This window comes from Ligilactobacillus aviarius (genome assembly GCF_001654615.1).
In the GTDB taxonomy this organism is placed as follows: Bacteria; Bacillota; Bacilli; order Lactobacillales; family Lactobacillaceae; genus Ligilactobacillus; species Ligilactobacillus aviarius_B.
In genome coordinates, this window is record NZ_LWUD01000053.1 from 1 (window position 1) to 54123 (window position 54123).

A 54123-nucleotide genomic window follows, 5' to 3' on the forward strand; every position below is an offset into this window, starting at 1 on the left:
TTATGTCACAACCTCTTTTTAGTACTTATTCATTAAATTTTAACGAGGAAGCGATCGAAATTTAATATAAACCGTCAGGAATTAGATTTAGATAAAAATTATGGTTTCAATCTAGATTAATAATGGATACTTTGGTATTGTAAAGGTAGGGTTAAGTGAAAATTCGTACAATAGGGAATCTATAATTAGTGAGTGAGAATAACAATGAAAAAACCAATCAAATTTTTCTTGATTACCGGGATCGTAATCGTCATCGGGCTATTTGGCGTATACATTTTTAAGGGTCGGAATCAAGAAACAATTCATGTTAAACACAATGTTACAAAAGTTAGTGCTCCGGTTCGGAAAGTTTATACAACGGATGCGGCAACTTTTAAATTATCGCCGGAATCACTGTCAGACTCTGAAAAAAATTCACGAAATAAACTCGAATCATTTTTAAAAGAAAATATGCTGGTTAACGGCGGTTTTGTAACCAACTACAAGGCGCATAAGGATCAAAATAAAACTGAACTGGCAACCGGACATGATCAATTAAGTGAATCAGCCGGATTATGGCTGCGAAATTTAGCGTTAACGGGGACGCAGAAACAATTTGATGCGTTTTATAAGGAAACAAAGAAGAAGTTTTTTGCTGATGGCCAGTTTACGTACCGTATCAATGCAGATGGCAAACGGTCGGACGTGAACGCTTCAATTGATGATATGCGGATCATCAGCGCATTGATCGAAGCCGAACAACGGTTCAATGACCCGCAATATCAAAAAGAAATTAAAAGTTTAGTTTCAACATTTAAAAAACAATCAATTCAAAATGGGATGCTGGTCGACTTTTATGACGTCAAGACTAAAAAACCAGCCCACCAAATTTCACTGTATTACTTAGATATTAAGGATATGGGATACATTTACAAGGTCGCGGGATTATCGCCGAAAGACCTTGAATTTGAGTACCATATTTTAAAAAACGGGTATATTTCAAATTCATTCCCGCTTTACCATACACGCTATAACTATGACACCGGAAAATACGAGGACAGTAAGCAAATCAACATTATTGAATCGCTGCTGTCAATTTTGTACTTATCGGAAATTGGTCAGGAAAAAGCGCAAAGTATTCAATTTGTGAAGAATGCCGTCACGACGGGGACTTTGTATAACTCATATAACCTTGATGGGACTCCCGCCGATAAAAGTCAATCAGCGGCAAGTTATGCGATTGCAGCAATGATTGGAAAAGAAATTGGCGATCAGAAACTTTACCAGCAAGCAATTCAAATTGTGCAAAACTTCCAGATAACGGATCCTTCAAGTCCAATTGACGGCGGAATCGGTGATCCGAATACGCTGCAAGTTTATTCGTACAACAATTTGATGGCGTTGCTTGCATACGATTATTAGAACCTTATTTCAGAAAGTGTGGGAAGATGTTAACCAAAATCAGACAAAAATTGCATGCGTGGGCTGAACCATTCGAACGATGGCTTCCCCCAGTGCGGTTGGGAATTTTGTTACTGGCATTGATTACAATCTTTTTATTATTTGTTCCTCCGGTGAGTGGACCGGTTGATGATGGAACTTATAACCTGATTCTGCATGCAAATGGATTGCGCGAATTTACGGGCGATCCGAATTATTATAAGTACTTTGTGCCCCAGTTTCCGATTTTGCAATATTATAATCCGGATGCGCATTTATATCTTTCATTGCAGAATGTTCTTATTCAAGCGGCAATTTTGCTTAATAAAATTTTTTACAGTTCAAAGATTTTTGATGTCCGGTTTTTAGGTGCAATCTACACGGTGCTTTTTTTGCTTGCGAGTCGGTTGTTATTTAAGGGCCTAACCCATCGCTTGACTGGCAAAAAAGCGTATTTGATCGTTTTGCTAGGTGTGTTTTTCCTTGGCGATACGACGTACACGGTTTATTTCAATTCGTTTTATATTGAACCGCTTGATTTCGTTATGATGATCGCGTTTGTTGGATGCGGGTTATTAGCATTTCAACAAACAACGACCCGCAAGATTTTGAAGTATTATAGCGGCCAGGTCTTAATTGCGTTTCTGTTTCTATTTGTTTCGCGGCAAGTCGCCTTTTTAGTTTCGGCGTTATGTATTTCGTTAGTTGGCGGAATCATTTTTATTCGGGGACGTCAGTGGAAATTATCGGCAATTATTTTGGTAACGGCTTTAATTCCGATGAGCATTTTTATTGGAAGTTTATATTCCAATCCCAATCATAACCAAAATGTTTACCAAAGTATGACACTCGGAGCGATGCCGTCAACCAAGAATCCAGGAAAGAGTCTTGCTGAAATCAATATTCGTCCGCAAAACGAAATTTTACGGGGAACGTCGTATGATGCGCCGTATGCGATTGCACGGTCGGATTCGGCAACCATTCAAAAGGGATTTATTGATGAAATTAATTATGCCAAGTTGGTGTGGTATTACGGAACGCACCCAAGTACGCTATCGAAACTTTTGCAGACCGGATTGGAAAATAAAAACGTTGCGCGAACGAAAGTCGGAGTTTATGAAAAGGGCGCGGTCAAGCAAGGCGACGAAGACAAGACCTTTTTCCAATGGGCAACGATTGCGAAGGGTTTTATTCTCCCTAAAAAGTTTGGATTCTATTTTATTTTTGCAATCTTAGTAATTTCAGTTTACAGCGTTTCATGTGTCCGCGGATTGGAAATGGGTTCGAAACTTTATGCAGCAAGGTTGTGGATGAATTGCGGCTTGCTGCTGATGATGTTTCTCGCATTCATTTCACCAATCATTATTTCAGGGCAGACAAACATTATCCGGCAATTGACCATGTCATCAACTTTACTTGATTTACTGGTACTGATCATTATTTCGGATTCCCTGCAACATGATATTTGGATCACTCGCGATACAGTTTTGCTGACGCGTGCGGGAGAGGATGGTGATGCAAATGAAGAATAAACTTTTAACTTTATTTGTAATCTTCGTTGGCTTGATTTCAATCAATTGGCATTCACCGTCAGTTCAGGCAGCAACGACGATTCAAAATCCATCCAAGGTTTTAGTTGTCTATGACAGTTTAAATGAACGCAATCACCGGCAAGAAGATGTTCAGACTTTGAGCCGAATGCTGATGAGCATGGGCCAGCAAGTCACGATGATGGCAATGAGTGATTATCATGCAGGAATGATTTCAAAGGGTCATTATCAAGCCGTGATCACAATGATCAATTGGCCGGGAATGAAATTTGATAACCCTGCATTTGATCGTGATCGTCATCAATTTAATGGGAAGAAGCTGCATATCGGTCCGTTAATGACGGCTGATGAGAAGCAAAATTTCCCGGGAAATTGGCAGGAAATCAACCAACAGTCGTTTATTTTAAAAGGGCAGAATAATCGCTATGAACAGCAAGTTGATTTTCAACGCCAAATTCAATTATTGGATAAGGTAACCGGAAATGAACAAGCATTATCCCAGCTCGTTGCGGCGAATGGAACAAATCAAACTTATCCGTTTGGAATCATTAATGGGCAGGATGCATACTTGCCATTTTTCAGCAGCAAAGGGGCAACGTTGCTGTCATCGATTCAATTGATTGCCCAGTGGCTCGGAGTTCACGGAAATTATGTACCGTATGTTGACGTACGGGATTTTACGCCGTTAAGTTCGTTTACGGCCACGAAAGAATTCATTAAAAATTTAGATTCGCTTGAAAGAAATCTAATCATCACGACAACTTCAACGACTCAGAATACGGATACGAAAACATTTAAAAACTATTTGAAGTTTCTCAGAACAATGACCCGGGATAATCGGGCGGTCGTTTACCTAAACGTTCCGGCCCTGAATGGAGTTGATAGCAGTAATGATGATACATTGATGAATATGCTGACCCAGGAAATCAGTACCTTGATCGAAAATAAAATTTTCCCACTGGGAATCAGTGCTCCGACATACTGGAACTTTGATAAGTATTATCAGTTAAATGCGTTGAACTTTGGGGATGCGACGCTTTTGTATAACCAGATAAACAATCAGGATTACCATACCCAAACGTCAACGGCCAAGGCTTATCAAACGATGTTCTTTGCGATTCCGCACAGTGCACTTAAAAACATTAAGTGGAATATCAACGGCCGGTATACCGATTTTACCTTTCCAATGCCGGTCACAGTTGATTATCATTTTCCAAATTCAAAGGCTAAGGCTGAGAAAATCAACCGTGAAATTAAAGCATTGCCATTTGCGCCGGAAAACCAGTATTTGTATCAGTTTAATACCGGAATTTCAACGCAAACGCAAAATTTACGGGGAAAAGACGGCGTGATCTCATTGAATGGAACGCCGGTTTCCGAAATTGATTTTCATCAAATCAAGCAGCAAACTGCCGGAATTCGGAAGAACCAAGATCAAACGGGCCACTTAACGACGAGGAGGATCGTTGACAAGATCAATAATGTTTTGATCGTGATCATCGTGGTTACGTTGATCGTCTTGTTTGGGATGCTTGCAATTGGACGAAAGTTATACCTGCGAATGTTTAAAAATCGAAATTTGAAACGAACGAAGGGAGCGAAAAAGAAATGACAAATGTTTGGAACGGAATGGTAATTTTTTCGACGACCATCATTTGGACCCTGTTGTTAGTGTCGATCGCCTTGGTAACGTTTGGTTACATTTATTACTTAAAATGGGTCAAAACACCATTACCGCAACTTGATGATCAGCACGCCCCGTTTGTGACGATCATGGTTCCGGCTCACAATGAAGGAATCGTAATCGTTAAGACCGTTCAGGCACTGTTGAATTTCAATTATCCGCATGACCGGTATGAAATCATCGTGATTAATGATAATAGCGATGATAACAGTGCGGAACTGCTTGCCAATTTGCAGAAAGAAAATCCGACCCGGAATTTTAAAGTGATCAATACGGACAGTGTTACTGGTGGTAAAGGAAAATCAAACGCCCTAAACATTGGTTTCAAATCCGCAATTGGGGACGTTATTGCAATTTACGATGCAGATAACACGCCCGAACCGAATGCGCTGCGGTATTTAGTTGCGGAATTAGAACAAAACGACGAATACGGGGCGGTAATTGGCAAATTCCGGACGCGGAATAAGGACGTTAACTTACTTACCCGGTTTATCAACGTTGAAACCTTATCATTTCAATGGATGGCCCAGGCTGGCCGAAGTCAGATGTTCAAGTTATGCACGATTCCGGGAACGAATTTTGTAATTCGGCGGGAAATCATTGAAGAAATTGGCGGCTGGGATGAAAAGGCCCTGGCAGAAGACACCGAAATCAGTTTTCGAATTTATAAGATGGGATACCGGATCAAGTTTCAACCCGCAGCAGTTACTTGGGAACAAGAACCGCAGACCGTTGACGTGTGGTTCCATCAACGGACACGCTGGGTCAAAGGAAATATTTACGTGATCGTTAAAAACGTCAAATTGTTATTTGATCCGAAAGCGAAACGGATCCGCTTCGATATTCTATATTTCTTATCAACGTATTTTTTGTTGTTAACGGCGTTGATCATGTCCGATGTGACGTTTATCATGTCGGTTTCAGGGTATGCAAAGGTGACGGTTCCGGGATTCAGTAATACGTTGTGGTTACTCGCAATCATTCTATACGTTGTCAGTGTTTTTGTTTCGATCACGACAGAGAAGGGCGAAATGAAATGGTCGAACATTTTGGTGATTTTACTGATGTATGTGATTTATACGCAGATGTGGCTGATCGTTGCATTGCAGGGAATGTACTTATACATCAAAGAAAACGTCTTTCACCTCGAATCGGCAACGAAATGGTATAAAACCAAACGATATAAGTAAGGAGGCCAATCATAATGAAAAAAATAATTCGCGCAGCAGTCGTTGCATCAAGTTTAATTTTAATGACTCCGGCAATTGCGGCGGCTGCACCGGTATCAAATCAGCAGGGCTTAGTTAATCAGCAGATTGAACCTGCCCAGGTCAAAGATGCCCAACCTCAGGATAAGATCAATAATCAGCCGGCTCAAAGTGCAAATGCTGCTTCGTCAAGTTCAAGTACGCAAGCAAATGATCAGCATTCTTCGAATCAGGGAAATGATCAGGGGAGTCAAACGTATACTCAACAATTCCAGAATACCAATACAACGTTAAGCGGAAAGAGTGTCCGGTCAACGACTTACTTTAATAAAATTGATTACTGGGATGTGAAAAAAGCAACGTTTAACTTAACGTATGCAACAACGCAATTACGCAATGATCAAGCATCAAATATTACAGTATCGCTTAATGGGGTAAAGTTTTATTCGTTTAAGCCAAGCAATAATGATGGGCAGCAAACGATCAGCATTGATTTGCCGTTGAATTTGTTGCAAAGTTCAAACGTTTTGACGATTCAGGGTCAAATCATTGATCAAAACCAAAGCGGTGATCCGGAATCAACGCCGGCTAACTGGTTAACGATCTATAGCGGCAGCAACGTTAATTTTTCGTATGACGTCAAGCAGCCAGATAATCAAATCAGTGCGTTTTATAACCATTTTACCGGTAACGATACGGTTTCAAATCACCAAAGTGTGATTTTGGTTCCAGCCAAGGCATCAAATGATGAGCTTGCAGCGGCTACTTACGCTTTAACGGGAATCAGCCGGGTTTTAACGACGAATGCCGCGAAGGTCAATATCAGCAGTTTGGCCGATTCGTCAATGAACAATCAGCCATATCAAATCGTAATCGCTAAATACGACCAATTGCCGCAGGAATACCGCAAGGCAGTTGATTCAAATGATTTACAAGGTGGAAAAGCCGTTTTGAAATTTGTCAACGGCAAGGATAAAAAGGTGTTAGTTGTGACGGCTAAAAGTGCTTCAGATTTGATCCAAGCCGGGAAATACATTTCAAACGAAGAGTTGATGAAGCAGACAACCGCCGATTCGAAGACGATTGATAGCGATACGGAAGTGTTCAGTTCGCAAATGCAGAATAACGGTGATTATCCGCTTGCAACGGATGGAACGAAATTAACAGGAAGCGGTCATCAGGAACAGGTTTTCTTCATCAACCTGCCGCACCACCAAAATAATTCGAAGGGCAGTTACATCAATTTGAACTTTAAGTATGCCGATAACATTGATTTTAAAACGTCATTGGTAACGGTGTATGTGAACGGCAAACCAATCGGAAGCAAACGGCTGACAGCAGCGAAGGCCAATGGGGACCACCTTAAAGTCAATATTCCGAATAATACGAACTTGAGCAGCGCATGCACGGTTCGGGTCGCATTTGATTTGAATATGAAAGATAACCACGTTAATGGCCAAACGCCGTGGGCATACATTGAGAATGATTCAAATGCCTACATTAACTCAACTGATAAGACGGATTTGCTGTTTAATAATTACCCGTCATGTTTCATTAAGGATTCGACGTTCAATAACATCGCTGTTCAATTACCGCACAAAATGAACCAGGATTACTATCAAGCACTGTCAAACATTTTTAATTTGATTGGATGTTATGCAGAAACAAATGTTGGGAATATTACATTCCATTCAGATGAAATGGCCGATAGCGAACTGGCAAATCATAACGTAATTGTTTTGGGAACCCCGAAGGATACATCGTTGATTCAAAAATGGAATTCAAAGCTCTTCTTTAAGTTTAATAAGCACTTTAACCGGTTTGTTTCAAATGAAAAGATGAGCATTGAATCGAATTACGGAAAGCAAATTGGGGTCGTTCAATTACTGTTTAATCCTGAAAACAAGGATAAAGCGGCGTTAGTCGTTTCAGGAGCAACGCCAAAAGATGTTGAGTTAGCTTCAACTCAAATTGATACGCAAGCGCATGCTGGAAGCTTGAAAGGCGATGCCGCGGTGATCGATCAAAATGGCCAACAGTTTATGTACCGCATCAAGAAAAAGATCAATAACCAACATGGACCATCAATTTATAAACGAATCAAATCTAACCCGGCGTTTATGACCTATATGATCATTGGAAGTCTAACCTTGATTTTGATTGCGGTCATCGTCTACCTCTTTGTCCGGAAGAATTTTAGAAGAGAGGAGCAAGCAAATCGTGAATAAGAAACAGAAAAAAATGGATATTGAACTTCCAGAAAAGCATAATGCCAGCATGGCAACCGATTTGGCAATGCTGGCAATGGTCACGGAATTTGTGATCATGTTGTGTTTTGATATGTTTGTTCGCAATGACCTGTTCGGAAATCTGTTATGTACGATAATCACCCTTTTTCTAGTTGTGATTACGTATTTTATCGGGCTTGTTCCGGCACTGGCAACGAGCTTGATTTTCTTACTGGTGCTGATTCTTGAAAGTGCGCGGGAATTTGTAACTGGACACCATTTCTTTGGAACGGCATTTTTTTGGACCATTTGGCCGCCGCTGATTTGCATTACGTTCTACATTTTAACGGTTCAATTGCGGAAACTGCAGGGTGAAAATTTGCGTCTTCAAAATCGATTAAATCAAGCAAGTACGTTGGATTCAGAAACGAATTTGCGGACGGTGGAAATTTTCCGGGAACATTTCCACGTTTTTACGAATTTGTCGAAAGACTATCATTTTCCGTTATATTTATATTCATATCGAATCAAATATTGGAATTCAATCAGTGGAATTTTGTCACGGAAAGAACAGCACCACTTGATTCGGATTGTCACAGAAGTAATTAACGATATTACAACGGGTCACGAATTTGTTTACAGTATTGGAAATCAACCGCCGACATGGGCTGTGTTGTCTTCCGAAGCGGTTGATAGTAATAAACGGCGTTTCCGGGATGAAGTTAAACAGGAATTGGCTCAACGCGTCAACGACGATTCGCTTTTGAACAAGGTCGATATTCAATTAGAAGCTTCGCGGGTTCAGTATGATCCGCAAGAACACCCGGATGCATCATCATTCTTGCAAGATGGAATTCATGAATTACAATATGACGTTTCAGCCGGAAGTGCGGATAATCGGTAATTGTGAAAGTTGGGCTTATTGAACTCCAAGAAAAAGTTATGGTTTCGTAGCAGAACGTTCACAGATAATTCATAGGTCGTTATTAGTATTATAGACATAGTAATTCATAAATATATTCCACTGATTTCTATCCCTCTTGAAATGGTGGAAGATGAAATTACAATCCTAAAATAATATCCTAAATATACTTCCTTTTCACAAGGCCTGGTAGTTGGCGTCATTGGAGCGCTGGCTGACAGGCCTTGTTTTTTTAGAACATTTTGGGCGATAATAGGAAAAGTGATTTAAAAAGCAAAGAGGTAATATCATGGAACAGAAACACGGCAAAGGAAGTTTCTGGGGACTTGTTCCGTTGCTTACTTTCTTGGTGCTGTATATTATTACAGGCGTTTCAACTCAAAATTTTAATAGTATGCCATTGATGATCGGGATTCTGATCGCATCGGCTGTGGCATTGATGATGCATCGAAAGGGCGAAGTCGACCGGACAACGTTTGCGGAACGTGTGACAAAGTATTGTGTCGGCGGCGGAGATGATGGCCTGATCTTAATGGTGATCGTCTTTTTGCTTGCTGGTGGATTCTATGGCGTATCGAAGGGGATGCACGCGGTTGATGCAGTTACCAACCTGGGATTGGATATTTTACCAGTCAAGTTAATATTACCCGGGTTATTTGTGATCGGTTGTATTATCAGTTTTGCAATGGGCACCTCAATGGGGACCGTGGCGGCATTAATGCCGATCGGAGTTTCCTTAGCATTGAAAATTCACGGCAACATGGCATTATTTTGCGGAACGGTCGTTGGAAGTGCGATGTTTGGTGATAATTTGTCGATGATCTCGGCCTCGGTAATTGCGGCAACGCGGACCCAGGATGTCAGTATGATGAAGAAGTTTAAAACGAACATCACGATGCTTTTGCCAGCAATCATTGTTAACTTGGTTTTGTTAGCAATGCAACCGGTCGGCCAGGGAGTGTATTTGAGCGGAAATCACCCGTATGACTTGTTGAATCTTTTGCCGTATATCCTGGTTATTATTCTTTCATTTACGGGGATGCACGTTATTTTAGTATTGACCTTGGGAATTTTGACTGGCGTTGCAATTGGCGTCTTCCATGGCGATTTTTCACTTGTAAAATCAATGACGGTTATTCACAACGGAATGATGAGCATGGAAGACATGGCATTGATTGCGATTTTGGTTGGCGGCTTAGTCGCCTTAATGGATTATCTGGGCGGAATCGACTGGATCATCAATGCACTGACCCGCAAAATTAAGTCCGCAAAGGGCGGCGAGTTTGCGATTGCTGGACTGGTAAGTTTACTGGACATTATTACAACGAATAATACCGTTTCAATCATCACGGCGGGCCCGCTTGCCAAAGATATTGGTGATCAGTTTGGAATTTCAGCTCCACGGATCGCAAGCGACCTGGTTACCTTTTCGTGCGCCTTTAACGGATTGATTCCATACGGCGGGCAGTTACTAGTCGCTGCGGGGTTGGCGAAGATTTCGCCAATGCAGATCGTACCGTATAGCTGGTACTGTTTGCTAATGCTGGTATCAAGTATCGGATTTATTTTGTTGAGTCGGGATAGGAGAAAGTGATGAAAAATAATCAACAACTTAAAAGTAAAATAATTGAATTTATTGAGATATTAGTGATCGCAACGATCTGTTCTATATTATTTATAGTTCTCGGAGGAGGCCATCGTTGTTTAACAAACTACGCTTATTCTGACATTGAATTTCATTTGAATCGAATAATTGGATTGTCCAACATAATTAATCATCCAATTAATTATAAAGTTTTCAATCAAATAGGAATGGGAGTCAATTATTTTTACCCAGGATTAATGATTTTTCCAGCAACTCTATTAATTAAGTTTACTCATTCAATTGTAAATGGATTCCTAGCATTTTTATTTTTGCTAAATGTAGTTTCAGGGATAATTGCATACTACTCACTTAAATCGGTTTATAAGAATCGGTTCAAAGCAACTATCTTTTCGATGATGTTTATTTTTATGACTTATCGTACCCTTGATATTTATCGTCGATTTGATATTGGCGAATGTTTGGCAATGACATTTATGTTAATTGTCTTTAGTGCAATGTACCAAATTATCGTTGATCAGAAAAATTCATGGATCAAGCTTGCAATTGGAATGGCGTTAGTTTTGTATTCGCACCTCTTGTCAGCGATTATTGTAAGTATAATGTGTGGATTGATGTTGATTTTAAACTTGAAGAATGTAAAAAGCTGGAAATTTGTAATTATTCAACTTTGTAAAAGTGGGATAACGACTTTTATGTTGGAATTAGGATTTCTATTACCGTATCTTCAACAAACAAGGTTGAAGATTAATCCACCGTTTATCGGAAACCTACCAAGTGCGGCATTAAATATGTCTGATTTATTTAATAATTCGTTAAATAACACTCTGGGTGATAGTAAACAAACGGTGGTTTCGCTAGGAATTATTTGTTTGATCTTTTTGATAATCGGATTATTCAAAAAACATGAAACTCCGGTAGAGAAATCATTCTACATGTTGGGATTATTTAGTGTAATTTTATCAACCAAACTGTTTCCTTGGAACTTATTTCAAAAGCATTTTGCATTGTTGCAATTTCCGTGGCGCTTTCTTGAAGTTGCGTCGGTATTCTTATTGATATACGGCGTTTCTGCAGTTATTGATTCAAAGAGAATGATTTTTTCTTTAGGAATTGTCGGTTGTACGGTAATGCTATTTTATTCTAGTGTAGTTAATTTAGAAAACACGGCACCTGCTAAAAATATTATGAATGAAAGCAGGATTGATAAGGCGATGTCGTATGATAACTGGGATTATTTTCCTCAAAAAGCAGCATATAATCTTAGTATTGTAAATCATCAATTTTTCAATGCAAAAGGAAAACCGGTTTCGATAAAGCATTGGGTAACAGACACAGACTATGTAATAAAATTAAATTCATATAAATCATCCAAATTAAATGTTCCGGTACTTTATTACTATGGGACGCAAGCAAAAATAGATGGAAAAAACGCAAATGTCAAAGTATCTGATCGGGGAACGGTTGAGATTCAAAATGTTCCTCAAAACGGAGAAATAGAAATAACGAGCCGGTATACAAAATTTGCAAGAATCGGGCAAATTATATCTGTCATTTCGCTGCTTGTTTTAATGGTTTTGATAATTCGAAATTGTTTTAGAACTAGAAGCTACTAGTTAATAGAGGCATGGTCTTAGCCATTATTTCATAAAATGATGTGCATTTAATAAAACAGCTTTATTACTACGGTAAGGATAGATATATTTTTAAGGAGAATATAGTCAATATGGAAAGAAAAGGAAAGATCGTTAGCTTCATTAAGATACTGTCAATCATGGCGGTATTTTCAATAATTTTTATAATTGTTGGCGGTGGCCGGCGGTGTTTAACGCTTTATAATTCAGACTTAGCCTTTCATCTTAATCGAATAATTGGAACAGAAAATGTCCTTACTCATCCAATCAATTATACAGTGTTTCACCAGTTAGGATTAGGAGTAAACTATTTCTATCCATGGTTAACAATTTTACCGATTATTTGGCTAATGAAACTGACGCATTCGATCGCAGTTGGTTACATGCTATTTCTGATATTGTTTAACACAATAACAGGAGTTATCGCATACTATTCCATGAAACCGATATATAAAAATAATTTAAAATCCTTAACTTTTTCAGTTTTGTACCTCTTCTTGTTTTATCGTGGATTGGATTTGTACCGAAGGGCTGATATTGGAGAATTTATTGCAATGACATTTATGGTCGTTGTTTTTAGTGCTTTATATCAGTTGATAATGGGAAAAAAGAAGGCCTGGATTCCATTATCATTAGGAATGGCTTTAATAATTTATTCTCATTTGCTATCAGCAATAATTACAGTTATCATGAGCGGTTTAATGCTTATTTTAACTTGGAATTACGAAAAGAACTGGAAACTCACAATTGGTGGGTTAATTAAAAGTATTGGCGCAACTTGCTTATTAAGTTTAGGTTTCTTATTCCCGTATTTTCAACAAATGAAATTAGGGATCAACCCGCCTTCTTCTGAAAATTTGTCTAAGTTGGCCTTAGGTGTAACAAATTTATTCAATAATTCTTTGAGTAATTCTTGGGGCGATAGTTTATACACGATTCCATCGTTAGGGATTATCTGTTTGATCTTCTTAATGATCGGAATCGTTAAAACCAAAAATACAAAGTTTGAAAAGACAATTTATTTGCTGGGAATTATTAGCGTGATTTTATCAACTAAATTGTTTCCCTGGAATTTATTTCAAAAGCATTTTGCGTTGTTACAATTCCCGTGGAGATTCCTCGAAACTGCCTCAATTTTCTTACTGATGTATGGAGTCTCCGCTACGTTAAGTTCAAAGAGTTTCCTTAAATCGATTGGACTAATTATTTGCTCGATCATGTTTTTCTATTTTAGTGCGAATAGTATCGAAAATACAGTCAAGGCAAGTGATCAGGCATCAAGTCAAAATATCACTAGTATTTTGTCCTACAACACCGCTGATTATGTTTCCCGAAAAGCAGTAAAAAATAACAGCGTAACCGAGGAACAGTTTTTTAACGGGAACAATGAAAAAGTAAAATTGTCGCATACGGAAACTTCTACAAAATATTTGATTGATTTACATTCGTATAAGGGATCCGTAATCAATACACCAGTTTTGTATTACAAAGGTGAAAAGGCAATAATTGACGGTAAAGAACTTCCAATCAAAGAATCATCAAGGGGAACAATTGAAATTTTAAATGTTCCTCAAAATGGAAAAATTGAAATAACAAGTCAGTACACAAAATTTGCAAGGACAGGGCAGATTATTTCTGTCATTTCGCTTCTTGGCTTAATGGTTTTAATAATTCGAAATTATTTTAAAACAAAAAGTTATTAAGCAATTGATGAAAAAAATCCAGTTTTGTTAATTCAAAACTGGATTTTTTATGCTTTTTAGATATTTTTTAACGCTGTAAGCGTATGCTTTCCTGCTCTTAATTCTTCTGCAACGCGATGAACATTCTTTTTCATCTCATCATATTGATCGGGGGTGATTTGAGCGATTTCATTATCTAAGTTAGCCAGATCATCAATTGCGATTCCAAGATTATTTTTAGTGATGAAATCAGCTAAAGCAGCCTGTTTCCATAGGATTACCGGAAGACCAGAACTTAAGTATAACGAAACTTTATGCGGGTCATTGTACTTTTCGTAGTTTCCCATTAACCCGTCACATTCGTGAATACTGTCGCCATCCCAAACGAGTCCAAAACTTTGAGTAAGAAATTTCGCCAGTTCGTCAGGCTTTTTAATTCCTTGGTAAGTGATATTTTGCGGGTAATGTTCAGCCGGTTTCGGACCAAACAAATCAATTTGGGTGTTAACATTCAATTTCGTTAAAAACGTTGATTTTTCCAGGTTACCGGCAAAAACAACGTTGCGATTAAAGTTATTATCGTTGATTGGCAGGTCAGTCAAGTAATCAAAAATTTGAAGAGTGACCATTGGCGTTGTGATTCCATGATCTTCAAGCCAGTGCTTCATTTTGCTATTATGAACGATCAATCCATCAACAGAATTGAAAATTTTTGATTCACGTTGCCAGTCCTTATCTTGTTGATAACGTAATGCCGCAACGTCATGGATTAACAAAATAAGCTTGGCGTTCGGGTTATATTTGCGCAATTCTTTCAACGAAATATCGGTTGTGAAATTAAAGTAACCGGCATACTGGAAAACAATCAAATCAGCATTAGTTTGGTATTGCTTTTTCAATCCGCCGCAATAAGATTTAATTAAAAATGCAAGTTTGCTTAAATGTGAAGGCGGGTTGGTAATGATCATTGGTTTGAACCCGGCTTTTTGGGAAATTTGAATAATATCATCTTTCGCTTTAGAACCAGCGTTTGTTCCGTTAACGGCACTTTCGCTGATCGTTGCGATTATTTTTTCCATAATTAAGAAACCTCGTTCTTTTTAATATCTTCAGTAATCTTACTATACTTCAACAAAAAAAGGAACAGCGGCCAAAACCGCTGTCCCTTTCGAAAAATTTAATTAGTCGTTTAAATCATAAACGTCATTGATTGGCTTAATAATGATTGAATTAATGTCGTTTAACAATTGATTTAATGATTGTTCAGCAGCCATCAAGTTCTTAACGGCGTCCATATCGTTCATCTTTTTGGCCAATTCTTGAAGCTTCTTCACGTCTTCTTCTTTTGGTTGTTGACCACTTAATTGAGCATTGCGTAAAACTTCCTGTAATTCGCTGAATTCTTTGTACATGCTGAATGCAACTTGGTCTTGTTTTAAAGCTGCAAATGCGTTTTGAACGGCCATAAATTGTTGCGTTTGTGGTAAGTCACTTGCAACTTGGTTTACTGAATCATAAATATTTACAGTCATGGATAATTCCTCCTTTGAGCTTATATCTAATTCTATCATAATGTGAAAATAGTTGATAGAATCGCGATTGCCGATGTTGACCGTTAAATAAAATCATGCTTTAATAAAAACAGAATATCAGCATCGGAAATTCAGTAGAGCATCACCCACTGGTTCAGAAAGTTAGCGGTTGCTGGAAGCTAATCCATGGTGAGGATCGAATTACACTTTCATTTAGTGATGCACCGGACTGGCGTTTTCCAGTAAGAGGCACATTTGTGTAAAGTTGGGTGGTACCACGATTGAGTTCGTCCCTGGATTAATTTCCGGGGATTTTTTATTTGGATGCGAGGTAATGGAGGTCAAACATGGACATTTTAGAAGATTTAAAATGGCGCGGCGCAATCAATCAGGAAACTGATGAAGAAGGCTTACGCGAATTATTAAACGAAAAGAAAATTTCATTATACTGCGGAACAGATCCAACCGGTGATAGTTTGCACATTGGTCACTTGATTCCGTTCATCATGTTGAAACGGTTTGAAATGGCCGGGCACCACCCATACATTTTAGTCGGGGGCGGAACAGGTTCGATCGGTGATCCAAGCGGCCGCAAAACAGAACGGCAATTACAAACCAAGGAACAAGTTGAACATAACGTGCAAGCATTGACGGAACAAGTTACCCGGCTTTTTGGCGGCAGCGGTCACGTAACGTTTGTGAATAACTTTGACTGGCTTTCACAATTTAATTTGTTAGATTTCTTACGCGATTATGGGAAAGAATTCAACGTTAATACCATGATTCGGAAGGACGTTGTTGCCAGCCGGTTGGAAAACGGAATTTCATTTACTGAATTTACATACCAAATCTTACAGTCGATCGACTTTTTGACATTGTATCGTGATCACGATGTGCAATTACAAATCGGCGGCTCAGATCAATGGGGCAACATTACTGCCGGAATTGATTTGATCCACAAAAAAGAAGGTCAAGACGCAAAAGTCTTCGGGTTAACAATTCCATTGATGTTAAAGGCTGATGGAACTAAATTCGGCAAGACTGCTGGCGGCGCTGTATGGCTTGATCCAAAGAAGACATCACCATATGAATTCTACCAATTCTGGTTAAACCAGGATGACCGCGATGTTGTGAAATACTTGAAGTATTTCACTTTCTTAAGCCATGATGAAATCGATGCCTTGGCTGAAAAGGTAAAAACTCAACCTGAAAAACGGGAAGCTCAACGCGCATTAGCCCGTGAAGTTACAACTTTTGTTCACGGTGAAGATGCAATGCACGAAGCCGAAAAAATCTCTGAAATTTTATTCAGCGGTGACATCAAGGAATTAACAGCTGAACAAGTTGAACAAGTCTTTGGTAAAATGCCATCGGTTGAAGTTTCACGTGAAAAACAAAACCTTGTAATTTGGTTAGTTGATAACGGCATTGAACCATCACGGCGGCAAGCCCGGGAAGATGTTAAGAATGGTGCAATCCGGGTCAACGGTGAACGGATCCAAGACCTTGAATACGAACTTGATCCAACCGCTGCTTTTGACGGCAAATATGTTGTTATCCGGCGCGGAAAGAAGAAATACTTCTTGGTAAAGGTTAAGTAAGAATAAACAAAAAGACGAGATTCGATTGATTCGAATTTCGTCTTTTTTGTCTTACTTTAAAATGTCGTCACCGCTGATTGCCAAAGTTTTTAATGTTAAAAATATGAGTTAAAACAATCTGCGGTGTCTGCCTGATTTTCTTTATGATATACTTCTAAGCGATAAGTCAGAATATTATTTAGGTAGGAAATTTAAAATGGACGAAGCAAAGAAAAATAATTCAAACCGAATCAATAATCTAATTGCGATGGTCATTTTCGTTATTATGGCGATCGGAATGGTCTTACCCTTGATTCATACTGGAAAAATTGCAATCGATATTGACTGGTGGTTCCACTCTTCACGGGTTGAGCAGATTTATCGGAATTTAAAAGCGGGAGTGCCATTTACGTACATTGCAACGTCGACGTTTGGTAAGACGGGTGTGGGTTCATTCCTGTTTTATCCGGATGCCTTCATGTACATTTGGGCGCTTTTACGGTTTATTTATTCACCAGTAACCGCGTATTACCTTTGGGTTGGAATCATCTTCTTTATGACCTTGACGGTTAGTTATTTCTGTATGCAAAGTTATGCTCATCGACCGCTTCGAAGCTTTATCTTTGCAGTGTTATATACGGTTGCCCCGTATCATTTATACTTAAGTCCGGTAAACTGGGTTTTAGGGGAATTTGTTGCATATGCATTTTTACCGCTTGCCTTTTTAGGAATATACAAGATTTTAGTTGGGGATGCCCGTCAATGGTATCTTTTGGCATGCGGGATCGGATTGATTTTTTATTGTCATATTTTGAGTGTTCTTTTAACCGGCGAAATCATGGCAGCGTTTTTGATTTACCGGCTCATTAAGGAAAAGGAAATGGAACTTGAACGGTGGATTGCATTGATCAAGGCGGGAATCGTTGCATTAATTCTTGCTTTGCCAATTATTATTCCGTTGATCACTGACTTCTTTGGCAAGGGAATTACCGGAACGTATTCTGGTGTTCGAATCGTTCAACAACTCGGAACAATTACAACTGATTCGATTGGGAACGTGGCAACAAGCGGGAGCATCGGATTAGTTTTGTTGTTAGTAATTTTAACGGGATGGAAATGGGTTGATCGCAAGAGCCTCGAAATGCCAATGTACATTGCCGCAGTAACCTTGCTGATTTTGGCTTCATCGGTTTTCCCATGGGAAAGCTTTAACCATACACCATTAACGATTTTACAATTGCCTGTTCGTTACCTGTCATATTCGATTCTTTTTGCTGCCGTTGTTGGCTCGCAGGGAATTGTAAAAATTTTGGATACGCATTTTGCCTTTGCACGGATCAAAGTCCCGGCGCTGATGATGGCAATTCTTGCGGTTGCCGGAACAATGAGTTACTTTGGCTCGATTCTTCCAATGACGACTAAATTGCAAAACCGGCAGATCAATAAGCCGTTAATGCTGAATAAATTAAACCCTGGACAGCATCAAGTATTGATGAATAAAGTTGTTACGAATGCAAACTATCAGGATCAGTTTGCATATTGGGGATCAACCGGGACCGCGGATTATTATCCAACGACGATTTTGAAACATGGTCATTTCTTTGATTATACGGTTTCACAACCGCAACAGGCTTTAACCCAGGATAAGCCGTTAAATGATTTGCTGTTGAGAAAAGCATATCTCAATGGAAAACCGTTAGTCGTTGATCCGGTTGCCGGTCCAAATCGCTTGACTTATGGAATTGATTTAAAACATCAGAGTAAAGTTGATTTACCAGTGATTTGTTATGTTCATACAACTGTCAAAGTTAATGGCCAAAAGGTTACGCCCCAATTAAGTTCACGCGGAACAGTCGAGTTGAACCTCGCACCTGGAAGGTACAAGATCGAAGTTGGTTATCAACCTTCGAAGGCTTACTTTATTGGTTTAGGAATTGCGTTGATTGCTTGGTTGCTGATGCTTATCCGGGTGATTTTTCGGCGGAAAATAGATCATCACGCCAAACATTGAATTTAAATTATCAAAGAATAATAATTGTTTAGAGATTGATAAAATAAGATTGGCATTAAAGTGCTTAATATCAAGGCTAATTTGGCTTAGCCTTGGTATTTTTTATAAAAATATAATATTAAATTTTTTACCTGTATGGTATACTTTTAACCGTTAGTAAAAAAGGAAAGGGATATTTTTACATGTTTGACGAAAAAACACACTATAAGATGTATAAGAGTGGTAAGAATTGGGTATTTGGCGCAATTACAACGGCAACCTGTTTACTGGGATTAAACATGGGAGCAGTAACACATGCCGACAATGTTCAGTCAAGTTCTCAAAACACACAACCAAAGAATGAGTCAAGCGTTCAATCAAAACAAGCAAGTCAACCATCACAACAGGTGGTATTGAAGAGCAGTCAAAGCTCGCAATCATCTTCGGCTGCGGCGAAGACGACAGTCCAGGAACAACCTGAAGTAACGAACTTTGCAGTTCAACCAACTAAGGTAACTAACCAAACGCAAACGGCACCGAAGAGCAATCCGGCTTCTTCATCAAAAACAAACAATCAACAAGAAATCAAAAACCAACAACCAGTTCAAGCACAATCAAGTTCACAAGCCCAACAATCGAGCTCACTTGATAAATATCCTTTTGCTGAAAGTCATCCAGAAGCAAAGCAAGTCAGACAAAACAATAACTGGTATTTACAAGAAAACGGTAAGAATTTAACCGGTTTCCAAAAGATTGCCGACCAAAATAAGATTTGTTACTATAATCCATCAAACGGTGCGATGGTTTATGGTCAACAAAGAATTGATAACAAGTGGTACCTTTTTGATAAGGTAACTGGTGCTTTACAATTCGGTTATCAATGGATCGGTGATCAAAACAAGGAAGTTTACTATGATCCAAATAAAGGTAATATGGTCTACGGTCACCAGAAGATCAACGGTAAAGAACAATACTTTGACCCGGTAACGGGTGCGCAAGCTAAAAACAGTTATGTATGGGATAAGGATGCCAATGCAGAATATTACTATGATGGCTTGGGCAATATGGTTTATGGCCAACAAAATATCAATGGCAAGTGGCAACTTTGATACAAAAACTGGGAAACAAGCAAAGAATAGTTATGTTTGGATCGGTAACCAAAACAAGTGGGTTTACTATGACGGCGTTGGTAACATGGTTTATGGTCAACAAAAGTTGAACGGTCACTGGCAATACTTTGATCCAATTACTGGTGCGCAAGCAAAGAGCAGTTATGTTTGGATCGGTAATCAAAATAAAGAAGTTTACTACGACCAAAACGGGAATATGGTTTACGGCCTTCAAACTGTTCAAGGTAAGAAACAATACTTTGATCCCGTAACCGGTGCCCAAGCAAAGAATAGTTACATTTGGGACAAGAACACAAATGGCGAATACTACTTCGATGGCTTAGGCAATGCTGTTTACGGTCAACAATTGATCAACGGCCACTGGCAATGGTTTGACTTGCAAACCGGGAAGCAAGCTAAGAGTCAATTTGTAAATATCAAAGATCAAAACAAGACGGTTTACTATGATGGCTTGGGTAACATGGTTTACGGTCAACAAAGAATCAATGGCCACTGGTACTTATTCGATAAGGTAACCGGAGCTATGCAAACTGGTTTCCAATGGCTTGGAAATTACGGTCAAAATAAGACTTGTTACTACAATCCAGCAAATGGCCAAATGGAATACGGTCAACAAAAGATTAATGGTAATTATTACCTGTTTGATAATGTAACGGGAGCAATGTATCGTGGAACATACGTTGACTATAATCACGGACGCGCCCTTGAATTTTATAACAATGGCGGTCAATTAGTAACCGGATCTTACAATAACAATGGTCAAACATACCACTTTGCGACGGAACAAGAAGCTGCAAGTTCAAACGGCAAACTTGTTGTTGGTCAATTAATTGCTAACGGAATGATTAAGTTCCAAGGTAATACATATGACATGATCGATAATCAAGTTCAAACTGGTCAACAAAAGATCGATAACAACTGGTACTTATTTGATAAGAATTCAGGTGCCATGCAAACTGGCTTCCAAAACTTGGCTCCATATGGTCAAAATAAGATTTGCTACTACAACCCAGCAAATGGTCAAATGGAATACGGCCAACAAAATATTAATGGTCACTGGTACTTATTTGACAAGGTAACGGGGGCACGGTTAACCGGCTGGCAAAGCTTGGCTCCATATGGTCAAAACAAGGAATGCTTCTACAACCAAGATGGAACAATGCACTACGGCTGGTTAGATACTGACCGGTATGACTACTACTTTGATAATGTAACTGGTGCAGAATACATCGGCGGAAGTCATAATATTGATGGTCGCTGGTATAACTTTGATAATCAAGGTCACTGCCTTGATTTCAATCAACGGGTAATCAACTGGTTCGAAAGCCGGAAAGGCCACTTAACATACTCAATGTACGGTTCACGGAATGGTTCGGATGGAACAGCTGATTGTTCAGGTTCAATGACACAAGCTATTCGGGATGCCGGTGCTGGCCCATACGCATACTTATACAACACAGATTCACTTCACGGTTACTTACGGGCAAATGGTTACTACCTCGTAACGGCAAATGGCAACTTTACTCCTGAACGTGGGGATGTTATTATTTGGGGTCGCCAAGGTGAAAGTGGCGGTGCAGCAGGACACACCCTTGTAATTTCACAAGGCGGGAACGATGCTCAATGTATCTCAACTTGCTACTACACAAACGGTCAACCAGGAACAGCAGTTCAAGAATTACCATATAACTGGTACTGGCATTTAGACGGTTGCCCATACTACTATGTATATCGTCAAGGTGACCAACACCGAAACTAGAATTTTTCAATGTTCTAATTAAATATAAATAAGATAAAGGCTCACTAAATTTTATTTAGTGGGCCTTTATTGAAATTTTACGAATAATATAAATAATAAAATTTATTTATAAGAATAAGTAAAGAGTTATTGCTATCAATTTATATCCAAAGCCCATTTTGCTACCATGAAAGTATAAATAGGTTTTAGAAGGTGAAATTTTGAATAAGGAAATCAAAAAAAGATATAAGATGTATAAATCTGGTAAAAACTGGGTTGTTGCACCAATTGTCTTTTTAGGATTAACTGCTGGGTTAGGTTATCAGGCAAATGTTAAAGCTGATAATGTTTCATCATCAGCGGGTAGTAACAGTGAAAATACTCAACAATCAAAAGCAAGCTCGTTAAGCAGCCAAAATTCAGTTTCATTGAAGAGCAGTAGTGCATCAACGCAAGCACAATCAGTCTCAAAGGAAGAAACTGTCAACTTTGCTGTTCAGCTGCAATCAACGACAAAGACGACAACGAGTTCATCAAAAGCAAGTTCTTCTGCAAGTTCAAGCAGTCAAGTAGCAGCCAATGCTGCAACTGCAAATGAAAAGGATAACCTTGCAGTTACTGATCAACAAAATAATCAAACTGCACAGGATCAAACCCAATCAAATCCTGATCAGCAAAAGGATCAAAATGCAACGAGTTCTTCAAAGAAGGATGATGCTGTAAAGGCAGATACAACGACTTCATCGTCAAATTCGGCTTCATCATCTTCAAGCAGCGTTCAATCACAAAAAGTTGAACAAGCGCAAGAACACGATGATGCTGTTCAAATCAATCAAAATGGTCAATGGTTCTTACAAAACAAGGAAACCCACCAAAACTATACAGGGTTCCAATACATTAAGGATCAAAACAAGACCGTTTACTATGATCCAACCAACGGGGCCATGGTTTATGGTCAACAAAAGATTAACAACCAATGGTACTATTTCGATAAGATCACGGGTGCCATGAAGCTTGGCTATTACTGGATCGCAGAACAACAAAAAGAAGTCTACTATGATCCGAATAAGGGTAATATGGTTTATGGTCAACAAAAGATCGATGGTAAATGGCAATACTTTGACGGGGTCACGGGTGCGCAAGCTAAGAACCAATATGTTTGGATTGCTAACCAAAATAAAGAAGTTTACTATGATGGCCTCGGCAATATGGTTTACGGTCAACAAAACATCAAGGGCAAGTGGCAATGGTTTGACCCAGTCACGGGTGCCCAAGCTAAGAACCAATACGTTGGGATTGGAAACCAGAACAAAGAGGTTTACTACGATGGTTTAGGCAATATGGTTTACGGCCAACAATACCTCAATGGTCACTGGCAATGGTTTGACCCGGTCACGGGTGCGCAAGCCAAGAACCAATTTGTTGATATTAAAGACCAAAATAAGACGGTTTACTACGACGTCCTTGGCAACATGGTTTATGGTTGGCAAACGATCAACAACGGAAATTATTATTTCAATCCGGTAACCGGCGCGCTTGAAATGTACCGTGGAAATGAACTTCCAGCTTCATTGGATTCAAGCTCGATCAATGAAGTTGATGGTTATTTAACATGGGATGGCTGGTTCCGGCCAACTCAATATCACCAAGATGGTAAAACTTGGGTAAACTCAGGCGTTACTGACTGGCGGCCAATTTTAATGTATGCTTGGCCATCAAAGGACGTTGAAATTCAATACATCCAATATTTTACAAACCATGGATACAGTGATAGCTCTCTTGGATTGACTTCAGATGCAGTTAAGAGTTTATCGGATTCAACTCCAGATCAAATTGTCAATAATTACGCTGAAAATATGCGTGATTCAATTGAAAAACAAATTTACAAGGATAATTATTCAACAACGCAACTTGCAAATACGATGAAAGATTTCATGGCAACGATTCCTGATTTTTCATTAGCTTCAGAATTGCCGGTTGAAGATCAACCAGGCTATCACCCAGATAACAGTGGTTCAATTGACAATGACCAAATTATCTTTGTAAATAATGATTCAAATAATCAAAAGGTCGGGAACACATCATATGCTGATAGTAATTACCGGTTAATGAACCACACAATTACAAATGAAGGCGGCTATACCAACGTTAACGATACATCACCAGAACTTCTTTTAGGGATCGATATCGATAACTCAAACCCGGTTGTTCAAGCTGAAAACCTTAACTGGGAATATTTCTTGTTGCACTACAGCACGATCATGGGTCAAGGTGACGACGGAAACTTTGATGGCTTCCGGGTCGATGCTGCTGACAACATTGATGCAGATGTATTGTTGCAATTGGGTCAATTAATGAATGATATGTATCATACAAAGGACAGCAACGCCAATGCTGATTCCCACCTTGTATATGATGAAAGCTACCATTCAAATTCAGCCCAACTTTTAAATGAACATGGTAATCCACAATTGTATATGGATTCGGGATTGTACTGGACATTGAATAATGTTCTTGGCGCTCAACCGGGATCACGGAACAATATCATGAATATTGCAAGTAACAGTGTGGTTAACCGGACGAACGATACGACTGAAAATCAAGCAACCCCAAACTGGTCATTTGTAAATAACCATGACCAGCAAAAGAACATCATTAATCAAATTATTATTGATGATCACCCGGGTGTAACGGATATTATGGCTGCAGGATATAAGGCTGAATATGCTGATGAAGCTTGGAAACAATTTTATGAAGACGAAGCTCAAACCGTAAAGAAGTATACTCAATATAATGTTCCTGCAAAATATGCGATCCTATTAACGAATAAAGACACCGTTCCTGAAGTATATTATGGGGATCTTTACAATGAAACGGATCCATATATGCAATCAAAGGGAATGTACTACAATGCCATTACGACAATGTTGCAAGCACGGAAGAAATACGTAAGCGGCGGTCAATCAATGACGAAGTACAACGATAATTTGATGGCAAGTGTTCGTTATGGGAAGAATATCATGAACGCTGATCAAACCAATAATGATTCGATTAGTCGGACATCCGGAATCGCCGTAATTGTTGGTAATAATCCATCAATGGATCAACAAACAATTACCGTTTCAATGGGGAAAGAACATGCCAACCAAAAGTATGTCAACTTAATTGGCACAACGGCTTCAGGACTTTCATATAATAACGGTGAAACATTAACAACTGACGCAAATGGTGACCTTCACATTACAGTTAAGGGTTACGCCAACCCATATGTAAGTGGTTATCTCAGTGTATGGGTTCCAGATGGAGCAGCAGCTGACCAAAATGTAACCACGGAAGCATCAACTGCTCAAAATACAAGCGGCAAGACATATCAATCAAATGCGGCATTGGATTCACACGTTATTTTTGAAGACTTTAGTTTATTCCAACCACATCAATCAGTTGGTGATGATACTTACACAACGATTGCAAAGAACGCTCAACAATTTGCAAACTTAGGAATTACTGATTTCTGGTTTGCTCCTCCATACCAATCATTCAGCATGAGCCGGTATGATGAAGGATATGCAATTACTGACCGTTACGATTTAGGTCAAAGTTCACCAACCAAATACGGAACGAATATTGAAATGATCAATGCGGTTAAGGCATTGCATAAGGTTGGAATCAGTGCTCAAGTCGACTTAGTTATGAACCAATTGCTTGGATTGTCAGGGAAGGAAGTTGTAACTGCAACGCGGACAGATAATCATGGACAGCAATTGACCGTTGGCGGCAAGACATTTGCTAATAGGTTATATGTTGCGTATGTAGATGGTGGCGGAAAAGGTCAGCAACAATACGGTGGAGCTTACCTTGATTACTTGAAACAAAACTATCCAGATTTGTTTACAACCAAGGCAATTTCAACTGGCGTTGCACCTGATCCAAATGTCCAAATCAAACAATGGTCAGCTAAGTACGAAAATGGAACGTCATTGCAAGGAACCGGAATGGGCTTAGTTGCTCAAGCACCAAATGGCGATTACTATTACTTGAATAACGGTAAGAACGATAAGAGCTTCCCAACGACTGTTCCAACCCAATTTACTCAAAGTAATTACTGGGTTCAAAATTCTGCTCAACCAGGTTGGCACATGTATGGAACTTCGAAGTACTACATCAATCCAAATGGTTCAATGGCACTTGGTCATCAAACAATTGATGGAAAAGATTACTACTTTAATCCTCAAGGCGGGCAATTAGTTTCAGTTAATGGGCAACCGGCTGATGGACAAAAACTTGTTAACGGTCATTGGCAATACTTTGATCCGGTAACTGGTGTTCAAGCAAAGAACCAATACGTTTGGTTAGCTGACCAAAATAAAGAAGTTTACTATGATGCTAACGGCAACATGGTTTACGGCCAACAAAACATCAATGGTCACTGGCAATACTTTAACCCAGTAACTGGTGCGCAAGCGAAGAACCAATACGTCTGGATTGCTGATCAAAATAAGGAAGTTTACTATGATGGTCTGGGCAACATGGTCTATGGCCAACAAAAGATCAATGGTAAATCACAATACTTTGATCCAGTAACTGGTGCACAAGTTAAGAATAAATATGTTTGCCTTGGTCAAAACAAATGGGTTTACTATGATGGCTTAGGTAACATGGTTTACGGTCAACAACACCTTAATGGTCACTGGCAATACTTTGACCCGACAACCGGTGTTCAAGCGAAGAATCAATACGTTTGGATCGCTGATCAAAATAAAGAAGTTTACTATGATAACTCGGGTAATATGGTATATGGCTGGCAAACGATCAACGGGTACAAACACTACTTCGATCCCGTAACCGGTGCACAAGCCAAAAATGTAACGCTTGTAATTGACGGCAAGAAATATAAATTTGATGGCTTAGGTAACATCGTTGAATAGTTTTTGATGAAGAAGAGATTGGATTTGATCCAATCTCTTTTTTTAATTTTTTATTAAAATTTAAACCAGAACATTGGACCTTAAAACGGCTTAAAATGGTCGATTTTATCGAAGAAATAAAACAAATATTACAATTATTTAACAACGTAATTTTTATCTAAAAAGTAATTGCGGTATAATGATATTGTGCAAACGATTGCGGAAATTTTTTTAAGGAGTGAAACTATGAATCGAGAAGTCAAAAAAAGATATAAGATGTACAAGGCCGGTAAAAACTGGGTCGTTGCACCAATTGTCTTTTTAGGATTAACTGCTGGATTAGGCTATCAAGCAAACGTTAAAGCTGATAATGTCTCATCATCAACAGGCAGTAATAGTGAAAATACTCAACAATCAAAAGCAAATTCATTAAGCAGCCAAAGTTCAGTTGCATTGAAGAGCAGTCGTTCTGCTGTTCAAGCTCAAGCTGCTCCAAAAGAAGAAATGGTGAACTTTGCCGTTCAACAACCAACGGCTAAGGCAGCAACAAGCTCATCAAAAACAAATGTAAATAGTAATAAAACAAATCAAACAGAAAATCAATCAAACGCAACCGCAAACGACGCACCGACAACCAATAAGACAGATAATCAAGTACCAGAATCTGGAAAACAAAATGTCCAAGATCAGACCAAGCAGGCGAGTGACCAACAAAATAATCAACCTGCTCAAGATCAGGCACAACCAAATCCTGATCAACAAAATGGTCAAAGTACGCCAGATAACACTGCCAAGAAGGACAATTCTGTAAAGGCTGATGCTTCAACTTCATCATCAAGCTCAGTTTCATCATCTTCAAGCAGTGTGCAATCCCAAAAGGTTGAACAAGCTCAAGAACATGACGATGCTGTTCAAATCAGCCAAAATGGTCAATGGTTCTTACAAAACAAGGAAACTCACCAAAACTATACCGGTTTCCAATACATCAAGGACCAAAACAAGACCGTTTACTATAATCCAACGGATGGCGCCATGGTTTACGGTCAACAAAAGATCAACAATCAATGGTACTATTTCGATAAGATTACGGGTGCCATGAAGCTTGGTTATTACTGGATTGCAGAACAACAAAAAGAAGTTTACTATGATCCAAATAAAGGCAACATGGTCTATGGTCAACAAAAGATCAACGGCCACTGGCAATACTTTGATGATGTCACCGGTGCTCAAGCTAAAAGTAAATATGTTTGGATCGGTAACCAAAACAAGGAAGTTTATTATGACGGCGTAGGTAACATGGCCTATGGTCAACAAAAGATCAATGGCAAGTGGCAATGGTTTGACACGGTAACTGGCGCTCAAGCTAAGAACCAATATGTTTGGATTGCCAACCAAAACAAGGAAGTTTATTATGATGGCCTTGGAAATATGGTTTATGGCCAACAAAAGATCAATGGTCACTGGCAATGGTTTGATACCGTTACCGGTGCGCAAGCCAAGAATCAATTTGTAACCATTAAGGACCAAAACAAAGTTGTTTACTATGACGGCGTTGGCAACATGGTTTATGGTTGGCAAAAGATCAATGGCGGAAATTACTACTTTAATACTGTAACTGGTGCCTTGGAAACTTATTCAGGGGATGAACTTCCAGCTACATTAGATTCAAGTTCAATCAATGAAGTTGACGGTTATTTAACATATGACGGTTGGTTCCGCCCAACCCAATACCACCAAGACGGTAAGATGTGGGTTAAATCAGGAGTTACTGATTGGCGGCCAATTTTAATGTATGCTTGGCCATCAACCGCAGTTGAAGCCCAATACATTCAATACTTTGTAAATCACGGTTATTCAGATGAATCATTAGGATTAACTGCAGCTAACGTCAAGGCATTATCTGGAAATACGCCGGTTGATATTTTGAATAATTACGCGCGCAACATGCGGGATGCAATTGAAAAGCAAATTTATAAGGATAATTATTCAACCAAGCAATTAGCAAACACAATGAATGGTTTCATTGCAACGGTTCCAGACTTTACCCGGGCTGCATTAGATCCAGTTGATCTTCTTCCAGGATACAAGCCAGGAATCTTTGGACCAGATAAGCAAAACCAAGTTAAGTTTGTAAATAACGATTCGAATAATCAAACAGTTGGGAATACATCATACGCTGATAGCTTATGGCGGTTAATGTGCCGGAATGTGTTCAACCAAAACGGCAGTCAAGGAAATCACCCAGATAACATGGAAATGTACGTTGGAAACGATATTGATAATTCAAATCCAATCGTTCAAGCTGAAAACCTTAACTGGGAATACTTCCTTACACACTATGGTTCAATTCACAGCAACAATGCAGACGGTAACTTTGATGGCTTCCGGGTCGACTCGGCAAGTAACATGGATAACGATGTTCTTGATCAAATGGCACAGTTATTCAATGACATGTATCACACTAAAGAAAGTGATGCGAATGCCGATGCCCACCTGATCTACGATGAAGTTTGGGATCCAAACTACGCAAAGTGGTTGAAGTCAAAAGGTTATGAAAACCTTTATTATGACACCCAAATGTATTACTCAAATGTAAATGCATTAGGAAACAAACCAGGTCAACGGGGCAGTCTGGATGAATTGATCAATAATCCAGTCGTAAACCGGGCAAATGATACAACTGAAGATCAAGCAGTTCCAAACTGGTCATTTGTTATGAACCACGATCAACGGGCTGATATCATTAAGCAAATGATCATGGATGAACATCCAAATGATCCATCAGTAATGGGAAATGGTTATAAGGCTGCATATGCTCAACAAGCATTAGATGCGTTCTTTAAGGATCAAGCATCAACGAACAAGCAATATGCCCACTACAACATGCCGTTGCAGTATGCGATCCTCTTAACAGATAAGGATACAATTCCAACTGTATACTATGGTGACCTTTACAAAGAAGATGCACCATACATGCAAGTTAAGGGAATGTACTATGATGCAATTACGACCTTGCTTAAGTTGCGGAAGATGTATGTCAGCGGTGGCCAACAAATGAAGACATATGATAACGGCTCGGTGTTATCAAGTGTTCGGTTTGGTAAGGGTGTAATGTCTGCAAATGATACTTCATCAGATCCAATCGCACGGACTTCAGGAATTGCAGTTGTAATTAGCAATAATCCTTCATTAGGACAACAAACGATTACGTTCTCAATGGGGAAAGAACACGCTAACCAAAAGTACATCAATGTCATGAACACAACTGATTCAGGCTTGAGTTACAATTCTGGCGATGTGCTTACAACTGATGCAAACGGTAATTTGACAGTTACCCTTAAAGGCTACTCAAACCCATATGTAAGTGGTTATCTTGGCGTCTGGGTTCCAGAAGGGGCCGCAGCAGATCAAGACGCAACGACGGCACCATCGACTGCCAAAAATACTTCAGGCGATACATACCAATCAAATGCAGCGCTTGATTCGCACGTCATTTACCAAGACTTTAGTTTGTATATTCCAAACACAACGAAGGATACTTTGAGTACTGATACATATGCTCAAATTGCGAAGAATGCTTCATTATTCAAAGATCTTGGAATTACAAACTTCTGGTTTGCACCGCCATACCGGAACTTCACAATGAGTTGGTACAACGAAGGATACTCATTGACTGACCGTTATGACTTAGGGTCAGCAAGTGATCCAACGAAGTATGGTTCAGGTGACCAATTAGTCGAAGCCGTTGCAGCATTGCATAAGCTTGGTATCCGGTGTGATGTTGACTTGGTACCAAACCAAATGGTAGGTCTTTCTGGAAAAGAAATCGTCTCAGCTACGCGGGTTGATGACAATGGTTATCCAACAATGATCAATGGTAAGACCTTTAGTGATGAATTGATTCCAATGTACACTAAAGGCGGTGGAAAGGGCCAAGAACAATACGGTGGTGCCTTCTTAGACTACTTGAAGGAAACTTACCCAGACTTGTTCACAACGAAGGCTGTTTCTACGGGGGTTGCTCCTGATCCAAACGTGAAGATCAAACAATGGTCAGCTAAGTATGAAAACGGGGCAACGATTCAAGATCTTGGACCAGGATTGATCATGAAGAATGCGAACGGCGACTATGATTACTTGAACAGCGATGGAAACACGAAGTTTAAGACAACGTTGCCGGCTCAATTCACAGACAGTGATTACTGGATCAAGAACTCTGCCCAACCAGGTTGGCACACTTATGGCAATGGCCGGTACTACATTTACGCAAACGGGACAATGGCTGTTGGTACTCAAACAATTGACGGCAAGAGTTACACCTTTGATTCAAATTCAGGTAAGTTGATTTCAATCAATGGTGCTCCAACAGACGGTGAACGGCTTGTTGACGGTCACTGGCAATACTTTGACCCTGCAACTGGCAAGCAAGCTAAGAATCAATATGTATGGCTTGCAGACCTTGCTAAGGAAGTCTACTACGATGGCAACGGCAATATGGTCTATGGTCAACAAATGATCAACGGTCACTGGCAATACTTCGATCCAGTAACCGGCGCTCAAGTTAAGAGTCAATACCAATGGATTCCAAATCAAAACAAGTGGGTCTACTATGACGGTCTTGGCAACATGGTCTATGGTCAACAAATGATCAACGGTCACTGGCAATACTTCGATCCAGTAACTGGAGCTCAAGCTAAGAGCCAATATGTCTGGATTGGAAACCAAAATAAGTGGGTTTACTATGATGGCCTTGGTGACATGGTTTATGGATTGCAACAAATTGACGGTAAGCTGCAATACTTCGACCCAGTAACTGGAGCTCAAGCACGGAATCAATACGTTTGGTTAGCAGACCGGAATGGTGAATTCTACTTCGATAAGATGGGTAACATGGTTTACGGTCAACAAATGATCAACGGTCACTGGCAATACTTTGACCCAACATTTGGAAACCAGATCAAGAGCCAATATGTCTGGATCGATAATGAACACAAGGAAGTTTACTATAATGGTTTAGGCAACATGGTTTACGGCTGGCAAACGATTAACGGTCAAAAGCAATACTTTGACCCAACAACCGGTGCTCAAGCTAAGAATGTAACCCTTACGATCGATGGTCAACAACACTCATTTGATATGTACGGTAACCTTGTTCGCAATCAATACGTCTGGGTAAACAGCGAAAATAAAGAAGTTTACTATGACGCTAACGGCAACATGGTTCGCGGCTGGCAAACGATTGATGGTCATAAACAATACTTTGACCCAACAACCGGTGCCCAAGTCAAGAGTGCAACCATTACGATTGATGGCAAGCAATATACATTCGACGGCATTGGCGACCTTGTTGATTAAAAGTAAATAATGAAAATCGGACTTCACTCATGAAGCCCGATTTTTTTTAGCAAACAAAAAGCAGGGATTCAAGCGAATCTCTGCTTTTCTTATTCTTCCTGAATTTTATTCAGCCCATGTTAATGTCGCGGTAACATTGACGGTAATTGGTGAACCGTATGTCACATCTTCGTTAGCCTTGGTTGCATCAAATCCTTGTTGGACGTAGTACTTGTAGAAGTAGTGGCCGTTACCGTTTGGATATTGAACGGATTTTTGGGATTGAGTTCCATCAACGCCGTTGCTTCCAATTGCATTGGCAACCTTGTTCAAGTCGCTTGCGGAAAGCTTTTCGCCCTTTGTTCCAGAAACAGATGTTGGAACTGAGCTTGGCATGTCTTTAACAACATCGCCAACTTTGAGAGCATCCGGAACAGTAACGTTGTCAACACCTGGAGCATCGTAAACAGCTGTTACCTTGTATTGGATATTTGAGGTTGCTGTTTGCGTTGCTGGTTTTTGGTTGTTGTTACTGTTGTTGGTGTTTGAATTACTATCTGTTGTTGGCTTACTGTTATTGTCTGTTGCCGGTTTTTGATTGTTGCTCGTTGTTGAAGAACTGTTATCCGTTGCCGGTTTGCTGTTATTTGTTGTTGAAGAACTTGAACTACTGTTACTGCTGCTATTTGAGTTCGAGCTTGAGCTGTTTGATGAGCTGTTGCCTGAGTTAAATGGCGGCGTTGTAACAGTTGTTGTTTGTTGTTTCAACGGAGCGTAGTTGATCGTATCCGGTGATGTGTAACCATCAAGCATGCCTTTGAAGACATTCAATGATTGCAATGCATAACCGTGATCATCAAACATTGCCATGTTATCCCATGTTGTACCGCCCCATGCAGGTTTGCCGTTGTAGTACATTACACTGTCTGGTGAGTAACCAACTGAGTGGCTGTTTGCCCAACCGGTACCAAAGACTTCTGACATCGCATCGTTGTATTGCCAGTTGACCCAACCAGCTTTGTCAGGAATCCATGCTGGTTCCCAGTAGAAGGCGCCTAAACCGTTGCCGGCCACAAGTGCTTTGTAGAGGGCTTCGATTTCATCAACTTGACCTTGAGGACCTACAGGATACATGTTTGTATTTTGCCATGGACTGTTGTTATCCCCAATTGAGTTTCCAGTACCGTCAGCATCTTGCGTTGTACTTGCCCAGCTTGTTTCAAGAACAACGAATTGTTTGTTGAACTTCTCGGCAACCATCTTTTCAACGGCTAATAAGTTATTTGGCGTGTTAGCGCCTGTTCCTAAGCCGTGACCGTTATTGTCTGCACATGACCAGAATGGGTAGTATGAAGAACCTAAAACATCGTAGTCAACGTCATGTTGTTGGAGAACAGTCATGATGTTCGTGTACTTGTCGATGTTTGGTGTTTCCAACTGGATCGTGATCTTGGTTGATGGTAATTCTTGGCGGATAGCCTTTGCGCCGGCATTTAAGTAATTGCAAATATTAAATGCCTTAACTGGGTTATCCCATGCGCCTTGGTATGAACCACCATGATCACGGTCAGTTGACTGACCGAGCATTCCGTTTGTAATTTCGTTCCCGGTTTGAACCATTCCAACGTCAACGCCAGCGTTCTTGAAGTCATTCATGATCTTCCGGGTGTATTGGAAGACTTCCGTTTGAATGTCTGTCGGATTTAAGTTTTGCCATGCTTTTGGAACGATTTGCTTGCCTGGATCTGCCCAGAAGTCTGAGTATTGCAAGTCAAGCATTACTTTCATACCGTATTTAGCAGCTTCTTTGGCGATTGCCATTTCGCTTGCTTCATCACAGACACCGCCACCGTAGTTTTGGTTTGAAGCATTGTATGGATCGTTCCAGAGACGAAGACGAAGGTAGTTTACACCTGCATCGTGGAGAATCTTAACAAGGCTTGCTGGGTTACCGTTGAAGTCGTAGAACGTTACGCCGGCATTTTCAAGTGACTTGTAACTTGAGATATCAACCCCGCGGATCATATCGTTTGTCATTCCTTTAATTGGAGTAACAACGACCTTGTCATAACGTAAACCAGTTTCGGTTCCGTTCTTGAATGCATTGGTGATTTCGTCAGCAGTCATTTCAGTTGATGGCTTGGTTGATTCAGTTGTGGTTGTGTCTTCAGCCTTGCCGTATACCAAGGTTGCATTGTAATCAAGCGTTACGGTGTCGCCAAACTTAACATTCTTGTTGTCGTTTGCAACTTCTTGTTGCTTACCGGCTTCTTGGTTACCATCCAACCAGTATTCATAGTGGTAAGGATTGCCGTTCTTGTCGTAGTAAGTTGTTGTTCCGACAAATGCCTTTGTCATTCCGCCAACAGCGTTTGCGAGGGCTTCAAGATTTTCGCTTGAGATCGTGTCACCTTGGATCCCTGTCAATAATGTCTTAGCAGTATCTGAAAGGCCAGCGTTCACAAGGTCAGCTGGGTTCATTGCACCGTTTTGAAGGGCGTTTTGAACATCGCCGGCATTGTTGTATACGTTTGTGATCTTGTATTGAACGTTTGAAGTCTTCTTTACAAATTGGCTTTCTTGACTTGGGTTGTAGAAGATTACCGTTGTATTCCAGTTCTTATTGTTATTACTGTCTTGGATCGTTGCGCCGACACCCAAAGCTTTCCAATTTGAGGTGTTGTTGCCAAGCATTGAAACGATCTTTTGAGCAGCTTCTTGGGCAGCCTGTTCCTTTGTTGGAGCGGTAACGGTTACTTGGTAGGCCTTGGCTGTGCCGTTCATTAACTGGTTATTTTGCAAGTTGATTTCAATTGATTGTTCATCATTATTTAATTGTCCTTGAGCAACTAATTGAGCTGTATCATGCAATCCAAAGGCTTCGAAGTTGTTTTGATCGCCTGTCCAGTTGGCATCCATTTGGTCCTTGCCTTCATTTTTAAGGATTGCGTTGATTTGGCTTGCAACGTCATCCCGATAACTTGCAAGTTCTGAAGTTGGAATTTCGTAAGCGCCAGTAACGGTGTTGAAGTAGTCTTGTTGACCATTGATCGTTTGTTGACCATAAACCATATTGCCTAAACCATCATAGTAGCAAAGTTTTTGTTGGTCAGTGATCCATTGGAAATTGCTCTTTACTTGGGCACCAGTAACGGTGTCAAAGTATTGCCAATGACCATTAATGAATTGTTGACCGTAAACCATGTTGCCTAAGCCGTCATAGTAAACTTCCTTCTTTTGGTTATCGATCCAAATGTACTTGTTTTTAGCTTGAGCACCTGTGACCGGATCAAACCATTGCCATTTGCCATTGATGTATTGTTGACCGTAAACCATTTGGGCAGTTTGAGGATCATAGTAAACTTCTTTATTTTGATTACCGATCCAGTAGTAGCCTGTAACCGGGTTGCCATTGTTGTCGAAGTAGTACCAGTGGCCGCCAATATTTTGTTGACCGCGAGCTTCAACTGCGCCGGTAACATTGTTCAATGTGTATGTTCTTCCGTTAATGTTTTGCCGGCCGTATAACATTTGACCGTCATTGTTATAGTAAACAAGTTTGTTTTGTTCTGGAATGTATTGGAAACCAGTTTGCATTGCACCAGTAACCTTATCAAATAAGTACCAGTGACCATTGATGTTTTGTTGACCATAGACCATGTTGCCTAAGCCGTCATAGTAAACAGTCTTGTTTTGATCCTTAATGTAAACGAACTTGTTCTTGGCTTGGGCACCTGTGACCGGATCGAACCATTGCCACTTGCCGTTGATGTTTTGTTGACCGTAGACCATGTTGCCTAAACCATCATAGTAGACTTCTTTATTTTGGTTACCGATCCAAACATATTGGTTCTTAGCTTGGGCACCAGTAACGGTATCAAACCATTGCCATTTGCCATTGATGTTTTGTTGACCGTAAACCATGTTGCCAAGGCCATCATAGTAAACTTCTTTATCTTGATTCTTGATCCAGATATATTGGTTCTTAGCTTGAGCACCAGTAACGGTATCAAACCATTGCCATTTACCATTGATGTTTTGTTGACCGTAAACCATGTTGCCGAGACCGTCATAGTAGACTTCCTTGTTTTGGTTGCCGATCCAAACATATTTACTCTTGGCTTGAGCACCCGTGACATCATCAAAGTATTGCCAGTGGCCGTTGATCTTTTGTTGGCCATAGACCATGTTGCCTTTATTTGGATCATAGTAAACTTCTTTTTGTTGTTCGGCGATCCAGTAGTAACCAAGTTTCATGGCACCTGTGATCTTGTCGAAATAATACCATTGATTGTTGATCTTTTGTTGACCGTAAACCATGGCGCCATCCATTGGATTATAGTAAACAGTCTTGTTTTGGTCCTTAATGTATTGGAAACCTGTATAGTTTTGGTGGGTTTCCTTGTTTTGTAAGAACCATTGACCATTTTGGTTAACTTGAACAGCATCGTCATGTTCTTGCGCTTGTTCAACTTTTTGTGAGACGCTGCTTGAAGATGATGAGACTGAACTTGATGTCTTATCAGGCTGTGCTTGAGCTTGACCATTTTGACCTGCAGTTTGAGTTGCTGCAGGTTGCTTTTGATCAGCTTGAGTAGCAGTCGTGGTTTGATTTGTTTCCTTAGCGGCAGTTTGACCATTGGTCATTTGTTGTTACAGCCGTTTTTTCTGACTTATTTGCTGTGTTTTGATCGTTCTTTGATGAACTTGTTGTAGCCTTTGCAGCTGGTTGAACAGCAAAGTTAGTTGTTTCTTCAGTTGCTTGAGTAGTTGCTTTGGTTGAAGCACTGCTCTTTAATGCAACTGCTTTCTGGTCATTCAGCGAAGTGCTGGTTGCCTTTTGGGCAGTTTCATTATCCGCCTTTGCGGTTGATGAAACGTTATCAGCCTTGACGTTGGCTTGATGACCGAGTCCGGCAGTTAAGCCTAAGAAAACGATTGGTGCAATAACCCAGTTTTTACCGGATTTATACATCTTAAAACGTTTTTTCTCTTCCATAATTTCACCCCATATGTAAATTAGTACGGCTTTCATTTTAGCATGGAATTATTAAGCTAATGGTTTTTTGAATAAAAATTAGATTTAACTAATGGAATGCTAGGATATTTATCAGATTTGACTAAGATTTAGTTGTAAACTAACATAGCACTTGAGTCTTAAAGATTAGGTGAATAACTATTATGGAAAACAAATTACAATCAAAAGTGGAAAAAAGGAGTAAAGCGGATCGCCTTTACTTAATTATAAAGGGGGCAATCGTCGCCTTAGGTTTTGCGGTCTTAATGTTGTTAGTTTTGACAACGTTGTTGCGCCGGGAATTTATTGCAGCCTATTCGGAATGGCCGTATGTTCATAAGAATAGTTTCCGGTTCATTCTTTGTGCTCTTGTTACAATCGTGATCATTGTAATGGGACGTAAGTTGTTAAAAAACATTGATCCGCGGCGTGCATTTTTGATTTTTGCGGGGGCCTTTTTGATTGCGGGGCTCTTTTTAGTTATCAATATGCCGACAAAGTTAAATGAAGCGGACCAGTTATTTACATTAAAAGCTGCTCATCAGATGAATCACGGAAACTTTATTTCACTGCAATTGGATAAGTTTCACCCCTCGGTATTACCATTTGAAAAAAATCTTGGCGGATATTTGGCAATTTATCCATTTCAGTTGGGATACGTGACTTATTTACGATTATTAGAATGTTTTACTACGAATATCCGCTTCTTTTATTTGTTAAATGTTTTAATATTTCTTCTTATTGATTACCTTTTATATCGGATCGTAAAACTTGTTACTCAAAATAATTGGCTTGTGATGAACTGGACACTGCTTTTAAGTTTTGCGTTTTTACCAGAATTATTTTTTGTCCTGTTTATTTATGGTAATATCCCTGGTTTATGTGCATGTTTGGCAGCCGTTTATTTTGGATTAAAACTGATTATGGATGATTCCCATGGCCGCTTTACATGGTTATGGTGTGTTCTGTTATTTGTGCTTGCATATCAATTAAAGAGTAATTATCAAATTGCAGTTCTTGCATTAGGAATCGTATTTGTTTTGCACGCTATTAAGCATCGGCGCTATAAGTTGATTGCGATGCCGCTGATCACGTTTGCCTTAATGTTGGGATCAAATAAGCTTGTTACCGCGGCTTACGAGGCCGAATCAGGACTTCATCTTTCCAAGGGACTTCCAATGATTACGTATGTAGCAATGGGATTAGAGCCGCAAAATGACCGGGGACGCGGAGCAGGCTGGTACGATGGATACACGCTTAATGTGTATCTGGCAAACCACTTTGATTCCAAGAAAACGTCTCAGGCAGCGAAGGCCAAAATTAAGGATGAATTGAAATATTATTCGAACAATCCGCGCGAAGCAGGGCAGTTCTTTAAGAATAAATTTGTTTCAACGTGGGCTGATCCAACGTTTGAATCAGTGTGGATCGCACCGTACTTTGCAAGACCACGGACCGCAATTTTGAATAACATTTATTATGGTAATCGTTATTCAATAAAACATCCCAAAATTGTTAAGTGGTATCAAAAATCCATGAAACCAATTTCAGCATGGTGCAATATTGTAGTTGTTACGATTTTGGTACTGGCGGCAGGATTTGTTTTATATAAAAAGACAAAGCTAAATCCATATGCTACCTTTGCGATCCTATACTTAATGGGAGGGATGGCTTTCCATCTAATGTGGGAAACCAAGAGTCAGTATGTCTTTCAGTATATCGTCTGTTTGATCCCGGTGGCTGCAATGCTGTTAGGTGAATTTGATGATTTTGACTCAGAAGGCCCTTCTAAAAAAGAAAAATAAATGATGAAAGATTGTGACATTGGCCACAATCTTTTTTAGATATAGGTTATAATAACTAATATTGATAATCAGTAAAGGGCGAGTTATGATGCATCGAAAATCGGAAAGAAAAAAGTACGGATACCTGTTAAGCTTTCTCTTTCCAAGTGTGCTACTTCTTGGACTCTATATTTTCCATCAAGTATTTCCGTTTGGAAACCGTACGATTGCAACGGGAGATATGGCTAATCAGTATCTCGCAATTATGACGTACTTTAAACATAATATTTTGCATCCACAAAACTTTTTATATTCGTATCAAGTCTCAATTGGAGGCAATTTTTTCTCGGTACTGGCATATTATTTAATGTGTCCATTTAATTTTCTTACGCTTTTATTTCCCGAGAAATATATTCCATTATTTTATGCAATCAATACGATTGTGAATGTTGGTTTGATTGGACTCACAACGTACACATATTTAAAAAAATCAATCTTTCTTAATCAAAAATTACAACAAACGGGAACGGTGGAAAAATGGCGTCTTTTCTTAGCAACGCTTTTTCCATTTTCAGCCTTTTTTGCGAACTACATGCACTGTGTCATGTGGTCGGATGCAATTGTGCTGATGCCGCTGGTTATTTTGGGTTTGGATCGAATCTTATACGGAAATCGGAATTCAACTTGGCTTTATTGGGGAGGATTAACTTACCTCCTAATTTCTAATTACTATATCGGAGTAATTGTTCTGATCTTTTTGTTTTTGCTGACCCTATTTTGGGTGATCGATCAGCTTTGCCAGTTGAATTGGATGAAGATTTTAAAAAAGGGACTCACGGTTTTAGGATTGACGGTCGGCTCGATTTTAGGAGCAGGAGTTGTCATGTGGCCAAGTTTCCTGGCCCAGCAAAATGTTGCGCAGGCCCAAATGCCAACTAAGAATTTATTTAAGCCGGTTTATCAATTTCAATCGTTTTGGAGTTCGCTATTAGCCGGAAATCTTGCGCCGGATGGGAAATTAGCCCCATTAATTTTTGTGGGGTTACTGGTGGTTGTTCTGTTTTTCAGCTTCTTTTTTGCTCGAAAAGTTTCACTTCGCGAGAAAGTGTTGACCGGAATTTTAACAGCGGCACTGATTGCCTCAAGTTACTTCCTGTACTTTTATATGATCTGGCATTCATTATCGATGCCGAACGGCTATGCGCAACGGGAATCATTTGTGCTGACGTTCTTTATGATTTGTGTTGCGTACCGCGGATTGCTGATTTTTGAAAATCATTCGCCACTAAAGGTATTATTACCAATTATTGCGGCAATGGCAGTGCTGACTTTTGGCTTGCAAGGAATGGAACCTGGGTTGTTTCAACGCGATCAAGCGCTCCAAATTGTCCTGATCCTTGTGATTTTTGGAATTGGATTCAGTTTGATGATGAACCGAATTTCGGCCGGAATGTGGCTTGCGATGGGCGTTAGTTTGGTAAATGTTCTGGCCTATAACTCCCAGATTCAAACCCAGGATTTTAATGTGGTCCCGAATAATGCCTATTCAAAAGTTGTTAGTGAAAACCAAACAGTCTTTAATGCGTTGAAACAGTACGACCATTCGTTTTACCGGGTGGGAACGACTGCTCAGATCAACGAGTGCGATCCGTTGTTATATGGGTATAATGGCGTCCAAACTTATTTGTCGCAACAACCAACTTCTGAAACGGATTATTTATCGGCGTTAGGTTTTTATCAAAAACAAGGATGGATTCGCTGGAGTGCTTTTAATAATGGTTCGACCGGGATGATCAATGATATGTTGGGAATCAAATATATCGTTAAGTCGGATAATTCGATTTTGAAGGCCACTGAGCAAATCAAGTCCATGCCGACGTACAATAACCAGGCGAACGTTCCGGCTTTGAAACCGGTCTTGGAAAATAAACATACGGTGGTTTATCAAAATTCCAATGCCTTTCCGCTAGTTTTTGGTGCCTATGATGGGCATGGTCATGATTCTGTATTTAATGGCAAGTATGCATATGTTCCGGAAAGTAATCCATTTATTGCATATGGATGGATGTTTAAACGGTTAAGCGGGAAGCAATGGCTGTATGGAACCCAACCAGGATTTAAGCTGATTGCGCGAAAGCATGCTAAAACGGCTTCTGCTCAAGGATATTTAAATAGTAGTGGGGACGTTTACTGTTACATTACAAAGCCGCAAAATGTGATTCCGGGAAATCAGCAATATCTTCCAATTGAAGTTAATGGACGGGAAGTTGCCCGTTACAGTAACCGTAATGTTTATGGTGAAAATGGCGTTATTTACCTTGGACATTTCAAGAAGGGCAATCATTTAAACATTCAAATTAAAAATGCTGAAAAAGACCCGACATTACCTAAAGATAAAATCTACGTTGCAGTTGAAAATCAGCCGATGCTGCATCAAATTCGAAAGGACGCAGTAACCGGGATTGGAAAAATCATCGTTAATGGTCCGCAAATCAAAATGAATACGACGGCAGCATTTAAACGGCATATTTTGATTGCTTCAGTTCCGTATGATAAGGCTTGGAAAGCAACGGTTGACGGCCATCCAGTCAAGGTAAGAAAAGCATTGGATGGATTAGTTGCAATTAAAGTAACTCCAGGAAAACATAACATTCAATTTAATTATGTTGTTCCAGGATTGAAAATTGGAACAATTGTAAGTTTAATTGCAATTTTGACAATGATTATTCTTGAACTTTTTAAGTTTTACGGTTTAAAGAAGTTTCATCAAATGCCCAGCCATAAAAAACATTAAAGATTAAAAAAGCCGATTTAGGAATCGGCTTTTTTTTGTTACAATAAATGTTGATATGTAAAAAAACGAGTGAGAGGAGACCATGATGGAAAAGAAACGTTTTAAAATGTATAAAGCAGGGAAGAAGTGGGTCTTTGCCCCAATCGTTTTCTTCGGATTAACGGCTCTTGGGACCACTTCGGCATCTGCTGACACGGTTCAATCTGCTACGCCATTTTCTTCAAGCCAACAACAGATTCAATCAACCAATGATGAAAAACAACAAGCAATTCAATCATCATCAGTTTCATTAACAAGCAGTTCAAGCAATTCAGAAAAGACGGTTAGTTCAAGTAATAGTCAACCAGTTGCAACCGTAAAAAGTAATGAAGTTTCAAACGTTAAAAATCAAGTTTCAACAGCTTCAACTTCGGCTAAGACTTCAACTCCAGTTGAAAGTGTTCAATCAGCAAAGCGGGAATCTTCAAGTTCCCAAGCAAAAACAAGTGTTAGTTCATCACCTGCAAAGGTTCAAGTAATGAATTTTGCGGTTCAACCGGCACAATCAACAGCCGCAACTTCGAAGACAAATAGCCAAGCGGCTAAGAGTAATTCAAAGGAAACTTCAAAAGTTGCGCAATCAGCTTCAGTAAAGGCTGCTAAGAGCAGTTCGCAATCAGTTTCAAGCTCGATCAAGTCATCCGTTGCAAGTACACCGGTTGAAAAGACAATTCAAAATGAAAACTCAGCCGTTAAGAATTCACCTTCAGTTTCAAATGATTCAAACATGAAGGTCAGTCAAGCAACACCCGTTAACTTGACTCCTGCAAATGATGCTCAGTTGAAGCAAAGTACACCAGCTGAAGTTTCAAATGTAAAGGCAACGACGAATTCAACAAGTACGACTCAAGCGGCAACGCAAACTCAACGAGTTATGCCGGTTTCCTTTGCCGCATCAGGGACACCGTACATCGATATTAGTCAAAATCAAGGCTATGTAACTCCTGATACAGTTGATATTTCAAGTTATCAACCAAATATGTCAGTTAGTGATTTCCAACAATTAAAGAAGTATGGGATTAAGAACGTAATCGTTAAAACATCTCAATATAGTGATTATGTTAACCCATATGCTACTCAACAAATTCAAAATGCTGAAGCAGCAGGATTAAACGTTGCAGTTTATCACTATGCCGGGTTTGCTAATCCAGCTCAAGCAACTCAAGAAGCTGACTATCTTGCAGGAGTTCTTCAAAAGTTAAATGTTCCTAAAGATATGGCAGTAATTTGTGACTTGGAATCAAGCTATACGAAGAATAGCCAAGTTGGTTCATCATTAAGTGCTTTCTGGAAAGAATTAGGCAATAAGGGATATAAAAATCAAGTTCTTTATACATACGAAAGTTATGCAAGTCAATATCCACAAGTGCTAAATACAATTTCACATAATAAGATTTGGATGGCTCAATATCCATACTCACCAACGAACTATTGGAACAGTCAATATGGAGCATGGCAATACAATGATGACGGTCATTGCCCAGGAATCAGTTACACATTTGACCTGAGTCATTGCTATAACCCAAGTATTTTTGCGCGTGGCGGTCAAGCTGCATTGAATGGGCAACAATTTGTAAATGGTCACTGGCAATTCTACAAGAACGGTCAAGCCGTAAGAAACCAATACGTTTGGATCGGCAACCAAAACAAAGAAGTTTACTATGACGGCAATGGCAACATGGTTTACGGTCAACAAAATATTAACGGCCACTGGCAATACTTTGATACTGTAACGGGTGCGCAAGCTAAGAGCCAATATGTTTGGATCGCAAATCAAAACAAAGAAGTCTACTATGACGGCTTAGGTAACATGGTTTATGGCCAACAAAAGATCAACGGCAAGTGGCAATACTTTGACACTGTAACGGGTGCGCAAGTTAAGAACCAATACGTCTGGATCGGTAACCAACACAAGGAAGTTTACTATGATGGCTTAGGCAATATGGTCTATGGTCAACAAATGATCAATGGTCATTGGCAATACTTTGATCCGGTAACGGGTGCGCAAGCCAAGAACCAATATGTTTGGATTGCAAATCAAAACAAAGAAGTTTACTACAATGGCGTTGGGAACATGGTTTACGGCTGGCAAGTCATTGATGGTCATAAACAATACTTTGATCCGGTAACGGGTGCGCAAGTTAAAAACACAACAATTACGATCGATGGTAAGAAGTACACCTTTGATCGGATTGGAAATTTGATTTAGTTTAATAAAAAATGAGGTGTGACATTATGTTGCACCTCTTTTCTTTTGCTAAATAATTAACTATAATTAAAAAAGCTGATGTTAAGGAGAGTGTAAAATGACGAAGATTTTAGTAACAGTTCAAGAACAAACGAGCCAAGCGAATACAGCAGGCTCAAAGGCCAAAGATGACATTATTACGATTGCAAAGGATCAAGGCTACCAAAGTATCGTGGTTGAAAATCCGCAAGGGAAGAAGGCCCGGTTGGCATACCTTTTTAAAGCAATCAGTGGTCAGCTAAAGTCATTTTACAAACTTGATCCGGAATTAATTATCTTTCAGTATTCTGGATATAATCGGTTTATGAGTTATATTGCATTGCACGAACTGAAAAAATACAATAATTGTCCGTTTTATTTGTTGGTTCACGATGTTAAGACTTTGCGGACCAATGAAACGACGAAATTAAACCAGGGCGACTTTTCTAAAAATGAGATCAAGCTTTTTAATAAGTTTGACGGGTTGATCGTTCATAACGAAAAAATGAAAAAGTGGCTGCAAGACAATGGAGTCAAAGTTCCAATGATTTCCCTTGAAATCTTTGACTACATTAACCCGCAACCAATCAATGAAATGCAGAACTTTGACAAGAACGTTAACTTTGCGGGTAATTTATATAAGCCAGTCTTTTTAACAAAGCTGAATACGAAGACCAAGTTTGTTGTTTATGGCGTTAATCCATTAAAATACGGTGATTCGATCGACTATCGCGGCAGTAAGACGCCTGAAGAGATTCCTGCTTTCTTAAATGAAGACTTTGGCCTTGTTTGGGATGGCGAATCACTGACCGAGTGTTCCGGAATCGATGGAAATTATATGCGGTATAACAACCCGCATAAAACATCACTTTATTTGAGTTCAGGGATCCCAGTCATTACGTGGAGTCAGGCAGCGATTGCCGACTTTATTAAACAGCACAATGTTGGAATCGTAATTGATGATTTGAATCAGATCGATGATGTGCTGGCAAACGTAACGAAGGATCAGTACTTAGAACTGAAACATAATGCCGAAAAATTAGCAACTAAATTACGTGATGGCTTTTATACAAAGACGGCTTTACGTAAAGTTGAGAATTTAGCACATCAGAATAATTAAAAAATGATGTTGGAATTTTTTTCCAACATCATTTTTTAGTCGTTATGATAGTAATGATTTAGTTTTTGAATCAACTCGGTTGAATATTCGGGTTCAAATTTACGGGCAAATTGATAATCGGGATTTTGAGTAATCAATTCAAAGTCACGGTTATCAAGATTTGCCGGCCAGCCGCCATTTTGATGCTCCCATTTGACGTACCGATGGAAGTCATTTACGATTCGCGACTGGAATTGAGGATGATTGCACAAAATTGTTTGGACCCAGAATTCATCCGAGAATGCACCGGTCTTGAGCATTTTAATAAATTCCGGGTGGTTATCCATGTAATCAATACAATATTGGGCTGCATCGCGCGGCAAGTCGCACCAGTTAGCGCCGTGATAAAGTTCTAAGTTGATTCCAAGTTTCTTGAGTTTATTAACATGGAACAACATTTGACCATACAGTAAGAAACGATGGTAGAATTTACCGAAGAACGTTCGCCGGTTCACGGTGTCGTAGTTGAAGTAGAACTTTTGCCACCATTCAGGTAATTCGTTAGTGATCCGGTATTCACTTGCTTTGTGGTAAACACAATAAATATGGTCATTATTTTCGTAAAAGTTGTATAGGTCGTCAATGTTCATTACCGGCCAGTCTTGCCCTGAAATTAAATGAACGTGGGTGATTTGCGGATTACTTAAAGCGAGTTTCATTAATCGAAAAGCAGCTTCGCCAATTGACCATCCGCCCCAGTGGACCTCAATTTCTGAAATGTAATGAATTGAGTTTTTTTGCAGCCACTCAACTTGTTGAGCGGTCAGTTTGTATTTTTTATCAAAATGAATGTAAATTTCAAATTTCCGTTGCAGCAACTTTGAAAGCTGGGCAACCTGATCAAAATTCTTATGAGCTAAGATTAAAACAGCTTGCATAAGGGATCCCTCTTTATTCCTTTAAATCATAAAGCGATTTTAGCACAAGTGAAATTGAATTACTATTTGATTTGGAAGTAAGTTGCAATAAATTTAGATAAATATTTGAAAAAGATTAAAAATAAATTAAAATCGTGCTATAATATAGAAAATTTAATCAGATAAGGAATGGTTTTAATGGACGACAACCCCGGACAGAACAAAATTAAGTATGGCAGTTTAGTTTTAATGATTTTCTCAGCAATCTTCGGCTTCAGTAATTCACTAACGGCGTTTTACCAGATGGGTTACTCAAGTGTAATTTGGTATATTTTGGCAGCCTTATTATTCTTCCTGCCGTCAGCATTGATGTTTGCCGAATATGGCGCTTCATTTCGGGAGGCAAAAGGTGGAATCTATTCATGGTTGCGCGGCTCAACAAATGAAAAATTTGCATTTATTGGGACGTTTATTTGGCTTGCGTCATGGATCATTTGGCTGGTTTCATCAACGAACTTCTTTATCGTTTCGGTATCAACGATGCTGTTCGGATCAGATAAAACACAAAGCTGGCACTTTTGGCACTTCTCATCAACCGAAGTCGTGGGAATGCTCGGGGCACTGTTCATTTTGGTCGTTACGTTTGCGGCCAGCCGCGGGGTTGATAAGATTGCCAAGGTGGCAAGTATTGGCGGAATTTTTGCGTTTGCAATTTCAATCTTGTTCAGCTTATTAAGTATTGTTGTGCTGGTAATGCACCACGGGGTATTGGCTGAAAGCATTTCAGGAACCAATAATCTTTTGCGGTCGCCAAATGCAAGTTTCCAAAGCCCGATTGCAATCATTTCATTCCTTGTATACGCAATCTTTGCGTTTGCGGGGTTGGAAACAACTTCAGGCGTGATCGATTCGGTTGACCGGCCTGAAAAGACTTATCCGAAGGCTTTAGTTACGGCGATGCTGTTGATGACGAGTCTTTATATTGTAATGATCGTGATGTGCGGTTTTTCAACTAACTGGAGTCACGTTTTAGGAAAGAGCAATGTTAACCTTGCAAACTGTGAATATGTCATTATTAACAACTTAGGGGTTGAAATCGGGAAGGCATTCGGCATGTCAGCCAGCGGAGCTCAAGGAATCGGCCTGGCATTTGCCCACTTTGCCGGGTTAACGGATGTTTTAGCCGGAATCGGCGGCGCATTTATGATGATTTATTCACCGATCAAGTCATTTGTCCTGGGGTGCGATACGCACTTATTGCCGAAGAAATTAACCAAATTAAACGATAAAGGAATGCCAGCGAATGCAATGTGGCTGCAAGCCGTTGTGGTAATTGCCATCATCTTATTTGTTGCCTTTGGTGGGGATGCAGCCAGCACATTCTTTACTGTTTTGACAGATATGATGAATGTTTCGTCAGCTGCGCCATATCTCTTCTTGATTGGGGCGTTTCCGTTCTTTAAGATGAAGAAGGACATCGACCGGCCATTTGTTTTCTATAAAAAGCAATCAACAACATGGGTCGTTTCAATTATCGTGTGGATCGTAATTGCGGTAAGCATTATTTTTACATGTATCGAACCGGTTTTGCAACATGATTATTCAACTGCCTTTTGGACAGCATTTGGACCAATCTTCTTTGGCTTAGTTGGATGGGCATTGTATGCACGTGCAACGCACAAGCAAAATGAAGAAATTGTTTCTAATCGGTAAAATTTATTAAGAAAGATATAAACTCGAATTTTAAGTTTCCAAAATCAACAAATATGGGTAAAATGATGATAGAGAGTTGAACGGTAAAAAAGGATGGTTAGAATGAAAAAAACTAAAATTGTTCTTTTTACCTTGCTACTATCAATCATGGGGGTCGTTGGTAGCACAAATGCTGCAAGTGTAAATATTTCAAGCAGAAGTGCTGATTTAATGCCTTCTGCAGCTAGTCAATTAATTCAAAATTCATCGTTAAGCGAAACTAATATTGAAAATTCAGAGAGCGGAAAGTGTATTCTGTGGTCACCGCGGATTCGTAACTTTAAGAAGGGTGATCAGGTAAAGGTATTGCTTCCACACGGGAAGTATACGGGAAAAACACTTTCCGTTAAAGTCGTTAATCATGGAGAAGAAATTGCAACGTTAATGCTTGAACACGGGAGCGATTACGGGGTAATTACATTTACAGTCAACGCGAATAGCGGCGAAATTGCCCAAATTATTGCTGGATTTGGCAGCATGGATTTTGGGGCAATTGGTGCTGGTGGTGTGATCGATATTGGTGGCATGACTGGCGGATTCACCGGAAACACTGCATCAAAGGCTCCAGTTGCTCCGGTTATCGGGCTTTCAAGCTCATTGTCAAACCGAAATGACGACAATATTGGAAGTTCATCAATCGATGCGCATTCATCTTCCATTAAGGCAAGCTCGTCATCGTTGAGTTCGAAGTCAAGTCGAATTTCAAGTTCATCAGATGAAGAGGATGGAAAAGCAATTACTCGTAGCTTTCCGCGGGTGAACTCAGGATCAAGTCGGTCCTCATGGTCTTCAAGCTCGTCATACCATGGAAAGGGAATCATTATTGACTATGGTCCGGGACCAGTGTCGATTATCATTCCACCTTCATCAAGTTCGAGTTCATCACTTATTTCTGCATCAAGTACGGATAAAGATACTCATCGCTATCCGGGCTGGTGTCCAGAAAAATCAAGCAGTCGGAGTAAGAGCTCATTGACCGTTAAGAGTTCATCTTCAAAATTGAGCTTGTCATCAAGTAGTCTGGTGAAGGCAAGCTCGTCATCATTGACAGCAAGTTCATCAAGTTTGAAGAAATTACCGGCTTCAAAGAGTTCAAGCACGTCTTCATCAGTTGGTTCATCGCAAAGTTCAAAGCGAAGTGAATCAAAGGTTAAGAGCTCTTCAATCGACAAGCACTCTTCAATGATGAGTTCGTCACTGTTAAGCTGGTCAAGCAATCGAAAATCTTCATCGTCAATTTCGAAGTCAAGTAAATGGGCCAGTTCATCTTCAGTAAAGGAAAATGGACACCATTCACGTGGAAGTATCATTATCGTTGTTCCGGTTCCTGAACCAGGGCCGGTGAAGGAGAATTCGGTTTCAATTAATTTGAGTCACTCTTCATCAACGATAAAGGTTCCGGCAAAAATTAAGCATTCTTCAAAGAAATTGCCAAAGGTTTCCAAGAAGGTCAAACCAGCGGAACCAAAATCACATAAAAATGCCAAGGCGAAGACTGAACCTGCAAAGGCAAAATCAGTCAAGGCAGCTAAAGCAAAGACCAAAGCTGAATCGCGTTCGAAGCGGAAAGAACGGGTCGCTGAATTGCCACAGAAACAGACAACTAAGCGTGCTGTTCGGCAGGCTTCACAGCCAATGGTTGATCAAAACGGCAATCCTCATTTGAATCCGCAACAAGTACGGACACTTGAACATGAAATGCCCCAAGCAGCTAAGGCCGCAAAAACGATGCAAAAGACGGCTGCTCAGTCGTCACCACATTTGTCAGCGAAAGCATCAAATCCTTCAAAGCAAGGATTGACGCTGAAACATCGGAATGCTGCTCATCCGGTTTCAAATGTTCACCGGGTTACGTTGCCGATTCAAGGAATTTTACCAGCAACCCGAATGGATCCGTATACTTGGGTGTACAGTCTAGTGGGATTGGCAATTATGATCGTTTCAGGAAGAGCATTCTTCTCAAAGAAACGAAAATAATAATTGAATTTTAAAATTAAAAATGGAATAATATTTCACAGAGCAAAATAAGGGATGTCAGTGAGCATTCATTTTACAACGTGGACGAATAATAGCTATTGAATTAATCGGACTATTGGATTTTGAATGCCAGTAGTCCGATTTTTTTGATGAGAAAGGGTGGTTGATTAATGGAAAAACAGAAAACTTATCCAATTGAACAGATCCCGGTTGAAAACCGGCATATGTCGCATTGGGATATGTTCGCAACGTGGATCGGCGCAAATGCGAATAACGGAACGTGGTACATTGGCGGGGTTGTTGCTGCGTGCGGCTTGGTGCTCGCGACTAAGGTTTTGATTGCATCATCGGCATTGTCATATGTTTTGCTTTCGCTTGTTGGTTTAATGGGCTACATTACCGGCGTCAGTACAATGGCTTTGACCCGAAGTTCATTTGGAATTCGCGGCAGTTACGTGCCATCGGTAATCAACGTGGTTCAGTTTGTCGGCTGGACAGCGGTAAATACTTTTATCGCAGCGACATCGTTAAGTATTCTCTTCCATGACTTCTTCGGGTGGAAGACATATAATGCAACCTCAAACACGGGAATTTTCGGCGTGGTCATTGGAGTGTTGGTAATGAGTGTCTTGCACTTGATCAGCGTTTCAATGGGAGAACGCTCAGTCCAAATTATCGAACGGATCGGAATCATCTTTGTGATCGGCTTTGTGATCTGGGAATCGATCGTTGTTTTCCGGACGGTGTCATTTCACCAGTTAGTAACCTGGGTCGTTCCGCATTCAGAACAATTAAAAGCCGGTCATGCCATGGATATTTTAGCGGCCTTTAACCTTGCCTGGGTCACAGCCGGGGCTGACTTTACCCGGTTTACGGCCAAGAAAGGGGCAGCAACGTACGCCTCGTTCTGGGGTGCGCTGATCGGAGTTCTGTGGTTTGCGTTGATCGGAGTTGTTTCCACGATCAGTATTGCCATCACATCAGGCCAATTCAATCCGAACAACTCAGATCCAAGTACAATTGCGAATAAACTTGGCTTAGGGGTCTTAGCGATGATCGTTATTGTTTTAACAAGTATGACGGCTAATGCGGCCAACTTGATGGCAGCGGCCTCGGCGTTAAATAACCTTTTCCATAAGATCAAATTACGCAAGGCATTATGGATCGTTACGATTCTGGCCACCTTTGTAACGTTTATTCCGTTGATCGTCGGCAGTTTCTTAGATACGTTTGAGGCGTTCTTAAATTACATTGGCATGATTTTAGGACCGATGATCGGAATTATGATCACCGACTTCTATGTGGTTCACCATCAACAATACGAAATTGATGAATTGACAAAGGTCAATGGCAAGAATTGGTATCATGGCGGAGTTAATTACTTTGCTTTTGCAGTCTGGATCATTGGAATTGTGATTTATAACCTTCTCCAACACGTCCCAGTGATCGTGGATGTAACCGGGGCAACCTTCATTGCGATGATCATCAGCGGAATATTATACGGAATTGGACAGCGTTGGGCCCTAAAAAATGTTTTTGAATAGTTTACGAAATTTGTTAAATTATCTTGAGGAATCTTGACAAAACAAGCGAGATTATCAATAATTATCTAGTATTACATTAGTTTTGATAAGTGAAAAAACAACGAAATTAAGGAGATTTAACTCAATGACAAATTATTTAGTTGTTGGTGCCGGTCTTTTCGGCGCAACATTTGCTCACGAAGCAGCTAAACGCGGTCACAAGGTTCACGTAATTGAAAAGCGGGACCACATCGCAGGAAATATTTACACAAAGGAAGTTGACGGAATTCAAGTTCACCAATACGGGGCTCACATTTTCCATACTTCAAAGAAGGAAATTTGGAACTATGTAAACCAATTTGCTGAATTTAACCGTTACACAAACAGCCCAATTGCAAACTTCCATGGCGAAATCTACAACATGCCATTCAACATGAACACTTTCAACAAGCTTTGGGGCGTAATCACACCTGAAGAAGCTGAAAAGAAGATCGAAGAACAACGGGCGGTCTTGAACGGCAAGCGGCCAGAAAACTTGGAAGAACAAGCCATTTCACTTGTTGGAACGGACATCTACAAGAAGCTTGTTAAGGAATATACTGAAAAGCAATGGGGTCGGGATGCAAAGGAATTACCACCATTCATCATTAAGCGGCTTCCAGTTCGGTTTACATACGACAACAACTACTTTAACGATACATATCAAGGAATTCCAATCGGCGGTTACACGCAAATCGTTGAAAAGATGTTAGATGATGACAACATCACGGTTGAAACGAACACCGACTTCTTCGACAAGAAGGATGAATACTTGAAGGATTACGACAAGGTTGTCTTTACCGGAATGATCGACCAATTCTTTGACTACAAGTTAGGTGAATTGGAATACCGGAGCTTACGGTTTGAAACCGAAGAACTTGACGTTGACAATTACCAAGGAAATGCCGTTGTTAACTATACGGATAAGGAAACTCCTTACACCCGGATCATTGAACACAAGCACTTTGAATTCGGAAAAGGTGACAAGGGGAAGACAGTCATCACCAAGGAATACCCTGCAACATGGCACCGCGGTGACGAACCATACTACCCAATTAACGATGCCAAGAACAACGCATTGTACAAGAAGTACGTTGAACTTGCTCAAAACGAAGCCGACAATGTTATCTTTGGCGGTCGGTTAGGTCAATACCGTTACTACAACATGGACCAAGTTATTGGTGCTGCTTTAGTAACCGTTGAACAAGAATTTGGAAAATAATTGATTCGAAAATAAAATCAAGGAAGAGAGTAGGTGGGATTGCCGCTCTCTCTTCTTTTATAGGTGATTAGATGAAAGTTTTAAAGAATTACTTATATAATGCGGGGTACCAGATCTTAGCCTTGATCGTCCCGTTGATTACAGCGCCGTACATCAGCCGGGTTCTTCACCCAGCCGGGGTCGGGTATAACGCATATACCAACTCAATTATTCAGTACTTCGTATTGATGGCCGATTTAGGGATCGCAATGTATGGGCAGCGGGAAATTGCCTATGTGCGTGAAGACCCGAAGAAAATGTCGCAAACGTTCTGGGAAATTCAATGCTTGAAGTTCTTCACAACCACGGTTACATATTTCTTGTTCGTGATTTTTCTGCACGTTTATGATCGTTATACGGTTTTCTTGTGGATTCAATCATTGAACATCATTGGAGCTGCCTTTGATGTTTCGTGGCTGTACCAGGGGGTTGAAGATTTCAAACGAACGGTTCTGCGGAATACGATGGTCCGGTTATTGTCATTGGCACTGATTTTTATTTTAATTAAAAATTCGAGTGATGTTGGCAAGTATATCTTTATTGTTGGATTTTCAAACTTATTTGGAAACTTAACCTTATGGCCACACTTACGGAAAATGTTAGTGCCGGTGAAAATTAAGTCACTTCATGTGTGGCATCATTTATGGCCGACGATTGGCTTATTCATTCCGCAAATTGCGACTTCCGTTTATTTGCAATTAAATAAGACAATGCTTGGGGTAATGATGGGCACGAAGTACTCAGGCTTCTACCAAAATTCAGATACGTTGGTCAAGATGGTTCTTTCACTTGCAACAGCTTTAGGGACAGTAATGTTGCCGCACATGTCAGCAGCGTTCGTTAAGGGTGACAAGGAGAAGATGCATCAATTGCTTTACAAGTCGTTTGATATGCTTTCGATCCTGGCATTCGCGATGACGTTTGGAATCGCAGCAATTTCAACAAATTTGGCACCATTTTTCTATGGTAAGAGTTTCTGGCCAGTTGGTCCGGCAATGATGATTGAATCATTAGTTATTATTTTGATTGCATGGAGCAACACCATTGGTCAGCAGTACCTTGTCCCGACAAATCAGGTTAAAAAATTCGGAACTTCAGTTGTTTTAGGTGCATGTTTTAACTTCGTTACCAACTTTGCATTCATTGACTTGTGGGGATTAAAAGGTGCAATGTGGGCAACGGTTGCTTCTGAAGCCGTTGTTACCGGCTACCAGATGTGGTCTGTGCGGAAAGAAATTCGTTTTGCTGAAATGTTTAAAAATACATTTAAGTACTTAGTTGCTGGGTTAGTAATGTTTATTCCGGTTTACTTAATGAATATTAGACTGCATACCAGTGTAATTACGTTAGGACTTGAAGTTATTGTTGGAATTATTATTTATATTGCAATGATTCTGATTTTGAAACCGACGAGTCTTCAAACGGTCTTTCAAATGATAAAACGTAAAAATCATTAAGGAGAAAAGAGGCTGTGACATAAGTATTCAATAAACAGCCTCAGTTATAAAAATAGCGAAATGCAATTTAAAAAATTGGATTTCGCTATTTTTTTCTTT

General features: G+C 39.8%; 29 protein-coding genes. 24 read left to right on the top strand and 5 right to left on the bottom strand.

Annotation, left to right across the window (positions count from 1 at the left end):
- The first annotated feature begins 204 nt into the window (after nucleotides 1–204).
- From A3O17_RS07590 to A3O17_RS07630, 9 genes are all read left to right on the top strand, one after another.
- The gene (locus tag A3O17_RS07590) at nucleotides 205–1401 is read left to right on the top strand and encodes a hypothetical protein (protein ID WP_064213152.1); all 1197 of its coding nucleotides are present in this window, start codon (nucleotides 205–207) and stop codon (nucleotides 1399–1401) included.
- Between the two features lie 26 nt (nucleotides 1402–1427).
- Entirely contained in the window at nucleotides 1428–2951 is a 1524-nt protein-coding gene (gene wsfD / locus A3O17_RS07595; RefSeq protein WP_064213153.1) for a glycan biosynthesis hexose transferase WsfD, read from the top strand.
- The gene (locus A3O17_RS07600; protein WP_143453660.1) at nucleotides 2941–4581 is read left to right on the top strand and encodes a hypothetical protein; all 1641 of its coding nucleotides are present in this window, start codon (nucleotides 2941–2943) and stop codon (nucleotides 4579–4581) included. The genes wsfD and A3O17_RS07600 overlap by 11 nt, the downstream gene beginning before the upstream one ends.
- Nucleotides 4578–5843, top strand: a complete 1266-nt coding sequence (locus A3O17_RS07605) for a glycosyltransferase (protein WP_064207565.1) — start codon at nucleotides 4578–4580, stop codon at nucleotides 5841–5843. Before A3O17_RS07600 ends, A3O17_RS07605 begins: the two co-directional genes overlap by 4 nt.
- 14 nt (nucleotides 5844–5857) lie before the next feature.
- Nucleotides 5858–8089 carry a cellulose biosynthesis cyclic di-GMP-binding regulatory protein BcsB gene (locus A3O17_RS07610; RefSeq protein ID WP_225354562.1) on the top strand — a complete coding sequence of 744 codons (2232 nt, stop codon included), beginning with the start codon at nucleotides 5858–5860 and terminating at the stop codon, nucleotides 8087–8089.
- Complete coding sequence (locus tag A3O17_RS07615; RefSeq protein ID WP_064213154.1) at nucleotides 8082–8993, top strand: hypothetical protein; 912 nt, start codon at nucleotides 8082–8084, stop codon at nucleotides 8991–8993. Before A3O17_RS07610 ends, A3O17_RS07615 begins: the two co-directional genes overlap by 8 nt.
- 307 nt (nucleotides 8994–9300) lie before the next feature.
- On the top strand, nucleotides 9301–10605 hold the full coding sequence (locus A3O17_RS07620) for a Na+/H+ antiporter NhaC family protein (protein ID WP_064213155.1): 1305 nt from the start codon (nucleotides 9301–9303) through the stop codon (nucleotides 10603–10605).
- Nucleotides 10605–12230: a glycosyltransferase family protein gene (locus A3O17_RS07625; RefSeq protein WP_064213156.1), complete on the top strand. Its 1626-nt coding sequence runs from the start codon at nucleotides 10605–10607 to the stop codon at nucleotides 12228–12230. The genes A3O17_RS07620 and A3O17_RS07625 overlap by 1 nt, the downstream gene beginning before the upstream one ends.
- A 41-nt stretch (nucleotides 12231–12271) precedes the next feature.
- Nucleotides 12272–13951, top strand: a complete 1680-nt coding sequence (locus tag A3O17_RS07630; RefSeq protein ID WP_143453725.1) for a 6-pyruvoyl-tetrahydropterin synthase-related protein — start codon at nucleotides 12272–12274, stop codon at nucleotides 13949–13951.
- 56 nt (nucleotides 13952–14007) lie between these two features.
- Here the strand turns inward: A3O17_RS07630 and A3O17_RS07635 are convergent, their stop codons facing one another.
- Nucleotides 14008–15009 carry a sugar transferase gene (locus A3O17_RS07635; RefSeq protein ID WP_064213158.1) on the bottom strand — a complete coding sequence of 334 codons (1002 nt, stop codon included), beginning with the start codon at nucleotides 15007–15009 and terminating at the stop codon, nucleotides 14008–14010.
- 102 nt (nucleotides 15010–15111) lie between these two features.
- A complete protein-coding gene (locus tag A3O17_RS07640) occupies nucleotides 15112–15462 on the bottom strand; it encodes a YlbF family regulator (RefSeq protein WP_064207560.1) in 351 nt (116 codons plus the stop codon).
- Between the two features lie 347 nt (nucleotides 15463–15809).
- Here A3O17_RS07640 and tyrS point away from each other — a divergent pair, with 347 nt between their 5' ends.
- From tyrS to A3O17_RS07670, 6 genes are all read left to right on the top strand, one after another.
- On the top strand, nucleotides 15810–17063 hold the full coding sequence (gene tyrS / locus A3O17_RS07645; RefSeq protein ID WP_064213159.1) for a tyrosine--tRNA ligase: 1254 nt from the start codon (nucleotides 15810–15812) through the stop codon (nucleotides 17061–17063).
- Between the two features lie 196 nt (nucleotides 17064–17259).
- Nucleotides 17260–19053, top strand: coding sequence for a hypothetical protein (locus tag A3O17_RS07650; protein WP_064213160.1), 1794 nt, complete (start codon nucleotides 17260–17262; stop codon nucleotides 19051–19053).
- Nucleotides 19054–19235: 182 nt separating this feature from the next.
- A complete protein-coding gene (locus A3O17_RS07655) occupies nucleotides 19236–20141 on the top strand; it encodes a KxYKxGKxW signal peptide domain-containing protein (protein WP_064213161.1) in 906 nt (301 codons plus the stop codon).
- Nucleotides 20065–21921 (top strand): peptidoglycan amidohydrolase family protein, encoded by a 1857-nt coding sequence (locus A3O17_RS07660; RefSeq protein ID WP_155728927.1) that lies wholly within the window; start codon nucleotides 20065–20067, stop codon nucleotides 21919–21921. Before A3O17_RS07655 ends, A3O17_RS07660 begins: the two co-directional genes overlap by 77 nt.
- A gap of 200 nt (nucleotides 21922–22121) precedes the next feature.
- Complete coding sequence (locus A3O17_RS07665; protein ID WP_064213163.1) at nucleotides 22122–26825, top strand: glycoside hydrolase family 70 protein; 4704 nt, start codon at nucleotides 22122–22124, stop codon at nucleotides 26823–26825.
- A gap of 225 nt (nucleotides 26826–27050) precedes the next feature.
- Nucleotides 27051–32159 (top strand): glycoside hydrolase family 70 protein, encoded by a 5109-nt coding sequence (locus tag A3O17_RS07670; RefSeq protein WP_081255670.1) that lies wholly within the window; start codon nucleotides 27051–27053, stop codon nucleotides 32157–32159.
- 105 nt (nucleotides 32160–32264) lie between these two features.
- On the opposite strand, the gene A3O17_RS07675 is transcribed toward A3O17_RS07670, so the two are convergent.
- Complete coding sequence (locus tag A3O17_RS07675) at nucleotides 32265–36785, bottom strand: glycosyl hydrolase 53 family protein (RefSeq protein ID WP_064213165.1); 4521 nt, start codon at nucleotides 36783–36785, stop codon at nucleotides 32265–32267.
- Nucleotides 36760–37137, bottom strand: coding sequence for a KxYKxGKxW signal peptide domain-containing protein (locus A3O17_RS07680; RefSeq protein ID WP_064213166.1), 378 nt, complete (start codon nucleotides 37135–37137; stop codon nucleotides 36760–36762). Before A3O17_RS07680 ends, A3O17_RS07675 begins: the two co-directional genes overlap by 26 nt.
- A gap of 182 nt (nucleotides 37138–37319) precedes the next feature.
- On the opposite strand from A3O17_RS07680, the gene A3O17_RS07685 reads away from it, so the two are divergent.
- From A3O17_RS07685 to A3O17_RS07700, 4 genes are all read left to right on the top strand, one after another.
- Nucleotides 37320–38960 (top strand): hypothetical protein, encoded by a 1641-nt coding sequence (locus tag A3O17_RS07685; RefSeq protein WP_064213167.1) that lies wholly within the window; start codon nucleotides 37320–37322, stop codon nucleotides 38958–38960.
- 88 nt (nucleotides 38961–39048) lie between these two features.
- Nucleotides 39049–41733, top strand: a complete 2685-nt coding sequence (locus A3O17_RS07690) for a YfhO family protein (protein ID WP_225354723.1) — start codon at nucleotides 39049–39051, stop codon at nucleotides 41731–41733.
- An 85-nt stretch (nucleotides 41734–41818) separates the two neighbouring features.
- Nucleotides 41819–43981: a GH25 family lysozyme gene (locus A3O17_RS07695; protein ID WP_064572392.1), complete on the top strand. Its 2163-nt coding sequence runs from the start codon at nucleotides 41819–41821 to the stop codon at nucleotides 43979–43981.
- A 97-nt stretch (nucleotides 43982–44078) separates the two neighbouring features.
- On the top strand, nucleotides 44079–45119 hold the full coding sequence (locus A3O17_RS07700) for a sugar transferase (protein ID WP_064213170.1): 1041 nt from the start codon (nucleotides 44079–44081) through the stop codon (nucleotides 45117–45119).
- Nucleotides 45120–45154: 35 nt separating this feature from the next.
- On the opposite strand, the gene A3O17_RS07705 is transcribed toward A3O17_RS07700, so the two are convergent.
- A complete protein-coding gene (locus A3O17_RS07705) occupies nucleotides 45155–46036 on the bottom strand; it encodes a beta-1,6-N-acetylglucosaminyltransferase (protein WP_064213171.1) in 882 nt (293 codons plus the stop codon).
- 177 nt (nucleotides 46037–46213) lie between these two features.
- Between A3O17_RS07705 and yjeM the strand changes: the two genes are divergently transcribed.
- The 5 genes from yjeM to A3O17_RS07730 all read left to right on the top strand — a co-directional run bounded on the left by yjeM (nucleotide 46214) and on the right by A3O17_RS07730 (nucleotide 54024).
- Nucleotides 46214–47728 (top strand): glutamate/gamma-aminobutyrate family transporter YjeM, encoded by a 1515-nt coding sequence (yjeM, locus tag A3O17_RS07710; RefSeq protein ID WP_064213172.1) that lies wholly within the window; start codon nucleotides 46214–46216, stop codon nucleotides 47726–47728.
- A 102-nt stretch (nucleotides 47729–47830) separates the two neighbouring features.
- Nucleotides 47831–49744: a hypothetical protein gene (locus A3O17_RS07715; protein WP_064213173.1), complete on the top strand. Its 1914-nt coding sequence runs from the start codon at nucleotides 47831–47833 to the stop codon at nucleotides 49742–49744.
- Between the two features lie 170 nt (nucleotides 49745–49914).
- A complete protein-coding gene (locus A3O17_RS07720; RefSeq protein ID WP_064213174.1) occupies nucleotides 49915–51288 on the top strand; it encodes a cytosine permease in 1374 nt (457 codons plus the stop codon).
- Between the two features lie 124 nt (nucleotides 51289–51412).
- Nucleotides 51413–52528: a UDP-galactopyranose mutase gene (glf, locus tag A3O17_RS07725; RefSeq protein ID WP_064213175.1), complete on the top strand. Its 1116-nt coding sequence runs from the start codon at nucleotides 51413–51415 to the stop codon at nucleotides 52526–52528.
- A gap of 71 nt (nucleotides 52529–52599) precedes the next feature.
- Complete coding sequence (locus A3O17_RS07730) at nucleotides 52600–54024, top strand: flippase (RefSeq protein WP_064213176.1); 1425 nt, start codon at nucleotides 52600–52602, stop codon at nucleotides 54022–54024.
- The last annotated feature ends 99 nt before the right edge of the window (nucleotides 54025–54123 follow it).

What these genes read in the sequence shown, in the direction of transcription:
- A3O17_RS07620 (WP_064213155.1), top strand. Translation starts at nt 9,301, where the DNA reads ATGGAACAGAAACACGGCAAAGGAAGTTTCTGGGGACTTGTTCCGTTG.
- A3O17_RS07605 (WP_064207565.1), top strand. Translation starts at nt 4,578, where the DNA reads ATGACAAATGTTTGGAACGGAATGGTAATTTTTTCGACGACCATCATT.
- A3O17_RS07695 (WP_064572392.1), top strand. Translation starts at nt 41,819, where the DNA reads ATGGAAAAGAAACGTTTTAAAATGTATAAAGCAGGGAAGAAGTGGGTC.
- A3O17_RS07680 (WP_064213166.1), bottom strand. Translation starts at nt 37,137, where the DNA reads ATGGAAGAGAAAAAACGTTTTAAGATGTATAAATCCGGTAAAAACTGG.
- tyrS (WP_064213159.1), top strand. Translation starts at nt 15,810, where the DNA reads ATGGACATTTTAGAAGATTTAAAATGGCGCGGCGCAATCAATCAGGAA.
- A3O17_RS07660 (WP_155728927.1), top strand. Translation starts at nt 20,065, where the DNA reads ATGCAGAATATTACTATGATGGCTTGGGCAATATGGTTTATGGCCAAC.
- A3O17_RS07640 (WP_064207560.1), bottom strand. Translation starts at nt 15,462, where the DNA reads ATGACTGTAAATATTTATGATTCAGTAAACCAAGTTGCAAGTGACTTA.
- A3O17_RS07730 (WP_064213176.1), top strand. Translation starts at nt 52,600, where the DNA reads ATGAAAGTTTTAAAGAATTACTTATATAATGCGGGGTACCAGATCTTA.
- A3O17_RS07655 (WP_064213161.1), top strand. Translation starts at nt 19,236, where the DNA reads ATGTTTGACGAAAAAACACACTATAAGATGTATAAGAGTGGTAAGAAT.
- A3O17_RS07700 (WP_064213170.1), top strand. Translation starts at nt 44,079, where the DNA reads ATGACGAAGATTTTAGTAACAGTTCAAGAACAAACGAGCCAAGCGAAT.
- wsfD (WP_064213153.1), top strand. Translation starts at nt 1,428, where the DNA reads ATGTTAACCAAAATCAGACAAAAATTGCATGCGTGGGCTGAACCATTC.
- A3O17_RS07600 (WP_143453660.1), top strand. Translation starts at nt 2,941, where the DNA reads ATGAAGAATAAACTTTTAACTTTATTTGTAATCTTCGTTGGCTTGATT.
- A3O17_RS07705 (WP_064213171.1), bottom strand. Translation starts at nt 46,036, where the DNA reads ATGCAAGCTGTTTTAATCTTAGCTCATAAGAATTTTGATCAGGTTGCC.
- A3O17_RS07590 (WP_064213152.1), top strand. Translation starts at nt 205, where the DNA reads ATGAAAAAACCAATCAAATTTTTCTTGATTACCGGGATCGTAATCGTC.
- A3O17_RS07635 (WP_064213158.1), bottom strand. Translation starts at nt 15,009, where the DNA reads ATGGAAAAAATAATCGCAACGATCAGCGAAAGTGCCGTTAACGGAACA.
- A3O17_RS07650 (WP_064213160.1), top strand. Translation starts at nt 17,260, where the DNA reads ATGGACGAAGCAAAGAAAAATAATTCAAACCGAATCAATAATCTAATT.
- A3O17_RS07670 (WP_081255670.1), top strand. Translation starts at nt 27,051, where the DNA reads ATGAATCGAGAAGTCAAAAAAAGATATAAGATGTACAAGGCCGGTAAA.
- A3O17_RS07690 (WP_225354723.1), top strand. Translation starts at nt 39,049, where the DNA reads ATGCATCGAAAATCGGAAAGAAAAAAGTACGGATACCTGTTAAGCTTT.
- A3O17_RS07720 (WP_064213174.1), top strand. Translation starts at nt 49,915, where the DNA reads ATGGAAAAACAGAAAACTTATCCAATTGAACAGATCCCGGTTGAAAAC.
- yjeM (WP_064213172.1), top strand. Translation starts at nt 46,214, where the DNA reads ATGGACGACAACCCCGGACAGAACAAAATTAAGTATGGCAGTTTAGTT.
- glf (WP_064213175.1), top strand. Translation starts at nt 51,413, where the DNA reads ATGACAAATTATTTAGTTGTTGGTGCCGGTCTTTTCGGCGCAACATTT.
- A3O17_RS07625 (WP_064213156.1), top strand. Translation starts at nt 10,605, where the DNA reads ATGAAAAATAATCAACAACTTAAAAGTAAAATAATTGAATTTATTGAG.
- A3O17_RS07715 (WP_064213173.1), top strand. Translation starts at nt 47,831, where the DNA reads ATGAAAAAAACTAAAATTGTTCTTTTTACCTTGCTACTATCAATCATG.
- A3O17_RS07675 (WP_064213165.1), bottom strand. Translation starts at nt 36,785, where the DNA reads ATGACCAATGGTCAAACTGCCGCTAAGGAAACAAATCAAACCACGACT.
- A3O17_RS07685 (WP_064213167.1), top strand. Translation starts at nt 37,320, where the DNA reads ATGGAAAACAAATTACAATCAAAAGTGGAAAAAAGGAGTAAAGCGGAT.
- A3O17_RS07610 (WP_225354562.1), top strand. Translation starts at nt 5,858, where the DNA reads ATGAAAAAAATAATTCGCGCAGCAGTCGTTGCATCAAGTTTAATTTTA.